General features: G+C 39.7%; 46 protein-coding genes (2 of these 46 only partly in view). 8 read left to right on the top strand and 38 right to left on the bottom strand.

Annotation, left to right across the window (positions count from 1 at the left end; genetic code table 11):
• The 5 genes from KMW37_RS07735 to KMW37_RS07715 all read right to left on the bottom strand — a co-directional run.
• Positions 1-921, bottom strand: partial view of a TonB-dependent receptor gene (locus KMW37_RS07735; RefSeq protein ID WP_215224043.1) — the 5' portion only. Its footprint begins 2,559 nt before the window's first position; 921 of the gene's 3,480 nt are visible here — the first part of the coding sequence; the start codon lies at positions 919-921; the stop codon falls past the left edge of the window.
• Between the two features lie 198 nt (positions 922-1,119).
• Positions 1,120-2,325: a FecR family protein gene (locus KMW37_RS22590; RefSeq protein WP_215224042.1), complete on the bottom strand. Its 1,206-nt coding sequence runs from the start codon at positions 2,323-2,325 to the stop codon at positions 1,120-1,122.
• Between the two features lie 95 nt (positions 2,326-2,420).
• On the bottom strand, positions 2,421-2,963 hold the full coding sequence (locus KMW37_RS07725) for an RNA polymerase sigma-70 factor (protein ID WP_215224041.1): 543 nt from the start codon (positions 2,961-2,963) through the stop codon (positions 2,421-2,423).
• A 408-nt stretch (positions 2,964-3,371) separates the two neighbouring features.
• Positions 3,372-4,871, bottom strand: a complete 1,500-nt coding sequence (locus tag KMW37_RS07720) for a SusD/RagB family nutrient-binding outer membrane lipoprotein (RefSeq protein ID WP_215224040.1) — start codon at positions 4,869-4,871, stop codon at positions 3,372-3,374.
• Positions 4,872-4,901: 30 nt separating this feature from the next.
• Complete coding sequence (locus KMW37_RS07715) at positions 4,902-7,988, bottom strand: SusC/RagA family TonB-linked outer membrane protein (RefSeq protein ID WP_215224039.1); 3,087 nt, start codon at positions 7,986-7,988, stop codon at positions 4,902-4,904.
• 413 nt (positions 7,989-8,401) lie between these two features.
• Between KMW37_RS07715 and KMW37_RS07710 the strand changes: the two genes are divergently transcribed.
• The 4 genes from KMW37_RS07710 to KMW37_RS07695 all read left to right on the top strand — a co-directional run bounded on the left by KMW37_RS07710 (position 8,402) and on the right by KMW37_RS07695 (position 14,172).
• Positions 8,402-12,424, top strand: a complete 4,023-nt coding sequence (locus tag KMW37_RS07710; protein WP_215224038.1) for a hybrid sensor histidine kinase/response regulator transcription factor — start codon at positions 8,402-8,404, stop codon at positions 12,422-12,424.
• 73 nt (positions 12,425-12,497) lie between these two features.
• Positions 12,498-13,310 carry a LytR/AlgR family response regulator transcription factor gene (locus KMW37_RS07705; protein WP_215224037.1) on the top strand — a complete coding sequence of 271 codons (813 nt, stop codon included), beginning with the start codon at positions 12,498-12,500 and terminating at the stop codon, positions 13,308-13,310.
• A gap of 55 nt (positions 13,311-13,365) precedes the next feature.
• Positions 13,366-13,539, top strand: a complete 174-nt coding sequence (locus tag KMW37_RS07700) for a hypothetical protein (RefSeq protein ID WP_215224036.1) — start codon at positions 13,366-13,368, stop codon at positions 13,537-13,539.
• Positions 13,540-13,803: 264 nt separating this feature from the next.
• On the top strand, positions 13,804-14,172 hold the full coding sequence (locus tag KMW37_RS07695) for a GreA/GreB family elongation factor (RefSeq protein WP_215224035.1): 369 nt from the start codon (positions 13,804-13,806) through the stop codon (positions 14,170-14,172).
• 194 nt (positions 14,173-14,366) lie between these two features.
• On the opposite strand, the gene KMW37_RS07690 is transcribed toward KMW37_RS07695, so the two are convergent.
• The 3 genes from KMW37_RS07690 to KMW37_RS07680 all read right to left on the bottom strand — a co-directional run bounded on the left by KMW37_RS07690 (position 14,367) and on the right by KMW37_RS07680 (position 21,772).
• Complete coding sequence (locus tag KMW37_RS07690; protein ID WP_215224034.1) at positions 14,367-16,670, bottom strand: glycosyl hydrolase family 95 catalytic domain-containing protein; 2,304 nt, start codon at positions 16,668-16,670, stop codon at positions 14,367-14,369.
• A gap of 141 nt (positions 16,671-16,811) precedes the next feature.
• Positions 16,812-19,607: an NPCBM/NEW2 domain-containing protein gene (locus tag KMW37_RS07685; RefSeq protein WP_215224033.1), complete on the bottom strand. Its 2,796-nt coding sequence runs from the start codon at positions 19,605-19,607 to the stop codon at positions 16,812-16,814.
• 17 nt (positions 19,608-19,624) lie between these two features.
• Positions 19,625-21,772: a TIM-barrel domain-containing protein gene (locus KMW37_RS07680; protein WP_215224032.1), complete on the bottom strand. Its 2,148-nt coding sequence runs from the start codon at positions 21,770-21,772 to the stop codon at positions 19,625-19,627.
• Positions 21,773-22,374: 602 nt separating this feature from the next.
• Here KMW37_RS07680 and KMW37_RS07675 point away from each other — a divergent pair.
• Positions 22,375-22,755 (top strand): hypothetical protein, encoded by a 381-nt coding sequence (locus KMW37_RS07675; RefSeq protein ID WP_215224031.1) that lies wholly within the window; start codon positions 22,375-22,377, stop codon positions 22,753-22,755.
• A gap of 60 nt (positions 22,756-22,815) precedes the next feature.
• On the opposite strand, the gene KMW37_RS07670 is transcribed toward KMW37_RS07675, so the two are convergent.
• The 4 genes from KMW37_RS07670 to KMW37_RS07655 form a co-directional block, all read right to left on the bottom strand.
• Positions 22,816-23,250 carry a c-type cytochrome gene (locus tag KMW37_RS07670; RefSeq protein WP_215224030.1) on the bottom strand — a complete coding sequence of 145 codons (435 nt, stop codon included), beginning with the start codon at positions 23,248-23,250 and terminating at the stop codon, positions 22,816-22,818.
• 151 nt (positions 23,251-23,401) lie between these two features.
• On the bottom strand, positions 23,402-24,106 hold the full coding sequence (locus KMW37_RS07665) for a DUF434 domain-containing protein (RefSeq protein WP_215224029.1): 705 nt from the start codon (positions 24,104-24,106) through the stop codon (positions 23,402-23,404).
• 73 nt (positions 24,107-24,179) lie between these two features.
• Positions 24,180-25,043, bottom strand: coding sequence for a PAS domain-containing protein (locus KMW37_RS07660; protein ID WP_215224028.1), 864 nt, complete (start codon positions 25,041-25,043; stop codon positions 24,180-24,182).
• Between the two features lie 312 nt (positions 25,044-25,355).
• Positions 25,356-26,249 carry an AraC family transcriptional regulator gene (locus KMW37_RS07655; protein WP_215224027.1) on the bottom strand — a complete coding sequence of 298 codons (894 nt, stop codon included), beginning with the start codon at positions 26,247-26,249 and terminating at the stop codon, positions 25,356-25,358.
• Positions 26,250-26,352: 103 nt separating this feature from the next.
• On the opposite strand from KMW37_RS07655, the gene KMW37_RS07650 reads away from it, so the two are divergent.
• Positions 26,353-27,210 carry a phytanoyl-CoA dioxygenase family protein gene (locus tag KMW37_RS07650; RefSeq protein WP_215224026.1) on the top strand — a complete coding sequence of 286 codons (858 nt, stop codon included), beginning with the start codon at positions 26,353-26,355 and terminating at the stop codon, positions 27,208-27,210.
• A gap of 509 nt (positions 27,211-27,719) precedes the next feature.
• On the opposite strand, the gene KMW37_RS07645 is transcribed toward KMW37_RS07650, so the two are convergent.
• A complete protein-coding gene (locus KMW37_RS07645) occupies positions 27,720-28,205 on the bottom strand; it encodes a hypothetical protein (RefSeq protein WP_215224025.1) in 486 nt (161 codons plus the stop codon).
• 487 nt (positions 28,206-28,692) lie between these two features.
• Between KMW37_RS07645 and KMW37_RS22520 the strand changes: the two genes are divergently transcribed.
• Complete coding sequence (locus tag KMW37_RS22520) at positions 28,693-28,818, top strand: hypothetical protein (RefSeq protein WP_262898195.1); 126 nt, start codon at positions 28,693-28,695, stop codon at positions 28,816-28,818.
• Positions 28,819-29,064: 246 nt separating this feature from the next.
• On the opposite strand, the gene KMW37_RS07640 is transcribed toward KMW37_RS22520, so the two are convergent.
• A complete protein-coding gene (locus KMW37_RS07640) occupies positions 29,065-29,952 on the bottom strand; it encodes an SDR family oxidoreductase (RefSeq protein ID WP_215224024.1) in 888 nt (295 codons plus the stop codon).
• Between the two features lie 131 nt (positions 29,953-30,083).
• Here KMW37_RS07640 and KMW37_RS07635 point away from each other — a divergent pair, with 131 nt between their 5' ends.
• On the top strand, positions 30,084-30,452 hold the full coding sequence (locus tag KMW37_RS07635; protein WP_215224023.1) for a winged helix-turn-helix transcriptional regulator: 369 nt from the start codon (positions 30,084-30,086) through the stop codon (positions 30,450-30,452).
• Positions 30,453-30,702: 250 nt separating this feature from the next.
• Here the strand turns inward: KMW37_RS07635 and KMW37_RS07630 are convergent, their stop codons facing one another.
• The 24 genes from KMW37_RS07630 to KMW37_RS07515 form a co-directional block, all read right to left on the bottom strand.
• Positions 30,703-31,128 carry a hypothetical protein gene (locus tag KMW37_RS07630; protein ID WP_215224022.1) on the bottom strand — a complete coding sequence of 142 codons (426 nt, stop codon included), beginning with the start codon at positions 31,126-31,128 and terminating at the stop codon, positions 30,703-30,705.
• A gap of 53 nt (positions 31,129-31,181) precedes the next feature.
• Positions 31,182-31,835 carry a hypothetical protein gene (locus KMW37_RS07625; protein ID WP_215224021.1) on the bottom strand — a complete coding sequence of 218 codons (654 nt, stop codon included), beginning with the start codon at positions 31,833-31,835 and terminating at the stop codon, positions 31,182-31,184.
• Positions 31,836-31,921: 86 nt separating this feature from the next.
• Entirely contained in the window at positions 31,922-32,572 is a 651-nt protein-coding gene (locus KMW37_RS07620) for a hypothetical protein (protein WP_215224020.1), read from the bottom strand.
• Positions 32,573-32,756: 184 nt separating this feature from the next.
• Positions 32,757-33,839 carry an SMEK domain-containing protein gene (locus KMW37_RS07615; RefSeq protein ID WP_215224019.1) on the bottom strand — a complete coding sequence of 361 codons (1,083 nt, stop codon included), beginning with the start codon at positions 33,837-33,839 and terminating at the stop codon, positions 32,757-32,759.
• 497 nt (positions 33,840-34,336) lie between these two features.
• A complete protein-coding gene (locus KMW37_RS07610; RefSeq protein ID WP_215224018.1) occupies positions 34,337-35,692 on the bottom strand; it encodes a hypothetical protein in 1,356 nt (451 codons plus the stop codon).
• A complete protein-coding gene (locus KMW37_RS07605) occupies positions 35,689-36,744 on the bottom strand; it encodes a c-type cytochrome (protein ID WP_215224017.1) in 1,056 nt (351 codons plus the stop codon). The genes KMW37_RS07610 and KMW37_RS07605 overlap by 4 nt, the downstream gene beginning before the upstream one ends.
• A gap of 270 nt (positions 36,745-37,014) precedes the next feature.
• A complete protein-coding gene (locus KMW37_RS07600; protein ID WP_215224016.1) occupies positions 37,015-37,236 on the bottom strand; it encodes a hypothetical protein in 222 nt (73 codons plus the stop codon).
• A 96-nt stretch (positions 37,237-37,332) separates the two neighbouring features.
• A complete protein-coding gene (locus tag KMW37_RS07595) occupies positions 37,333-39,177 on the bottom strand; it encodes a right-handed parallel beta-helix repeat-containing protein (RefSeq protein ID WP_215224015.1) in 1,845 nt (614 codons plus the stop codon).
• A gap of 220 nt (positions 39,178-39,397) precedes the next feature.
• A complete protein-coding gene (locus tag KMW37_RS07590; protein WP_215224014.1) occupies positions 39,398-40,438 on the bottom strand; it encodes an SMP-30/gluconolactonase/LRE family protein in 1,041 nt (346 codons plus the stop codon).
• A gap of 1 nt (position 40,439) precedes the next feature.
• A complete protein-coding gene (locus KMW37_RS07585) occupies positions 40,440-41,762 on the bottom strand; it encodes a GntP family permease (protein ID WP_215224013.1) in 1,323 nt (440 codons plus the stop codon).
• A 422-nt stretch (positions 41,763-42,184) separates the two neighbouring features.
• On the bottom strand, positions 42,185-43,342 hold the full coding sequence (gene dgoD, locus KMW37_RS07580; protein WP_246581390.1) for a galactonate dehydratase: 1,158 nt from the start codon (positions 43,340-43,342) through the stop codon (positions 42,185-42,187).
• Positions 43,329-43,973, bottom strand: a complete 645-nt coding sequence (locus KMW37_RS07575) for a bifunctional 4-hydroxy-2-oxoglutarate aldolase/2-dehydro-3-deoxy-phosphogluconate aldolase (protein ID WP_215224012.1) — start codon at positions 43,971-43,973, stop codon at positions 43,329-43,331. Before KMW37_RS07575 ends, dgoD begins: the two co-directional genes overlap by 14 nt.
• Before the next feature lie 12 nt (positions 43,974-43,985).
• On the bottom strand, positions 43,986-44,732 hold the full coding sequence (locus tag KMW37_RS07570) for a FadR/GntR family transcriptional regulator (RefSeq protein WP_215224011.1): 747 nt from the start codon (positions 44,730-44,732) through the stop codon (positions 43,986-43,988).
• A gap of 237 nt (positions 44,733-44,969) precedes the next feature.
• Positions 44,970-45,767 carry a YoaK family protein gene (locus tag KMW37_RS07565; RefSeq protein WP_215224010.1) on the bottom strand — a complete coding sequence of 266 codons (798 nt, stop codon included), beginning with the start codon at positions 45,765-45,767 and terminating at the stop codon, positions 44,970-44,972.
• Positions 45,768-45,769: 2 nt separating this feature from the next.
• Positions 45,770-46,246 carry a hypothetical protein gene (locus tag KMW37_RS07560; RefSeq protein WP_215224009.1) on the bottom strand — a complete coding sequence of 159 codons (477 nt, stop codon included), beginning with the start codon at positions 46,244-46,246 and terminating at the stop codon, positions 45,770-45,772.
• Between the two features lie 11 nt (positions 46,247-46,257).
• A complete protein-coding gene (locus KMW37_RS07555; protein ID WP_215224008.1) occupies positions 46,258-46,764 on the bottom strand; it encodes a hypothetical protein in 507 nt (168 codons plus the stop codon).
• A gap of 88 nt (positions 46,765-46,852) precedes the next feature.
• Entirely contained in the window at positions 46,853-48,235 is a 1,383-nt protein-coding gene (locus KMW37_RS07550) for a sensor histidine kinase (protein ID WP_215224007.1), read from the bottom strand.
• Positions 48,232-48,930, bottom strand: coding sequence for a response regulator transcription factor (locus KMW37_RS07545; protein ID WP_215224006.1), 699 nt, complete (start codon positions 48,928-48,930; stop codon positions 48,232-48,234). Before KMW37_RS07545 ends, KMW37_RS07550 begins: the two co-directional genes overlap by 4 nt.
• A 463-nt stretch (positions 48,931-49,393) precedes the next feature.
• Complete coding sequence (locus tag KMW37_RS07540) at positions 49,394-51,031, bottom strand: arylsulfatase (RefSeq protein WP_215224005.1); 1,638 nt, start codon at positions 51,029-51,031, stop codon at positions 49,394-49,396.
• A gap of 135 nt (positions 51,032-51,166) precedes the next feature.
• Positions 51,167-52,687: a sulfatase gene (locus KMW37_RS07535; protein ID WP_246581389.1), complete on the bottom strand. Its 1,521-nt coding sequence runs from the start codon at positions 52,685-52,687 to the stop codon at positions 51,167-51,169.
• 28 nt (positions 52,688-52,715) lie between these two features.
• Positions 52,716-53,855 (bottom strand): family 43 glycosylhydrolase, encoded by a 1,140-nt coding sequence (locus KMW37_RS07530; RefSeq protein WP_215224004.1) that lies wholly within the window; start codon positions 53,853-53,855, stop codon positions 52,716-52,718.
• Complete coding sequence (locus KMW37_RS07525) at positions 53,845-55,275, bottom strand: sulfatase family protein (protein ID WP_215224003.1); 1,431 nt, start codon at positions 55,273-55,275, stop codon at positions 53,845-53,847. Before KMW37_RS07525 ends, KMW37_RS07530 begins: the two co-directional genes overlap by 11 nt.
• Positions 55,276-55,569: 294 nt before the next feature.
• Positions 55,570-57,024 carry a RagB/SusD family nutrient uptake outer membrane protein gene (locus tag KMW37_RS07520; RefSeq protein ID WP_215224002.1) on the bottom strand — a complete coding sequence of 485 codons (1,455 nt, stop codon included), beginning with the start codon at positions 57,022-57,024 and terminating at the stop codon, positions 55,570-55,572.
• 256 nt (positions 57,025-57,280) lie between these two features.
• Positions 57,281-57,671 carry the 3' portion of a RagB/SusD family nutrient uptake outer membrane protein gene (locus KMW37_RS07515; RefSeq protein ID WP_215224001.1) on the bottom strand. It continues 1,067 nt past the right edge of the window, so the window shows 391 of its 1,458 coding nt (coding positions 1,068-1,458); the start codon falls outside the window, past its right edge — the gene reads right to left on this strand; it ends in the stop codon at positions 57,281-57,283.

The following is a 57,671-nucleotide window of genomic DNA, read 5'->3' as shown; positions in this document are numbered from 1 at the left end:
GTTAATATTAACCAATTCGCTTTCGGTTACAGGCACATTATCCACCAAAATCAATGGAGAGCCACCATTCAAAGAAGTAAAACCTCGGATATTAAAAGAAGGTCCGTCTCCTGCACGTCCACTACTACGCGTAATATTTAAGTTGGGAATTAAACCTTGAAGACCTTCACCAACATTTGGAATCTGCCTGTTTTCAATAGTCTCAGCCTCTACCATGTCCACTGCCCCACTTAAGTTTACTTTCTTCATGGTTCCATAGCCAACAACTACCACCTCATCTAGCTCAGCTGCATTTTGAATCAATTGAACATCAATTATTGATCTATCGCCTAGTTCCACTTCTTTGTTCAAGTAGCCGATATAACTAAAGATCAATACCTCTGAATTTTCTGGTACATCGATAGTATACTTTCCATCAAGATCAGTCACCGCCCCTACATGCGTTCCTTTCACCATTATGGTCACACCTGGCAATGGTAATCCATCATTGGCATCTGTTACAGTCCCCTTAATGGTCTTTTCCAACTTCTCATAACTCGTCACCACGGGACTGATGGTAGCTTTTTTGTCCTTGATCACTATGGTGTTTTCTTTGACCTCATAAGCCAAAGGTTGGCCATAAAAGCACTTTTCCAAGATTTCCGTGACAGTCGCATTTTCCAAATTTATGGTTACTGGTTTTGCCCGATCTATGACCTCGTTGGAATATAAAAAAAGAACACCCGTTTTATCTTTTATTTCTTTGATGACACTGATTAAAGTAGCATTCTTTTTATGAATACTTAGTCGTTGTGAATATACTCCAGCACTGACCTGCAAACAGACCAGCAACATCAAGAAAAAGGTGACGCCAAAATATTTGCGTCTATTTTTGGACACAGCATTCCTGTTACTGCTCCAAATGGATAGTAAAATTTTCATTCTCAATAATTTATTTTAGAATTTTTTAAAGACAGATTAATTGATATCGAAATCCATCTATAGATCTATATTATTTCGATTGATCCTGCAGTAGTGCAGTCCCAAATTGCATTCACTTGAGCATTATTTACTCAACTTTTTACATGGGGTATACTCTCATATTTGATTATTTAAATGATTTTACTTTTTTCAAAATGATCATTTTATCAATAAAGTACTTTCTGATTCGAAACTTATAGCTACCTCTTCGGTAGATTCCAATAGCTCTATGACACTATTGATTTCATTATCTTGGGAAATAATTCCTGAGAATTTTTTAGTGCGAATATCTGATCCATACTCCACCTTCACATCATACCATCTTGCAATCTTCCTCATGATGCTTTCCAAGGGTTCATCTTCAAAAACAAACATTCTGTTTTTCCACCCAACAGCTACTTCTATATTCGCCTTCTGCACCATAATAGGTGATTCTCCATTTTTAGATAAAGCCTGATTACCAGGAGATAAAATCACAGCTTGATCAAGATGTTTCACCTGCACTTTTCCCTCTACCAATGTGGTATTGACAGCCTTTTCATCGGGATAGGCCATAACATTAAAGTGTGTCCCCAATACCTTTATGATAATAGGGTCGTCCATTTGGTCTGATCGATAAGTATTGACTAGAAATGGCCTATTGGAATCCTTCTCCACCTCAAAATATGCTTCACCCCACAAATTCACCGATCGGTTCCTTTCATCAAATTGGTCTGGAAACTGCAGTTTAGACTGGGCATTCAGCCAGACCTTAGTGCCGTCTGGAAGTTCCACTTGATAGCGCCCCCCTATTGGCGTTTCCAATTCATTCATTCTATTCTCAATGGCCTGAACCTGGGACTTAGATTGAAGAATCAGGGTTTTATTATTTACAAAAACCGACAAAGCACCTTGATTTTTAACTTCTCCAGTACTTTTATCTCCCAATATTTTTTCCTCTCCATTACTTAACCTTAAAATGGCCTGGTCTTGTCCTGGGCTTATATTAAAAGCTATAGAATTCTTTGCCTCTTTGATCCCCTCTTCACTGTTTAAAAGGAAAATCGAAGTTATCAGGGCAAAACCAACCAAGATAGCTGCATACCTGTACCAAGTAGAAAAACTTACTGACTTGGAACTTCCTAATTTTGCCCTATCTAATTTATTCTGTAAACCCAACCAAGCAGTCGACTTATCGATTTGATTGAACTTTTCCAGATCTTCTTCAAGGCCAATTTTATCACTCAATTTATCCACCGCTTCCTTGAACTCAGGATCTGTATTATACCAATGATTAAATTGTACAGTCTCCTCCCAAGTCAATTCATCAAGCAGAGACTTTTTTGCTAGTTCGATTTTATTCCAATCTAATGGTTGATTGTTCACGCAATTCCGATTTTGTAGTAAGACAACTCACAATAAAAAAAGGGTGTCTCCACCCCTTTTTATTTTCAATATTTTATACCATTAACATCAATTAATCACATATTAATATTCACGTAATAATTAATTAACAAAACAAAAGCAACATCACTTAACCTTGGACGCAATATACTTAACGCTCTTTTTCGCTGTGATTTCACTGTGTTGACAGAAATAGACAAGGCTTCTGCTACTTCTGAATATTTCTTCCCCTTAATGAAAAGCTCAATGGCTACTTGTTTACACCCTGTTGGCAATTCTGCTATTGCTTCATTTATTTCTGCTACAAGCTCTGTATGAATCAATTGAGTGAGGGGGCTATCATTACTTTCCCCATGGGCATTATAAGATACCTGATGGTTCTCCACTACCTTTTTGTGCTTTATATAGTTCAGTGCACTGTTCTTTACAGTCTGAAAAAGGTAACTTTTTACAGTATCTAAATCGTTGGCATTTAATTCAGATTTTTTTATCCAATATTTTGAAAATGCTTCCTGAACAATATCTTCAGCATCAGCTTGGCTAGAAATGTATTTCATGGCAAAAAATACAAGTCTTGTATAATACTGGTCAAATATGTCTTTTAGAAGAAAGTCGTTCATAGCTTTGTCATGAAACCAAATGTAATTTTTTTCATTTACTTACTTTTCAAAAAAGTATCATTTTAATTATTATTTAATACAAAACTGAATTTTAGACTATTATCATGGATAATATTTATTCAAAAATTAACTTGAAACACATATTAACTCTAATAATAAGATAAACAATATAATAAATTATACAAACAAAACAATTTGTAAGTTTTTTAATTTCAAACAATAAAAAAAATAAAACCTAGCTAACTATGTTCACCCCCCTTAAATTTCATAAGCAATAATATCAGAAATACAAGTGGCAACTTTAATAATGAGATTCCAACGAGCCAATCTTTAGTTACACAATGAAAAAACCCATCCCTGCAAATGAATGCAAAGATGGGTTTCTCAAATCATAAAGGTCAAACTATCTTATTTATCCCACCAAACTCGGGTCATAAAGTTATCAGCCCCCTGTCTACTGACAGCTTCATTGACATTTTCAGTGTTGATACTGTATTCTTCACCCGAATAGGTCATTCTTCTTGGGATTTGTCCATTGGTTACATTACCAGGATAGTTTACTGGAGTAAGTTGAGGGTAACCTGTTCTTCTCCATTTGCTATAACCTTCCCAGTTAACCAAGAAAGTAGCTGCCCAATATTGCTCACCAATCATTTCCATACCTTTGGAGCTATCGAATGGATGCATTCCCAAATAGCTTTCCACTTCAGCATCGCTTGGTACTTCAACACCAAAGATATCCCACTGTTTCATGGAAGCTTTTACACCATTATTATAATGCATTGCTGCATCTCCGGTATGCCAACCTTTTAGGGCCGCTTCAGCCAATAGCAATTCTACTTCTGCATAAGTAAGGTGCAAGGAAGGAGAAGTGATTTGTCTTAGGTCAGGATTGACATTGGAGTAAGCTACTAAATCTCCCCCTCCTGGGTAATCCAAAATGGTAGTATTGTCATATCCATTTGGTAGCCCCATATGCTCTCCACCGTTTTCAACCCAGCTTATTATGTTCAGACGAGGATCATTATTATCCTGCATCCAGCCCACAAAAGTAGCTGACAGTCTGATTCTATCACGTGTATTAAACCCTGACCAGAATGGATTGTTACCTCCTTGATCACCATGTAGTATCCTTGCCAAATCATCATTACTGGTCATTACACCTCCCTGGATTGCTTTTTTTACCCAGTTTTCAGCTTCGGAAGGTGCCACTTTGGAGATTCTCATCCCTAGTCTCAACATCAACGAATAGGTAAACTTCTTCCATTGATCGATGTTTCCACCATACAATAAATCCTGATTTCCTGGTGTCGGCAAGTTGGCATCAAAAGACTTAGCCGCTTCATCCAGCTCTTTGAGCATATCCTTATAGATTAACTCTTGGGAATCATACTTTGGTAACCACGAATTATTGATATAACCCATTCCTGCTTCAAAATAAGGAACATCACCATAAATATCCGTAATTCGATGTGCTGACATCACCTTCCATATTCTTCCTATGGCATAATAATTAACCGCTTCAGGGTCCATTGATGTCCGATTAACATAATCAGCGATATCCCTGAATTCGTTATTATAAACTTCATCAAAAAAGGCCGATGCAAACAAAGGGTCATTCAAATATTTGTCTCCTGGAAGGAAAACTCCAGAAACAGGGCTTTCCAAATCTGCCATTTGTTGGATAGAAGCAAAACAATAACCCAAGGAGGTTCTGAAAATTTCATGGGCTCCACCTGTAAATGCCATTTGCATTTTTGTTAACTGAATTCCATAATCAAGATCACTTATCTCATTTGGATTAACATTCATTTCTTTAAGGTCTTCCACACAACTTGTAGAGACAAACAAAGCGAATGCTGGTGCTAGCAAAGCTTTCTTGGATATATTTAAGATATTAATTTTCATACTTTTGATCATTTTGGTTCTGGAGATGAATTAAAATTTAATGTTTAAGTTCACACCGTAGCTTCTGCTTTGAGGCAATTGGAAAAAGTCCATACCCTGAGCATTTCCTTCATTATAGGTAGATTCTGGATCGATATTTTCCACTTTTGAGTGGATTAACCATAGGTTTCTTCCCACCAAGGAAATTTTAGCCGCTCTTACCTTAAACTTGCTTAGAAAAGAAGTAGGAATAGCATAACCAAAAGTCACTTCACGTAATTTTACAAAGTCTGCATCATAGACAAACTGCTCTGCAATCTTGTTTCTGATTTCATTATAATAGGTAGACATTTCACTTCCAGGTACATCACCAATTCCATTTTCACGTCCTACTAAAGTGTTTTTGTGCATACCTCTCCTGTATAACCATGAGTTGGTTCCACTGAAGATCACAGCACCCATTTTATAGTCGATCAAGAATCCGAAATCAAAATTCTTATAAGTGAAATTATTGGAGAAACCTCCGGTGAACGGATGAACACCAGAACCAAATGGAACAATACCCGCTTCCTCATCTCTCATTGGCAAACCGGAAGCATTGTGCATGATATTTCCAGATGCATCACGTAGGTATTTGTATCCAGTCACCTGACCATAAGGCAATCCTTCAATATTATGTATATAGGCAGTTTGTGCCCTGTTTTGATCCAATTGCAAACGTTCTCCATCTACCTCTGGGTCAATCAAACTCACCACCTCACTTTTATTGTATCCCATATTAAGGGAAGTATTCCAGGTAAATGTGTTGGTGCTTATTGCGCTACCAGTAATCAACAATTCGAATCCCTTATTGCTTACTTCTCCAACGTTAACCTGTGCTGAAGAGTAACCTGAAGTTTTGGAAATGGTAGCTGGTAAGATATCTCCTTCAGTAGTTCTTTGATAAACCGTGAAATCAACTCCTATTTTGTTATTGGCAAACTGGGCATTAAATCCTGCCTCAAACTCTGTAGCCAATAGGGGTTCCAATTCAGCATTAGACACAAATCCTTGTGCAATACCTCCCTGAGGAATGCCATTGGTTGGAGTACCCAATGAGTAAGTTTGGTTCAAAACATAAGGAGAAGTATCTCCACCAACTTGTGCCCAAGCCACTCTCAACTTAAGGTAATCCATAAAGGAAGGCATTTCCATTAATTCTGAAAGCACTGCGCTGGTACTTATCGAAGGATAGAATACACTCCTTCCATTCAATGTACTAAACCAATCTTGTCTACCGGTAGCCGTCAAAAACAAAGCGGTTTTATAGGAGATTTCAGCTAAGCCATATACAGAATTTATGCCTTTTGAATAGAAGCTTGTTCCTCCCGATCTTCTGATAGTATTAGAGAAGTTATAGAAGAAAGGAATGGCGAAATCATTACCATTGGTACTATTACTATACCTTTCTTGTTTCATATTAGATGCACCCACTAGCACATTATATTCCAGGCCATTTGAAAAGCCCATTTTGGACCCCAACATTACATCACTGTTAATTTCCTTATGTTTCGTTTGAGATTCGCCTATAGAACCCAACGGTTGCTGTGCACTGCCATATGGTGTAATACCTTCATTACTTCTGTTCCACTGATCGATACCAGTTCTTGCTTTTACAAAAAGCCAATCTGTGAAATCGTAGTTTAATGAAAAACTACCCAATGTTCTTGTTCTCTCACTCAAATTACTTTTTTGGTAAGCACTAAAGTATGGGTTCTCAAAATAAACAGTCTGAGCCGGAAGAAACTCTTTGCCCGTAATTGGCTCAGCCCCCAACCTATCAGGATCACCTTTCATATCCAATACATTGATGGATGGTGCCAAGCTCCATACGGTATAGTTAACATTGTTGACCAAGTCACCTTGTGCCGGTGGATTCTTTACATTTTGGATGATATAGCTTCCACTTGCATTGAAGGTCAATTTCTCATTTACCTTACCCTGGGCGTTTATGGAGAAGTTATTCCTGTCCATTCCAGAATTAGGCACTATACTCTTATTGCTCAAATCTGAGGCAGAAAATCTAAAGCCCATTTTTTCTGTTCCACCGGAAAGAGCAATGGTATTGGTAAAGGTATGTCCTGTCTCATAGAATCGATCAAAGTTGTCACCGCTATAGGAATAAGGACGTTCTACACCATCGAATTGTATCACGGGACTTCCATCCAATTTAGCTCCCCAGGCAGTATCACCACCCGCAAGTGCTTCAGCTAAAGTTGTAGGTTTTTGGCCATTTAGCCCATGACCATATTCTCTTTGCGTATCCAATCTATTGATGGCTTTATCTACCACAAAATTGGAATTCACTTCCAGCTGAAGTCCTTGCTTGCTAGATCCAGATTTTGTGGTAATCAAAATAACACCATTAGAAGCCCTGGAACCATAAAGGGCAGCAGCTGTATTTCCTTTCAGAATGGTCATATTCTCAATATCATCTGGGTTGATATTACCGATACCATCACCTTGGTCTCTACCACCCCACATACCTGCAGAACCTAAGTTACTGTTATCAATAGGAATCCCATCAATAACGTACAATGGCTGATTGTTTTGGGTCAAAGAAGTATTACCCCTGATAATCACCCTTGAACTTCCGGCAGGCCCAGAGGCAACATTACTCACATTCACCCCGGCTACTTTACCAGCAAGGCCATTGGCCACGTTGGTTTCTCTCGCCTCGGTAAACCCCTTACCTTCAAGTTCACTTACTGAATAACCTAGTGCCTCTTTGTCCCTTTCAATACCCAAAGCGGTTACCACCACCTCTTTCAAGTCTTGCTCACTTTGTCCAAGGGTGATATTAATGATGCTACGGTTATTGACAGCAACTTCCTGGCTTTCGTAACCAATAAAACTAAATACCAAAACGCTGTTAGCAGCTGCAGAAATTTCATATTCACCGTCAATATTGGTGACAGTACCTTTTCCGCTGTCCTTGACTAGGATGTTTACACCGGGGAGGCTTTCCCCATCTGAGGAGCTTACCTTACCTTTTATGGCTGACTGAGCCAATAAGGCATGGCTACATAGGATTAAAACAATTACCCCCAAAAGCTTTTTGAAGGCGATTGGAAGACTCTTTAAGTTGAGTTGCTTCATAGTTATTGGGTTTTATAATTAATAATTATTTGAAGTGATTTTTGCTTATATATATATGCTGTAGTTACTTTATTGAAATCAATAAAATCACCACTGCGATGATGACGGCCACACAGAATATTTCTATCCAAAGCCACCGTAAATACTTCTTTCTTAGGTTATTTTTCATCGGGTAGTTTTAATAAAAATTAAATAGGATCATCCAATTTTAGCCGTTTAAGACCGATTTGAAGGGAAAAATCTGGTCAAATAAGAGACCTTTTGTTGCAGCAGGTCAAAAAGTGATTTTATTTTCCCATTGCGCATAATATTTAATGGGAAATCCCTATTTCAAATCAAAAAAATTTTACTTTTAAGCTTCATCCAAATTGATCAACACCTTGTATCACTATCACCCAAAATCACCAAGATACTTGACAAGCTATATTATAAGATGCCTCCTCTGTGCCATCCTTGCACTTAGCTCCTTACGCTTATTGGCACAATCAGCTATAGACCATATCACCACTGAGGATGGTCTTTTGAACAATTACGTCACCTGTATTTACCAAGACCAAGAAGGGTTCATTTGGATAGGCACAAAAGAAGGAGCAAGTAGGTTCAATGGATTGGACTTTATGCACTTTACCCATAATCCCAGCGATAGCCTGAGCCTTTCCAGCAGTATGGTACTGGATATAACCCAGGATAGAAAAGGTAATATTTGGATGGCTACCAATGAAGGCTTGAACCTCCTAAAAAGTGGATCAAATAAAATCCACCAGATCAAATTCGAAAGCACAAAGCCAAAGGGCAACCATATTTCGAAGCTATTTATTGATAGTTCCGACCAAATCTGGGTGGGAACAGGCAGTGGGGAACTATATAGGTACCAAGAGGGCAAATATGCTTTTGAGCATTTCCCCACAAGTGGGATGGCTGAAGTAAGGGATATTATTCAAACAGAAGATCAAAAGCTTTTGATTGGATATGGTGCTTGGGTGCTAAGGAATAAAAAAGGAGGAATGGCCATTTTTGACATGGTTTCAAAAACCTACCAAAGCCCTGAAAAAGAATTTATTCCCAATGATTTTTCGGTCACACAGCTTTTGAAAAGTGAAGACAAGATCATCATTTCCACTTATAATAAGGGGGGATATCTACTGAACCTTGGCAATGAGCAACTAGAAAAGATAAATACCCAAGCAGCCCATACTGACCTTATTTATCATATGGTCGAAAAAGCTGACGGCACCATTCTCTTGGGAACAGATGGGGACGGCATTTCAGAATTTGATATAAAGAAGGGTCAAATCCACTCCATAGCGGAAAACAAAGCCCTAAACAGCCAAGCCATCACTTATTTGCTGGAAGATAAGAACCAAATCATTTGGGTGGGGACTGTAAATGGCGGTTTGTCCAAAATTGACCCCCATAAAAGCAAAATAGACCATTGGGCCTTTACCAATGACCCTAACAGCGGGTTGAGTGGAAAATCTGTTTTAAGCTTATCCTACAGCAAAAACAGGGGGATATGGCTAGGACTGGACCATGGGGGCCTCAATTATTACCATCTAGGATCAAAGCAGTTCAAACATTTCCCTACAGCCTCTCCTACCAAGCAAAGCCCAGCCGATCATGTCATCAATGGACTCATGGAAGATAGCAAAGGGAACCTTTGGCTGGGCTATTACCTCAATGGACTGGGCAGGCTTAAGCAAGGAGAAAAAAACTTTGAGCATTATCTAAAGGATAACTGGATGTATGGGGCCACTTATGTAAAGGCCTTTTACGAAGAAGAGGATGGATCATTATGGTTTGGCACTAGAAACCAAGGACTCATTCAGGTGGATAAAAACTTCAATTTTTCCACCAATTACAAACATCATCCCAACAATGCACACTCTTTGCCCCATAATCACGTAACTACCATAATGGAAAAAGACCAAAACCATCTTTGGGTGGGTACATTTGATGGGCTCGGGCTTTTGGACAAAAGAAGTGGTAAATTTAAGAACTACCAAAACCAGCCAAATGACCCGAAAAGCCTAATGGGGACATTGGTATATTCCATATGCAAGGACAGTTTGGGGAATCTATGGGTGGCCACAGACAAATCCTTAAATTACCTTGATGTAAAAACGGAAAAATTCACTTCCTATAATGTATCCCACGGGCTTCCTAGCAATACCATTAAGGGAATCATACTTGATGATCATCAAGAGCTCTGGGTATCCACCAACAGGGGTATTTCCCATTTCGAACCCAAAACCAATTCCTTTATCAATTATGGTTACCAAGATGGTATACAAGGAATAGAGTTTAACGAAAATGCTGTTCTTAAAGACCCTTCAGGGAAATTATACTTCGGTAGTGTCAATGGAGTTACATCCTTCCATCCAGACAATATCAAGCGGAACAAAATCCCCCCAAGGGTTTACCTTTCCCAACTGTATATAGCCAATTCCCCTATCAATATGGGAGATGAAACGGGCATACTTGATTCAGCATTTTCCCAGACCCATCACATCACCCTTAATTATGACCAAGCTGATTTCACAATAGAATTTATCGCCCTGAACTTTACTTCACCTGAAAAAAATCAGTATGCCTATATGCTGGAAGGATTTGACAAAACCTGGAATAATATAGGTAATGAACGAAAAGCCATATATACAAATATTGACCCAGGTGATTATACCTTTCTGGTTAAAGCTGCCAATAATGATGGAGTTTGGAATGAAACCGCAAAGACCCTTTCTATCACCATATTGCCACCTTGGTGGAAAACATGGTGGGCCTATACCCTATATTTATTGTTGATATTGGGAGCAATCTATGGAATCAGTCGTGCTTCATTACATCGGATGCGATTATTGAATGCCTTAAAAATGGAAATACTGGAAAAGCAACAGCAAAAAGCGCTATCCAAGCTAAAAATCAGCTTTTTCACCAATATTTCACATGAATTCAAAACTCCTTTAACTTTAATCTCGGGACCTGCCCAGTCATTGGGCATGCTTAACAACCTTCCTTCAGAGGGGAAGTACTACACAAAGCTGATCCAATCCAATGCCAAAAGACTTCAGGTACTGGTCAATCAACTCATGGACTTTAGAAAGGCAGAAGAAGGCGAAGTTACCCTAAATAAAAAACAAACTGAGCTTGTTGGTTTTTTGGATGCCTGTTTGGACAACTTTTGCTTTCTGGCAGATCAGCAAGAGGTGAATGTGAGCAAAGATTATGAAATAGACTGCCTGTTTATTGATGTTGACCAAAACAAGCTGGACATTATCCTCTATAATATTCTTTCCAACGCCTTTAAATTCACACCTAAAGGAGGTAAGGTCATTTTAGGTTTCAAAGTGCTAAAAGAAGAAGTGAAAATCTTTGTGAAGGATACTGGTATTGGGATTCCTCCAGAAGACCTTGAAAACATATTCGAACCTTTCTACCAAAGCACCCATGATTTGCCAGGAACAGGCTTGGGTTTGCCACTGTCCAAATCCTATATGCAATTACATGATGGACGTATCGAAGTGGATAGCACACTCCATGTGGGTAGTGACTTTTCATTGTTTTTCCCCTATCGTCCAAGTTTCGAAAAAAATAGCATTGACGCAAAATCTAAACTAATCGATAGGAAGGTTCAAGGCCAAAACGAACCCAAAAACCTTATGGATTTGGGCAAAGTAGCTGAAAAAGTACTGATCATAGAAGATGATCCCCAAATGCAGTCCTTTATATTGTCATGCTTTACACCATGGTACCAGACCAAAGTGGCTAGCGATGGAGAAGTGGGAAAGAATATCGCTGAAGAATGGCAACCAGACCTCATAATAAGTGATGTGATGATGCCCAAAATGGATGGTATCTCTATGGTCAAACTCCTAAAAGACAATTTCATGACCTCCCACATCCCGGTAATTTTACTTACTGCAAAAGCCGATGAAGAGGATGTACAGAAAGGATTACTTTCGGGAGCCGATGACTATATCCCCAAGCCATTTAATCCTAGCATTTTGGTCACGAAAGTGAAAAGCCTCATCTCTATTAGAAAAAATTTACAGGGGATTTATGGCAAATCATCATCTATTGAGCCTGAAAAACTGGGACTTAAAGAAGTGGACAAAGAGTTTATCAATAAAATTAACCTAGCCCTTTCTGAAAACCATAAAGATCCTGAGTTTGACATCAACCAACTGGCAGAAACGATGGGACTTAGCCGAAGTCAGCTTTTTAGAAAAATAAAGGGGATTACCGGTGAAACGCCCCATTCCTATCTACAGTCTTACCGTCTTAACCTAGCAAAAGAACTGCTTCTAAATAGTGGCTTGAATATATCAGGAGTTGCCTATGAACTGGGATTCGGAACTGATAAAGGCTTTAGAACCGCCTTTAAAAAGCAATTTAATTGTACTCCTAGCGAATATCTCAACCGGTATTTTAAATCATAAATCAACTAGGTAAATTTCCAATAATCCTTTAAAATAGCGGAACTATCTTATATTTTTGGGCTTACAGTAAATTATGATAGATTTTAAAACAAGGTTCTTCCAAACTTTTCCAATTTTAGAAAAACCGTGGGAAAGATTGCTTTTAATAGGCTTCTGTGCCGTCTTCTCAATTTTGTTTATTAATATTTACACGCCCTTTAATATCAACCATTGGGCAAATGACAGTGGCCTGAATCAATTTTTTCGTTTGTCTGCCTTTGGCATTATTGGAGGTTTGTTCCTAGTCATTTCCCAGTTTATTCTCCGCCCGATCACCTTAAAGAACCAATGGACCCTTGGGATTTTTGGAATATGGTTTTTATTGGAAATCCTATTATTGAGCTTAGTGTTCTTTCTGATCTACGGAAACCATTATAATAGCATTGGAATAGAATACCTTCAAAGCATCAAATACACCTTTCTGGGACTATTGATCCCTTATTTATTGGCCATAGCTGTCATTTTGATCATAAAACAACAGCAAAAAATCCAAACAGTACAAGCTCCAAAAACTGAAATTATCCAGTTAAAGGATGAGTATGGACAAAACAAGTTATCCATAAAGCCACAATATATTCTATTTTTGGAATCAGCCGATAATTATGTAACCATCCATTATTTGGATAACAAAACCGTTAAAAAAGAAATGCTGAGAAACACCCTAAAATCCCTAGAAGAACAACTCAGCCCTTATGGCATCAAACGCTGCCATCGATCCTATCTGGTAAATATCCAACAGATAAAAATGGCCAAAAAAACCAGTGGAAAAAACTTGCTTTATCTGGAAGGAACAAGCTCCATTCTTCCCATTTCAAGAAAATACTTGCCTGAGTTTAAATCTTTTTAAACCGTAAATTAATTTTTACGTTAAACCCTTTAATTAATGGCAAACAAATTAAAGGGTGAAGGCATTGAACAAATATACTGAGGTAGAGATACACAAAGCTGAATTGCGGCCTTGTGCGTCTCCTGTATGTTTCTTGTCTGAGCCTGAAATTGATCCTCAATACCTTTTTGATATCGCTCCTGTTACTGATAACAACGAAAAGAAACAGGAAAGCAAAGCCAAGCGCTAATTCAGTATATATTTTTCCATCCATAATTTACCTACATCTTGAAACCCACAATCCATATAAAACCATATGAAGTGAGTTCCTGCAACACAGGAAAGGATGTTATTCTCCTATTTTCATGTAACAAGGCCTTTATCACTTTGCTCTCCACAAGCAGATAGTGGAGAGCTTCCCCTTTTAAATAAAAGGTTATACCTGATAGACCAGGTAACAGGCCATTATTCAATGTGCCCTTAAAACTTATGTTACATATTTAACTGCAAAAACATGAAACCTATCATAAAAAAATCTGATTATCAAACCATTAAAAACATTATCATTTCCGGAAACACCAACGGATTCCAAATAGACTTAAGGCAATTGCAAGAAGAGTTGGCCAATTGTAGAATTGTTGAGGATGATAAAATACCAAAAAATACAGTAAAAATAGGTTCGGAGATCGAAGTACAGGACCTGGACAATTCCCATATTATCAAGGCGAAAATTGTCCTTCCCCATCAATCCAATCTAAAAGAGGGAAAAATATCCCTTTTAGCCCCTTTGGCTGTTGCCTTGATTGGCTTTAAAAAAGGCAAGGAAGTTTCTTGGAAAATGCCCGCTGGAATTCGACGACTGAAGATTTTATCGGTTAAGTAAAACCTTCTTACTTTTAAAAAACAAAAGCGAGGCTGTCTCATTTGTCGTTTTTTTGTATCATTCTGATCCACCTCGGCGGACAGACTTAATGAAGAATCTCAAGCGACTTATTTTCAGTATTAAATAAATCTAGAGATTTCTCCTAAGGTACCAATGACAAGATTTAAGACAGCCTCGTTTTGTAAATAGTTCTATTACTTCCCTTCAAAAACTAAAGTGATTTCTTCTCCCTTTTTCATTTCTTGCTCATAAAATCCTCCATTGCTTATTTTTTCTCCATTGACCAAAGCATCTGATGATAATGGATTTAGTAATTTCAGTTTCCCTCCCGCCTGGGCCAAAATCTTGGCTGCATATTGGGTATCTCCTTGTTTTTCAGCACTGATCTTAAATGCTCCCTGAGCTAAAAATCCATCAAAGGAAGCTGTTTTCCAATCAGCCGGAATAGCCGGAAATAGGCGTATAAAACCTTCATGGCTTTGTAGAAGCATTTCCTGCAGTCCTGCAGCAAATGCAAAGTTCCCTTCCAAGGTAAATGGCCTATATTTGAATTTACTATGTCCATTGCCTGACTGATCTCCATTTACATGAAAACTATTCGGCAGACAAAAACTGGTCGCAAAGGTCCTGAGGGTTTCTGCGGCAGCTTCCCCATCCAACATTCTGGCCTGTAGGTTTCCTAACCAACTGAAAGAATAACCTACCCAATAATCGCTACCTTGGTCCTTAAGGTTCTGGACAGTATTGCTGATAATCTCTCTAGCCTCAGGCCCATCCGACCAGTTTACCGTACTCAAAGGATGGATAGAAAGTAAGTGGGAAAAATGCCTGTGAGATTCGTTATATTTTTCTCCTGGGGCTACCATCATTCCACTTTCTTCATCTACAGCCAACTCTGGCCATTCTGCCAATATTTTTTTCCATTTATCTGCTTCGGCTTCTTTGCCCAATTCCAAAGCCAATTCAGCTGCTTTTTCATAAACAAAACGAATAATGGCCAGATCAAAATTAGTGGTTTCTCCAAACCAAGCCTCCCTACTATTATTATGATATTCAGGAGAGGAACTTATGGGTAATTTCCTTTTACCTGAAGCATTTTCCACGGATACCTCATCCAAATAAATGGCCACTTCCTTAAACCATGGATAAGCGCGATCCTTCAGATAATCCTTGTCCATGCTATACTTATAATGCAAGTAAAAATGCTGTGCTAACCAGCCCGAAACCGTAGGACCAAAGGAATACTGAATCCAACCTCCCATAGGATCTCCTTCCAATGTACTCACTCCAGGCACATTAAGCCCATTCGTTCCGAAATAATCAGCCGTATACTGCTCGAAAGTATCCTTGTACCTCCACAACCAATTAGTAAATCCGATTTCCAAATCAAGATGGTTGCTGGTATAAGCAGGCCAATAACTTAGTTGAGTATTAAGATCATGATGATAATCTCCTTTCCAAGGTGGAAGCTTTCCATTATCGGCTGTCCATACCGCTTGAAGGGAAATAGGAGGTCCATCAGCCCTGGCTGCAGAACCAAATTTGTACTGCTCCAAATACCATTGCTTTTCCAGCACAGAATCAGGCAAGGAAATGGAAGACTTCGCCCAAAAGTTATCCCACCATTTTGCTTGTTCTTCCAATTGCTTGGCAAAAGCATTATCCCCAAATGCCAGTGGTGAATTTTCAGCACCTGTCTCTGGAGATATATTCCACACTCCACTCAACTTACCCCCACTGTTTCTCCATTTCACGATTACTTTATAGCTGAAATCTCCCCAGCCTGGCTGGTGATAAATCAAACTAGAGTCTGTTTTGACCACATTTCCTTTTTCATATCCCAGATTTCTTAAATCCTTTCCAGTTACAGGATCCCCCTTTCCAGAGGCTCCTTCCTTTACATATTCAGGAATCAGCAATTCTGGCTGAAAATCTGTGCCCACTCCTTCAAACTCGAAAAAACCTACATTTTTATCAGCCTGAACAAAGGTCTTTAGCTTGACTCCTGAAGCCCAAACTACCTCCGCCAAGGCATTGTCAAGGTAAACTTTGCTGCTTTGTACTTTGCCAAAAGGAGCACTTTCAAACTCCAATGCAGCTCCTGGAATTTTTGAGGGTGCCGGAGACTGGTTATAGGGCTTATCAAAAAGATCCTGAACCTTTTTATAATTGTCTTTTTCCCATTGCTCTTCTACCCATTTATAGCTCCATTCTTCTCCTCCTAGGTTTTCCATAGGCCGAAGATCCCAGAGATCCACATGGTCAAGAGATATCCTTAAGCGACCAGCTTTCTCCCAAACCAAGGCTCCGATTTTCCCATTTCCTATCGGTAAACCCTCATCCCATGTCTGGGGTAAATAGTCAAAGGCAAGCTGATAATCCACAGGCTTTATATGACTTTCAAATTGGCTTCCTGCATTATCCTGGCATGCATAACCGCCCAAGGCCAACAATGCTACGGCTGCTGTTTTAGTAAAGTTTTTACGGAAATCTTCCATAATTAAAGGTTTTAATCTCATTTATTCGGGAATAAAATTTTGTTGTTTAAAATATGTTCTTGTTTTTATTCAGTATGATGATTTGGCTTTCCAAGTCAAAGCCTATCCTTAAAATAGTGGCTTCGCTGTGATCTTATCGGATTATTCAACAACTAACCATGTATATGAATTAGCTGGAATGGACACTTCCACCTCTATGGAATAGTCTCTGGCCAAGGCGTATGACTTTGGCTTAGCCTCTTTTACCCTCACTTGGGCAGTTTCTGTCAATCCTGTATAGTAAAGCGGAAGTTTGATTTTTCGTAGGATATCCTCCTCTGTGGGATTGAAAAACATGGCCAATCCCTTTTCCTTTAAGTCTGGATTGGCATGCATAAATCCATCCCAATCCTTTCCTGAAGGACGACGCAAATGAATCATATCACTGTTAAGAATTTCACGATATTGTTTGTACCAACTGATCACTTCTCTCACCAAAGCCTTGGTTTCTGGTGCATCGTATAGGCGTGGGCCACGGTAACAGGCCTGAACCCCTGATCCATAGTTTTGCATCATATGGTTTTCGTAGGCCTTCAAATGGTCTTTTAGCGGTTCTAATGTGGCCGCCGCTCCCCCTCCATGATATTGGGTAAGGGGCACAAAAGTCCAGCACATACTAGGAATTCGATCCCAAAGCCCATCATATATATTTAATCTACCATGCATCAGGTGCCTTTCCCTAGGTAATGACCAGTTGACTTCCCTATAGCCAATCCCAGTTTTATTGGTACCTGAATTAACATAAAAATCAGGGACGTTCATATAAATACCTTCCGCCCGCATCCATTGATAAAGATCCTGGATCTGCGCATACTGTTTCCACTGGGAATCACCCAAGCCATTATGGTGGGCATGGCTGGTAGAAGCACAGACATTCCCCGGATAGGAACCATCATTTTCAAATACCTGCATCCCCGTTTCATCATAGAACTTTTTGATCTTTCTGAAGTAATCATAGCCCCATTCACTGCTCAAGCAAGGTGAGGAACCGAAAATCATTCCCCCTCGCTTACCTGTTTTTGGATTGATCACATCCACTTCCTCACTGATCCAACGGCTGGAAAGCAGGGAATAGCCACCCAATTCTATGCCCTTAGAGTTGGCATATTCCCTCAGTGACCTAAATTTCGCATAGTTTTCTGCTGATTCATCCTCCATATTCATTCCACTGCCAAAGCTTAGTATGATCATCTCATAGCCTACTTCGGCACATTGGTCTACAGCGGTTTTGACTACTTCCTGATCGGTAGAAGTCAAGTGAAGGAAAATTGGGTTTTCTGTAGTCCAAGGAGAAATCGTACGGTACATTTTCCTTTTAAATAGGCCTTGTCTTTCCTGCTCACGGGTATCCATTGGTGTTTCCCAAACCCTAAAAGTAGTCAGGGACTCTCCTACTGGAATTCCTGTATCTGGCCCTAATGGAGGTTTCACCTCCAAAAGACATGGAACACTCATTGGATAATTGGTCTGGGAAGTATATCTCGGGTCTTTTTCCCAATAGGTAGTATGATCAGAAGTCTTCTGTTGCATGGCTCCAAAAGCATAATCCGTTTCAATATGGATATTTGGTTTCACCCAGTGTTCTGGAATATCCACCAAGTTCTCCCCCTCGACCATGGCCAGCTGTTCCAATTTAAAGCTGTTTAACTGGACAATAAGATCTCCATTATTGATCACCTCTATCCACTTAGAAAGGGTTGGGATGCCATCATAAAGTGCATAATGCACTTTCACAAGCACATCGTCTTTGCTCAAGTTGAATACCAGTTCTTTGCCTGTCGGCATTTCCTTGTTCATGGCCCACCGTACCTGCTTCCATTCAATGCGGTCAGAAATTTCCTTCACCTCGAAATCCTGAATTTGGAAAGAATTACTGGTAGCATTAAGGTCATCCACCCATTTCATAAGGGTATAGCCATATTCCCTTTGATTGCTCAAACCACCAATCTCATAAGTCTTGCCATCTATGGTCAACACCCCCTCATTCGATACAGCCCTTAATAAGCTTTCACCGGTCATTTGATTGAAATAATCGATAGTCGCAAGGTTCGGGCTCAACTTGAATACCCTAGCTATCAAACCATTGCTCAGAACGATATTATCATCTTCATTTCGGTAAACTGCTGCATTGGCCTTGGAATTATCCACCAACCAGTCATATTCGGGTTGCGCCAATGGCATGCTAATCTCTGGAAGTGCTGTCAATTGCTTCATCAAATGATCTTTCACTTCATTTGACTGCTCCACTTTTTCTCCAGCAAAATCCCCGGGAGCTATAATCGGTGCAATTTCAAAGTATTCAATGGTGGGATTGATCCAAACAGCATGGTCACCACTTTCCCCGTCACCAGCGTTTTCCACAACCATTTCTAGAAGACCTCCCTTTACTTCCAAATCTATTTCCTTAGCAACATCCCCTTGCTTCATCACCCCACTATTATAGACTTCCTTACCATTGTGCAAAAGCTTAAAAACCACAGTTCCACGGCCTACCTGCCCATCTTCTCCCTCGACGCCTATAAATTGTTTTTTGGTCTCGGTAACATTATAAAAAATACGTTTTCCATCTGTCAACGGAATGGTTTTCACCGATTCAGCGCCATAATCAATATCCGAGTCATTTACCCCTACTTTGGCAAAAAAATGACTTCCATTATTCATCTTGACTTTTATAACCGAATGGGAATGCACTCCAATGCCCTTGGAAAATTTCTTTCCCCCAACAGACAGTTCTTCACCAGTGACTGATCTGTTTTTCACAGGAGCTGCATAAGTCTGTTGTCCTGAAGAAATCTCCAGCTCCTGTAATTCTGTTACAGTCTGTGCCTTGCTCACAAACACAGCCATAAGCAGAAAAACTGCCGACAATGATAATTTAAGATTCAACTTGTTTTTCATTTTGATAATACTGAAAATTATTTCGTCATGAACTTCCAACTCAAGTCCTGAGATGGGTTTCCTTTTTCTTTTATTGCTTTGCCCTTGCCATTACTCACCTCCAATTTCAATAGAGAATAATCTCCATTCTCATAATTAAAAGTGTTACCATCATCATTATACACCTGATAACTGCCATTCGCAGTACCATAAACCCTCAATTCCAAGGCTGTATCCTCTGTCCATTCCGCACCATGACGCACCTTGGCAATCATTGGAATAATCCCTCCATCTCTAACAAATAATGGAATTTGTTCTAGGCCAGGCTCTACGCTGATCACTTCACCTCCACCTACTAATTTACCCGTATAGAAATCATACCATTTTCCTTTTGGCAATACGACCTTCCTAGTCTCCTCACCGGCAAACATTGGTGCCACCAAAAGATTGTCCCCCATCATATATTGGTCCTTAACTTCCTTCTTCACTGCTTCAGCATAAGGATTTTTGGTTGCATCCAATTCCCCTTTGATTTCTTCTTCTTTGACCAAATAGCCGTCTACCAGCTCCATGGCCCTAAAAGGAGGTTTTCCTTCAAAATAATATTGTGCAAAAGAGGAATAGAGATAGGGAAGCAACTGCATACGCAGAAAGGCTACATCTTGACAGGCTTCATAAACATCCGGAAAAGACCAAGGTTTGGTGCCATCTGCCCAAGCGTTCAGCATGGCCAATGGAGAAAAACAAACCGATTGCATCCTGCGCACCCACTCTTCAGAAGAACCACTGGCCCTTACCTCTGGTGTCCACAACAGTCCTGAAAAACTGGAATTGATCAAGGCAGTGATAAAATCCTTATGGCTATAATAATCATTGTATAATACATATGGATAAGATACCGAACCAGCATTGGCCGCACGGATCAGCCCATATGTCCTTTCGTTTTTCTTCCTGTAGACTTCATCGGTCATGGTCATCATCTGGATACCATAGGTCTGTCGCATCTGCTCACCATCATATCCAGAAGGAAAAGTGGCAATATCAGGCCATAACCAGGTGTCATAGCCATCCACTTCATCAATTTTAAAACCACTTACACCCAAATCCAGCTGATGCGCTCTAATGTGCTTTTGAAAAACTGTTCTAGCTTGGGGAATGGTATAATCAGGGACAGTTCCTGTCCATACTGTATGGGAACCAGTAAATGCTTTCATCTCTTTATCCAAATTGGAATCGGGCCATAAATAGGGGTTGGCCCACAAGTTTACTTTGACTTGCTTATCAGCCATTGACTGGATAAATGATTTTGGATCTGGATAACGTCCCTCATCCCACTCAAAAGTACATGGATAGGATTTACTGTGCCAGCCGGGTTCCAGACCGATTACATCCAAAGGGAAGTTCATTTCCCTAAAACTATCTACCTCATTGCTCACATCTTCATCCGAATAGAGTGTGGGAGTTCTTTGCCAAAAGCCCAGCCCCCATTTAGGAGGGATAAATCCACCTCCACAATAAAGGTTAAACCGCTGAACAACCTCCATCATATCCTTGCCTGTAAATAAAATCATCTCCACTCCTTCTTCCGGAATGACAAATTCCAAATTATCCGAATAGGGATTGGCTGACCAGTTTTTGGCCGTATTCCTGTCTCTCGGTTCTGCTGGATCTTTGGCATCCTTGCTTACCCCAGTGCCCGCATATACATCTATATACCTTGCTGCATTGATCAAAACCCCATAGCCCTTATCGGAAACAAAAAAGGGAACAGGTGCATGCGTGCGACCATTGTCTCGGCCACCATAATGGTCCATATGCAAACGCATGATTCTGCCTCTTTGCCTAACGGTCTTGAAATTCAGGCCCAGTCCATACAATTGTTCCCCCTGTTCTAATGGAAACCGAACATAAGTACGGCCATTTTTGGTAAAAGAACTTATTGCAGAAAGTTCAATTGGAATAGGGGCATCCCCTAATTTATCTATTGCTTCTTCCTTAGGGCTTTTATTGGCAACATGTAGTAAATTAAATTCAGGTGGATTATTTACAATACTCTTCCATACGCCAGGCAAAGTTTGTTTCCATTGAGGAGAAGTTTTCAAGGTCTTATCTTCCTGAAAAGTTTTTCCCTCTACACAGGCCATCATAGCCAACAAACTAAAAACAAGGAGTTGCTTCAATTTCATAAATTGTTATTTAGGTAGTGGAATGCTTAAATAAACTGCCCCCTTAGTAGCAATGACAAAAACCATCAACTAATGAACAACAAATAATAATGGGTACTCAAAAGGAAAAATAACAAAATATAAATTAATTCCTTTCATTTACGGAATAAATTAAAACATCCTGAACGATTAACTTATTTTACAAGTCAATTATTTTCTTTTTCTTACCATATTTTTGCATTCGGAAAGCCTGTCATGATTTTCAAATAGGACATTAGGACTAAATCACAATCAACACTAGGGTACTCCCTAATAGCCTTGCTTAAAAAAACTTTAAGCAATGATAATTGAAAATAATAAAGTGTGTCAATTGATCTAATCTAAATCCCAAATCTTCTCTCAAATAACTTTGATCCCTTTATGGTTTTCAAACCCAAATCTTCTTTAATTAACACCATGTCATTTATCCCTAAATGGCCTATTTTCATCCCTAGGAGTATTTTTGTTTGCTTATCAAACTGGTTATTTATCCCTAAATAAGCTGTAAGCCCCCATAAATCCATACCATATTCTTAGGACGCTTACATTTGTTTCATCATGTTTAACCAAAAAATTATCATATTATGAAAAATCTAGTAGTATTATTTTTGAGCATCATTTCCCTGGCATTTACCCATTCAGAAGCAAAGGAACTTTTCCCTGTCTCAAAATACCTGGGAACCTGGACTTATGAATGTAATGAAGCCCCTTATCCTTATCATGAAGGTAGTCTTGTAATAACAGAAAAGGACAATAAAACCTCGGTCAAGGTAATTTTTGATGACGGAGATTCAGCTACAGGCAGAAATGTTGAAATCAAAGAAGGAAAGCTTTCTTTTGAAATCTGGGTGGAAGGCAATAGCGTAAAAACCGTATTAGAACAAAAAGGTACTAAATACATAGGCAAAGTCAATTCTCCAGAAGGACCAATGAACCTAAAGCTTGAAAAGAAAGCAACCAAATAAACCGTATGATAAGCTAAAAAAGCAGGAGAAGTGATAATCTCTTGCTTTTTCTTTCCCTTCTTACCTTTCCTCCAAGGACAGGATATAGGCAACCATAGCCTTGGCATCTTCCAATTCCAATTTAGGATGAGGGCTCATAATGGGATGCCCCCAGGTCCCGCTACCGCCCGAAATCACCTTTCTACCTAAAAGATTTAAATAAACCTGATTATTGGGATACCTCTTGGCTATATCAAAAAATGCAGGACCTTTACCAGCACTTTCCTCTCTGTGACATTCATAGCAATCTGCGTAAGATATCAATACTTTCCCCCTTTGTACCAAAACTGAATCAATAGGATCATCCTCACCTGGCACCACGTAAAACTCCTTTTGTTTCAACTCCTTAGTTTGCGAAGCACTTTCCTCTTTCTTATCGGATTGGCATGAAAACAGTATATTAGCCAAGCAAAAGCAAACAGCCAGAATAATTCTTAAAAAGGTAATCGAAGGCATAATTGGTTGGTACCATAAGTTTTCATAAAAATATCAATTAGAGGATAAAAAAAACAATAATACTCAATTATTGGTAGAGATCCTGCCTCGCGTCAGGATGACAGAATAAAGTATTCTTCATAAATCCTGTCAAATTATACACTACGCCCCCTCAAACTGCTATGATATTGGGGTGGTTGATATGGTTATCGATCAAATAGGCACCCAGATTAAACCATTTTCCTACATGGTCCAATATCCCCCCATCTGAAGTAATAACGATTTTACTGCTTGTTACCAAGACCTTATCTGGATTCATCACCAGTTCTGCTTCCCAATTAAACCCATTATTATCGCTTATCTCGAGGAGCTTAGTTTTAATTCTACCGCTGTTTGAAACAGGTCTATCGAAATACCATTTTACTGGTCCCACTTCCAACTCTTTTAAAGCATTTCCTACCAAGATGATTGCACTTTCGGTTTTGAGCACCCGCCTATATGAGCCATGTACGCTTGAAATATCCCTAAAAAGGCCATCTCTCCCCTTAAAAACATAAGCACCGGACAGTATACTTTCTAGTAGGATCAATAGGTTAAACCCATCGATCTCCACTTCTTCATGCTTTACACTTCCAACATTACAACTGGACCGCGTTCTAAGAGCAACTTGTTCATCACTGCAGCTCATTCTGTAAATAGCTTTTCTTTGCCGCTTATTCAATTTATACCTATTGCCGACAATCTGCAAGGCGGATCTCTCAGCATAGCCCCGACTGAGAAAATAACATAGATCATTTACAGCCTCTTTGAATATGGGATGCCATTTATCAGCAAACCACTTATCATCACTAGATCTTTTCCCTCTATTTCTTAGCATTAAAAACCTGTTTTTTGTAACCCTCTCCTAATCATTCATCATACTGAAAACAATATGCTATTCCGCTTTTCCCCTATGACTTATTGGAAAAATCCCGAAAATGACGTTTTCCATTTAGTGCCTTTTCGTATTCGTTCTTGCTTAAAATATTTTCGTCCAAGATCATATTCACCTTACAGATGGCATCTAAAAAATCGTTGATGGCCTTGGGATCTTTACGAACAACCTCATTGATGTAATTATAGTCCACATTAATACAAATGGCACCAACTATCCCCATTTTATCTTTATAGATCGGAATGGTGGTGCACTTAAATCTGCGACTGCCAATATTAAGTTGGTAATTGAGTTTGTCCTGATTATTGGTATCTCGTCTTTTTAGGTCCATCACCAGATTTGTTGCTGGAGCTTCTACATTTCTTCCGGTAACATTGTTTTTTATACAGTACAAAGCCTTAGAGGGATTGCTGAGATTATGTAGTAATATCTCAATTCCACAATCGGGAAAACTTTCTCCAATCAATGTTACAATCCGCTTATAATTCTCTAGAAACTGTACAGATTCATCCATTACCTTATCCCCATTATACAATTTATAAAGTTGCTCATATTGATCCAGCAAATAGCCTTTTAAGAGCTGTCGGACATTGTTTTGCTCTCCAATCAACACTAATTGCTGTCCTGCATGGAAGTCTTTCTCCTTTAACAGACCTGACACAGCTTCTTTGAACAAAGCCAAATCAAACTGAAGCATTTTTTTATCGTCCAGAGAGAATGGATAAAACTTATACCTCTCTAGTGGCTGCCCCTTGCTTTTCTTCCGTTCTTGATAGCGCCCATATAAAAACCCTATGCCCACAAACACTGCCGAGGCAATCAGTCCGTAAATAATATTTAAAATCCCTTCAATCATGTTCAGCTTAATTGTGAAAAACATGCCATAAAATATTTGCTATTTCGCTGAAATGTCTAAAAAAATGGGCTTAGCACCAGACTTCCCTAGAACTTGAGGATTAATAAAAATAACTAATTCTAATAAGATTAGGAAAAATTAAATAATAAGCTCCGATGATTTCTTTGCACAGAAGACTCAGAGGATTTGGAGACAAGTTTTTCAGCTCAGTCTGAAGACTGGACAAAAACCGAAGATCATAGTCTTCGCTTTACTAAAGACTATGACCATTCATATTTAATAAAACTATTTTCCTCAGCGCTCTTCGTGTTCTCTGGGGTAAAGTATATAGTCTACCTATTCGGAAAATTCCCCCGCATCCAGTTTCCAGAATTGTTTCTGATAGTCCCTTGGTGGCATCTTTTTTATTTTCTTGAATTGCCTATTAAAATTCGAAAGATGGTTAAAACCGGATTCATAACAAATCTCAGAAATATTTAAATCCGCCTTCATCAATAGCTTACAGGCATGGCCAATGCGCACCTCATTCAGAAACTCTGAAAAGTTCTTATTGGTCTTCAACTTGAAATATTTGCAAAAATATTCTGGGCTCATATGGATCAGGGAGGACACCTCAGCCAAGGAAATTTTTTCCTTAAAATGCTGCATCACATAATTAAATACGATCTCCATCTTGTCCGAATCTTTTTGATGGTCCATTTCCGGTTTGTAATCTGGGGAACTTAAATACCTTGGATTGACAGCTGCTCCCATAGCTTCCAAAATCATCAGCAAAGCGGTTACCCTTGCCATGCCCTCCAATTCCACCAATTCCAAAATTCTCTTTTTAAGCATTTTTTGCTCCCCTCCAATAAAACGAATTCCCCTGCCTGCATGCTGTAACAAGCCTTGAATCTTTTCCATTTCAGGAATCCTTAGAAAAGTACCCCCTAAAAACTCCATTTTAAATTGAATGCAAATGGCCCTGGACCTCAGGTCAGGATCATTATTATAAAATTCAGGATCGCACTGCCAAAGGTGGGGAGTATTGGAACCTATAAGTACCAAATCATCCGGACCAAAGGGCTCGATGCAATCCCCTACATATTTGCTACCATAGCCTTCCAAAATCAATAAAATCTCCAATTCAGGATGAAAGTGCAAAGGTGCTGTGAAATAGGGCTTATTGACCTCCTTGACAAAAAAGGATTGATGGGCCAGGGTATTGATCTTTTCGAGCGAAATTTTCATAATATTAATATAGTGCCATTATTATGAATTTTCAGCGTAGTTATTACTAATTCACCGCTTTAATTTGTATTTATATTCTGATTTACGTTAAATATTAATATAAATGAAAAGAGTAGAAAATAAGAATTCCGGCAAGGAAAGAAGAAAAGGGGATCGTTATTTGATCACCGAAGAAGAAATCCAAAGTTATAAGGACCTTGGCTATTTGGTATTGAATGATGTTTTGACCGAGGAAGAATTGAGTTTTCTTGACCCTTGGTTTGACCATTTTATGAGCGGAAAGGAGCAAGAGCGCATGGGCAAGGATTTTTGCGATATGAGTCAGCCTTATGGCACTCCTATTGAAGATTTCCAGTTGGTCAATGCCATGCTTCCCAGCCAATATGCCCCAGAACTCAAGGACAATATATTCTTCAAAGTAGCCCAAAGTATTGCCGACCAACTTTACACAGAAGGCACCGCAAAAATGGATTATGAGCAGTTTTTGGGCAAAAAGCCCTCTAAAAGTAAGGCTGAATTTGCCATGCATCAGGATTTAGGTTATTGGCCAAAAACCAAAAATACTTGGACGGCCACTTTTTCTCTGGCCCTTACCGATTCGGAACTGGAAAACGGCTGCTTACAAGTGGTTCCTGGCACCAATAAGGAGCCAGAATTAAGAAAGCACAAGCCCATTAGTTTTGATGCCTCCAAGGAAAATGAATCTAGGGGCGATGCCCACACTCTGGTGATTGAAAGTAAGGCCACGGATGAAATTGTTTATCTACCGGTAAAACGCGGAAGCATTACCATCCATGACGAGCGAATTGTCCATGGCTCCGGTGGGAATTTGGCCAAAACTTGGAGAAAGACCTATGTGATGGCCTTTAGGGATGCCCAAACCATTGAGGAGGAAAGGGCCATGGGGTTCACCCACTCCCATAATGATAAATTGGATTGGAAAGATGTTATTGGGGAGTGATTTTGTCACTCCGAGCATCGCGAAAAGTCTCTTATGAAGCATTAAATAACCAACGAGGTTACTTAATACCAATGCCATTTCAGGTTTTACTATTAAAGCCAATGGTCTCATCATTGAAAAACCTTAAACGGAGTATTAACATAACAATAGCATTAAGTTACTGGAAGAGACCCTTCCTATCATCAGGATGACAGTGTCGCGTATTCTTTACCAAATCTTTTGATTGGAATAGTTTGTCACTCTTTAGCCTAACATTTAGACAACGTACACATCAGGATCGTTTAGTTGTAGGATAGCGTTCCGATGCTTCGAAAAGCTCAGCAACCGGAACGCTATCCTACCTAATTTTATACGCTGTGGTTAAATCTTATCTTAAGATTTCGTCTGATTTTTTAATGATTGACGGTCTTTAATAAAGCGCTAATATCATACAATTGAACGGAGTAGCTATTTAGGACATCTCTTAGAAAAAGAAGACCCTGAAAAAAATTCAGGGCCTCTACAAAAAATCATCTATTAATACTCATGCACTGATGTATAATAGACTCCCATTTTTTTATCAAGTCCATTTCACCAGTTAATTGTGATTTCTCCTCTCCGTTAAAAAACTCCAAACGACTTTTAGCATTATTTTTCAAGAGGAAGATTAGCTCCAATTTTTCAATTATACTTTCTTTCTTATCCTTAACAGTAATTAAGCGATTGACCGTATGTATGGTACAGTTTTCGACCATCTCTAATGCAATACTTTCTTCCTGAACCTTTTCATTGGTCTTCTTATAATAAAAGACATGGCTTTTATCTGCCGAAACTCCTATAGCAAATTCAAAACCAAAATCACTTATGTCCAGCTCATTATTAGCTATATCCGCAATAGCATTCAAGCCTCCCAAAAGTTCCTGTTCCTTCTTTTTTCTACTTCTTTGTAAAAGCACAAAAGGTATTATGCATAGGGCTAGTCCCACTAGCCCCATGACAGTTGATTCTATTTCCATTTAAATTGACTTTATAATTTGATAGTTGGACGGACAATAAATTGGTTCTTTTCAGTAAACCTTTAAACAGCAAAATATCAAGTAGTTTTGAGCCTGAAGATATCTCACAGCAAGCACAAAAGCTTAAGCAAAAGCATTACTATTGCCTATAGGCTATTTAAGTCCCTAGAGGATTTCCCAATAAATTATCCGGTATAAATTAATAGTCCGACGGTTCTTTGTCAGCTATTTATCAGAGGACATGATCATTACAAGCCTCTGAATCATCAACATGAAAAGACTAGAAGAAAAAATGAAATGGGTAAAGAAGTGTTATTTTTTTTTGCTCAATTAGAATTTTGAGCAATTTCCTTAACTGCCTGTGATAGTTACGCTCAAACTGGAAAGTATGGAAATTTGGAACAGTCCAAGAACCGTTTTCATTAGAAAGAGTCGAATCGTAGGGAGGAGGGACCTGGATACTGGATAAATATTTTACTGGGCCAGCATGATTAAAATTAAGCATCAAAACATCAATTTGGGAGCTGTTTTGGCTACTCAGCTGATGATGCTTAGGTTCCTGGTTTTGAAGGCAAGTGATCGCCGTCATAGCCATCATATAAATGGCCACTAAAGAAGCAACGGTGAATATATTTCTGATTGTTTTCAATCTTACCTTAAACATTAACCCACAAAACTATTTTTTTGCTTATTGAGTTTCAAGAAATTCATTTATTTACTTTAAACCATGCTTCTTTGTAAATGTAAGTAAACCCCATCTATAGGAGTAAACTCTTACTTATTAGAGTACAAATTGGAATAAAATTCAATAAAAAACGTAGGGGGATTTGTCGTCCCCCCATTAAATAAGTGATTACTGTTATTTATAAACTTGGGATAAAAACTCAACTATAGCAAGGGAACTTCTACCAAGCAGTTTTTCCAAATCTGAATCTGGGGCATCGAATACGCCTTCAGCAATCCCTAATCCAAAAATGGTCATCATACCGATATATTCTGCTGGAACTCCATTGGCTTCCATGTTCCTTTCAAATTCCTCCACCTCAGGTGACACATACGAAATGGTCTCTCCTAAGATTTCTGATAAGTATTTTGCCACTTGGGCAAAAGTAACTTTTTCAGTTCCATTTAATTCATAAATTTTATTTTCATGAGCAGCTGCATCGGCAAGGACATTTGCGCCTATTTCTGCTAATTCTGATCTTGGAACAAAAGCTGTTTTCCCTTCTCCTGTGGGCAAATAAACCATTTTGCTAGCAAGTAACTGTTCTTTTGCCCCTAAGAACATAGGGATAATTTCACTGTATAGATTGTGGCGTAAAAATGTGTATTTTAATCCTGTTTCCTTTATCCAGGCCTCTGTGTCCAAATGTATTTTCATGGCACCATACAAGGGTGCTTCAGTGGAAAGGTTGTTCAGACTTACACTGGTATATAAAATGTGTGCAATGCCAGCAGACTTAGCTGCCCCCACCACATTTTTGTGTTGAACGTCGCGCTTTGTCATATCACTTCCTGAAACAAAATACAGGATATCTATTCCCGCAAATGCTTCTGATAAAGCGGATGGATCATTATAATCAGCGACCCTTATATCAAAACCTTCCTCCTTGAACTTAAGGGCTTTTTCGGATTTCCCATCCCTTACTAAAACTGCGATTGATTGTTCTGGGGATTTATCCTTTAAATAATAGGCTACTGCTGACCCTAGTCCTCCGGTAGCTCCTGTAATTAATATCTTGCTCATTAGGTATTATATTTATATTAGATTACTTTTAGTAAGTTAAAGGTAAAAGGTAACTATATACTATTCAAGAACTTACCAGAAAGTAAAGCACTTACCTGAAAGTAACAATTACTGATTATCAATAAGTTATAATGAAAAATAATTTGAAAATTTATTCTGATGTAGACAATTGTCCAGTTCGTAACATATTAGACCGAATTGGAGATAAATGGTCAATGCTGGTGCTATTAGTTTTGGATGATTTTGATGTATTAAGATTTAATGAGATTCATAAAGTAATCGCGTCGATTTCCCAAAAAATGTTATCGACTACACTTAAGAACCTCGAAGCAGATGGATTAATTGAAAGGGAGATTTTTCCAGTTATTCCTCCTAAAGTGGAATACAGACTAACCGAAAGAGGTAAAAGTTTAATTCCTCATTTACATGGTCTGGCAACTTGGGCCAAAGATAATTTCACAGCAATTATACAGTCCCGTGAGCATTTTGGATCAAGGTAATTAGAGGAAGTATCTTAAAATTAGAATAGATGAGAATCTAGTGATCTAATTCTGGTGATTTAAGGTATAGGTTTGATTTCATTTTTCAGTTCTATTGGTTGATGTTAACGTTTTGTGTAAGGTGCTATAGCGAGGTTATGAGCTATAGACTATGTGAGCACCGTTTTTATTTTTCTTCAAACATTGTTGTCTCTTCAAATGATGGATACTTGAAAAATTCAGGATGCTTTATCTGTCGAATATTTTCTCCTTATTTCCACTGGTTCATAAAGGTAATCTGAATCTTGTCGTAAGAGTCCTTATTCTTGATTTCGTCCATTACAAGTTTGGCAATTTTTCGTCCCTCTGTTTTAAGTTCACGTTCATCATAAATATCAATTGTAGGACTGTTGTATATAACGAAATGAACCCAATAATCTTCATTGATTTGTTCCATCGTTTCATTGTCGTAGTTGTGGTATTTTCCAATGGAAAACCTGACTTCTTCCGCTTCGTAAAGCCCTTTTATCTTAAATTCCAATTCGTCCTTAGATGAGATAAACTCAGGTTCAATAACATATGAGTAGTCAGCTTCTGGCATATTGTCCAATTGCTTAAAAGCTTTATAATGTGGATTTCCACAGCTGACAAGGATTATCGTTACAAGTCCAAAAAGTAATCGTCTTATCTGTTTCACTTAGTTCATTTAATAGTGTACAACGTAGAGTATAAAATGCGTTTTAATACATTTTACACAGTATTACCGGCTTTATTTTCAATATTGATAGCTTGTCTAACCAAATATTCGCGTCCATCTTCTTTAGCCAATTTGATATACTTGGATGTTAATGGCGATCCAAATTCAAACAGTACAGTCAATGCCATCATTCTTTGATATTCACTCATTGGATCATTTTTATTCCACTCCCAGGCTTTTTCGCAATATTTCTCAGTTAAATTTGATTTTAATCGACCCAGTGTCTTAATAGCCATTCGCGAAACATATTCGATATCCTGTTTCAGGTACTTCTCAACTAATAGTTCTGTATCTGACTTGTTTTCAATCTTGTAGAGCTTTTCTACAATTTGCCATTTAGTATCAAGGCTATTAAAGCTCAAACCCGCTTTAGCTATGAATTCAAAAGTTTTTGGTCGTTCAGAAATAAGTTCGATTATTGAATTGGTCTCATTATCTCGTGCAATGATGTAGAGAACATTATTTATTTCTTCATCAGTCCAATTTGAGTAATGACTGTCATTTAAGAAATCTTCAAATTCAGTCCAGATAATTGGCCAGTCAGAATAATCACATTCCCATTCACCATCACGCTCGTCTTGAGGAATATCAGAATAAGTCTCTGCCCAATTTTTAAATTTTTCTATTTCGTCAAAAATCTTGGTCATTTTTTCAAATGCTACCTAACGCTACATAAACGACGGCCAGACCATATGGGAAGGCTGGGCGTTTTATGTAGTGTTATGTCTCGTATTTATTTAATTTCGAAATTCACTTGAAGTTTCTTTTTTAGTACAATTTGTCCCAATTCATTTATTAAGTGTCCTTGGTAATTTTCTTCTATAAATTTATCTCCTATTAGAAGTGCAAATCCCTCCTCATTTTGAAGGGCCTCTTCTTCATAAGTTTCGGTAGCTTCACTTAGTTCTTTGACTTCTTCATAGCTGAGTATTTTATTTATCTCTTTTCCATTTTCTGCAAGTTCTCTTATCGCAATTATTTTAGCATCTTCAATCATTTTATCAATTAGACTTGATTCGAGTTGATTGAAATTATTTACATGATATTCTTCAACTAAAATTAGAGCTTTGAGGTGGAGTTTTTCCTTTAATTCATTATACGGTTTTATTCCTTTAGCCTCTACATAGATAACATCAAGATATCGCCTCATTGATTTATCAATTGAATCATTTGGAGCCTCAATTATCTTTAAAAGTTCGATTTCCCCTAATATTTTAAGAACACTATCTTTTGAAACATATTCCTCTCCTCCCATCCATTTTTTAGCTAGGATGTTTGATGAGACACAATTTACTCTGAGACTGAACCTACTTGGAAAAATCAATATTTGGTCTTCTATCGTAACTGTATGTTTGTTTTGTCCATTCACCTCTGCTGATATCATTAAAATTAGATTGATTAATAATAAAACCGTTTTTAAACTGTTAAACATTGTTTTTTTTCTAAGATGTAACGTCCAGATATGGCATGTGCCTCTGAACTTTCAAATATCTACTAAAGTATCGGTTTTGTATTTCAGTTTCAAGTAACTAATTAATGGCATACGCTATATAGTTTGTTGGCGGTAGTTATTTTAATTCCTTCTTCATTTCTTTATCGAAGTAGTATGTCAGCTGCTTATGTTCAAAAGTGCCTGCTATTCCAGGTAGAATTTCTTCATAAGGCATTCCGTCTTTAGCGTATTCAACATAGAGAGCAGGTAAAGCATAATACTGGTCAGTATCCATGTCTAATTCAACAATGTATTCGTAGGGAATCCTTAAAAAGTCTTGATAAGAAACTACTTCGTAGTTAGAGCTAGTTCTTCTCGAATCCTTTCTCCAGTCTAGAATATCCCAATGTCCGTCTTTATCGAAAATGGCTTCACCTCCTCTTCCAATTAATTCTAAGCCATTGTCATAAAAGTCCCAAAACTCTCCTTTGAACCAGTTACTCATTTTTCCAGTAATTTCATGATCATCTGGAAAAGTATCATTCTCAACAGAACGTATAATAATGTTATGATACTTGAATCTTATGTATGGTTCATACATCGCTCTTTTCCAGTGCTGTCTATCTAGGTCTACGAGCAACTCCCTTTTCATTCTTTTTTTAAGAGCGAGATTTCTTTTTATCCTGTTTGCTTTAGTAGAAGCTGACCTAGGTTGAGGACTACTATTATGTTCAAGTAAGATTTTGTTGACTTTCTTGATTTTGGAGTTAGGAAGAAAACTTATAAAATGGAGTAAATCTCTGAAATCTAGAATATTCCGTTGTGGTTCAAATGAAAAACCAGTTGGTAAGTTTAGTTTTGGGTATTTCTTCTGTTTCTTGCCAAGGATTGGAAAGAAGAGTTCATCATATGAATTCTCAAGTTCATTTTCAAAGAAAGTATCCAGACTTTTTTGAATCTTCTGACTTGTTTTAGTAGATGTTATTTGATAAGAAATTCTATTTGTTTCATCTCCTAAATCTATCGCTGCTTGATTTTTGGATTTACTATTGATATTAATCAATTGATAGCTAAAAACCATGTTTAACAGTTCACATACCGTGTTTTCAGAAATGATGTTTGCATCATAGAAATTCAAGGAGTTTAAATTGGCAATTTTGACTTCCCAATTCGCAAATTCATTTGATATGCTTTTTAGATCTTGTTCTCTCTCATTCATACATCAAGTATTACCGCCAACGAGTGTATATACACATTGCGCATATATACACTATATCTTTATTATCTAAAAAAGCCTTTTAAAAACTATTTTAAGGCTAAAAATCCATTTACAAACACTTCATACTTATTGGTAAGCATTTACAAATTGATATATCCTTTAAAACTCAATATTCAAAAAAAATACCCTAGGGTTAGAATAGCCCCCAAAGTTTAGACACTACATGGAGGCAATTTTATGAGCAGAAAGATGAAATATTCAGTCTTTTCATTTCGACCATTGGAGAAATCTCTAAATTAACTTTATACTCAGAAAAAGAGATTCTTCCTATCGTCAGTATGACAAGGAAGCAGTTTAACCATAATAGCTATGCCTCCGAATTTAAATTAGTGGAAGAGATGCTTTCCCCTTGGTCAAGGGGAAAGGCTCTTGCGCCTGTCCGCCTAGGCGGATCAGCATGACAAAAAAAGCAGCTTAATTATTATTTTATCTATCCGCTAATTCCAGCGCCAATTGACGATAGCATTGAAATGGAGCATTTCTACCTTATTGAAAATCTGTCCATTGCTCAGGCCTTCACTGTCCATGGGCTCCTTGCTGATCAGCATCAGGTGTACATCCAGTCCCTTGATATTTTCAGGCTGGTACTTCATCCCCAAATTGATTTGCCTATAACTCGGCATATTGTACTTATTGGCCTGGGCATCACTGAGATCAGGCAGCCAGTGTAATCCGCCCCAGGTATAGAAACTCATAGGGATATTTTTCAGCCTATAAGCCACATGGGCCGTCAGGGCATCCAGCTGACTATTTCCTTCATTTCTTTCCCTTGGAATAAAGGTATACCAAGCATCCTTACCCCATTCCCTTGGACTTAGCCAGCGTCCCTTGCCATCCACATGGGTATAGTTCAAATGAAGGGTCCAGTTCCTCGGCTTCCAGAGCACCCTTGTAGAAATGGAATAATTCCTATCTTCAGGATTCTTATAGCGAAGCACAGTATCTGCATCCCCGCCTTCTCCTATGCCACTTTGATAGCCCATTTGCAGCCCATACATCCAGGAACTGTTTTCCAGTTTTCTCCTTTTCTCGATCTGCAGAATGGAAGTCGTGAAAAGATTCGCTGCCATGGTATTGGAATAATGCAGCTGCCATCCTTCCCGCCAGTTGCGGTCAATCTCCACTATCCCTGACCAAGGGCTATGGGTATTGCCGGCATATTCGGAAGGGATGCCCAGCTCAGATCTACCTACTGGAAAAAGCCCTATGGTTTCCCCGGGATTCAGCCAGTCTTTACTACCTCTTATGCTGAACCTATTGATGGCCCAAATGGAAAATTTCCAGCGTTCATCCGGACGGAACCATGTATGCAAACCTTCCATGAAGGTTGGTGACAATCTTCCATCCTGGGCATTGATCCAGTCCTGGTCAATCCCCATCCGACCGATATTGAAGCCAAACTTTGCCCCTTCATAGCCTAGATATAGGGTCTCCAAAGTACCAAAGAACCTGTCACTTGGATTTTGCAGATCAAACAATCCTGGCTCGTAGCGGCTAGGTCTTCCTGATATCGGATCAGGAGTCCAAAATTCAGAACTGAACACATTGCCAAATAGGCGATAGCCCAGACCAAAATGCCAATTTTTGCGGTAGCTGAGCTTGGCCCCCAGGTTCAGGCTCATTCCCAAGGCGTAATCCGAGCGAAAATCAAATCCTGGATAGGCGGTATTCATCCAAAAGGAGCGATAATGGACATCTGGAGAAATCTCCCAGTCCTTTTCCTCCTGCACCTGTGCCACTGCGCATAGGGATATGCTCCAAAGCATTATGATCAATACGTACTTTCTACTCATGGCGCAATGGATTTTTTGGCAATTTGAATAGGTTTAAATGGCCCGAACTTATGTTGTTCCTCCGAAAAGTCATCTTCATAAGGCCCAAAAGGGTGGTCCACCGGTTTCTTTGAAATATCCGGCCAATCTCCCGAAAGGTCCTTTTCTGGCCTTTCCATACTGTTCACATAGGCAGCCACATCCCAGGCCTCTTCATCACTCAGCATGGGATTTTCAACGCTCGCCCCCAAAGGCATATTGACTTTGACATAACCTGCAAAGCGCGAAAGCCTGTAAAGCCCTGCCCCATTATTATAACTGTTTTCTCCCCAAAGTGGCGGATAAATATATTCGCTACCCGATGGGTTTAACATCCCCTGACCATCGGCCTGATGGCAAGCTTGGCAATTATTGTCATATACTGCCTTGCCCTTGATAGGGTCTGCCGCCCTGTCCATATAAGCCAGGGAATAAATTCCCGATCCCTCGGCCTTTTCACCTTTGGGCACATCCTTACCCAACCATTTCATATAAGCAACCATGGCCTTTAACTCCTTCGAATCTTTTGGCAATGCCTGCCCATCCAAGCTGCGTTCAAAGCAATCATTGATGCGGCCTGCTATATCGGTGGATTTTCCCGAGCGCGCACGCACCTTGGGATAGCTACTTCCCACAGCGCCATAGTTATTTCCCAAAGGTACAGTTCCTGCCTGCAAGTGGCAATTTTGACAGTTCAGTCCATTGGAAATGGCCATTACTTTTCCCTTTGGACCGAGGTATTCAGCAGTATGAACTATCAGCTCTTTACCATATTTGATATCCTCTGCATTTGCCTCTTCCTCCACTGTTTTCCAGTCAGGTGCCTGCCACATTCCAATAGCATCTGCCAATGGTTCTATCTTTGCTGTATTTACCTCTTCTTGGACCATTATCTGGGCTTCTTCCCTGAAAATCCGGGGCAATTCCACCCCCTGTCCAGAAAGAAACAGGATAAAGGTCACCGTGAGCACAAAGCCCAACAATACCCCTACAAGCCCTAGCAATGCTGAGGACCATAGTATAATTTTTTTCATCAGATTGAATTTTTCCGTTATAGTAATTCTCAAAAATCTTCAATTTTATTACCAAAGGATGTGACAAGAATCACTTAAGGAGCATGGAGAAGAGGCTTTATAAAGGGTTTAACCAGGATTATTCATTGGGTGTCCTGACCACTGTCGGGAAGAGCTGAAACTGCAATAAAATCAGGATTTTTGGAGATTGAGGCATAGCATCGCTATGGTGAGATCGAAAACAGAGCAAAGCGACTGATTAAAAAGTAGTTTCTGATCGTAATAGATAGGCTAATGCATATTTCTGGAAAAAGCTCCTTTTACTTGGTTAACGATTACATATTTTGAGAACCACCATTTATGATCCATGGCATTAGCCACAGGCAGAATCGACCTCAACCACTTCTGGCTGCTAATGCTAAGAATTTTTACACCTCTGTACCCTGGGCGGCACAGGCTTGCCCAGGGCTCTCTACATTTCTCCCCTTGGGGAGAATGCTCTTTAAAAATCATCTTGATTTGAATATTTTTAATGCGTCAGGCCTTATGATAAGCTTACTTGAAAACAATCGGGAATATTTCATCTTACTTTGAGACAAACTCAAAATATCATTCTTCTCCTTTAACCTTCAATACCAATCCTTGACCTTTTCCGGTTTTAACAGCTTTTTTCTCCATATCTTCTAACTCCACTTTCCTTTCACCAGCATAGGCTGTAAAATCATTCCCATCGATTTCTACGTGCTTACAATGATCTAGGGAAATCATAGGACGGTCAGTCTGTGGGAAAAAGTCCCTCTTCCCCATTCTTATGGTATTGCCCTTGAAAACCAAACCATCTGTGCTCACTCCCTGCAAAAGGGCATCATTGATCAATACAAATTCATTATCAAGAATATTGATATTGCTGTGTACATATTTTCCCTTTTGAAATTCCAAGACCTCAGGTTTGATGGCAATGGGATAGGAATCAGGAAAGGAATTATAGCCACATTCAATGAATTGGTTATTACGGATGGTCACATCTTTTACTGGTCCTGATTCATACCAGAAATTACAGTCATTGGCAATTAATATGGCATGCATTCCTGTTCTGTAAAACACATTGTTTTCTACCAAAATCTTCCTTCTGCTGGTCAGCAAAAGCCCTCTGGTATTGGTATGTTCAAATCGGTTGTTTCGAATATGCACCGATGGAGTTTTGCTAATATTCTCCACGCAATGCTTCTCCCCCAATGCAGCTGGAACAGCTCTATCCAGACTCAATTCCAATTCCCTAGGATTGATTTTTTTCACCTCCCTGACCTTGGCATAATCATAAACCTCCAAATTATCATTATTGACAAAGCCAATGGAATCCCCCGCCTCAAAAGCTATCAGGTTCCAGGTTTGGTGGTGCATAAATCTCACCTTGATCTTATCTTTCCCATGATCCACTACCCTCAAATGCGTGCCGTGGATATTCACAGGGTCATCATGGGAACCTGAGAAAATAGAGTTCTCGATCTTTACCTCACCATAACAGCCAGAAAAATGAAGGAAATCTGCAAATCCGGCAATTACCCTTCTGCTAGATTCCCTAGGCTGAGCATGAATGCCATTGACATGGATATTTTTGGAAAACTGGCTGAGCATCCCCAGGCCATGCAAATAATGAAGGCCAATATTCTCAAAACTTAAATTCTCAGAAAAATTATTCAATACCCCAACACAGTCCCTATAAGTATCCCTAAAACTCAGAATATCCCCTTTGTTCAATTGTGCATTCTTAAAATCAAAACCCTTGAACATGATCCTGTTTTCGCCCAAATCAAAAGCTTGGCTCTTCTCCATAAACTTGGACTTTTCATAGTACATGGTCTCTGTTTCGGGATCAAAGCGGATGACATGCAGGTGTCCAGCTTTCCAGCCTTCTCCATACCATTCCACCTGCCCCTCATTCACGCGGTATTTGCTATCCTTATGTACCTTTACAATGGCAAAATCATCGCCCACAGTTTCAATTTGAACCTCTGACATGCTTGGCCTTTCATAATCAAAATTCAAGTCCTTGATCTTAATATTTTTACTATGATCCAAGGCCAGGTGAACCATTTTTCCATGACTGACAATAAGGGCTCCATTCCCCTCGAAGCTCAGGTTCTGCATATTCTCCACCAAAATACCAACAGTCTTTACCTTACTCAAAGTATCATCTTCTGTTGCATTGGAAACATAATATTCCTTTCTCTCCGCTCCTTCCGGCCACAAATCAATACGGCCTGAAGGAAACTTAATAATGGCACTATCATACCGAGCAGCATCTTTCAATGCGGCCTGAATACCCTTAACGGCATTTTTATAGGAATTAGCTTCAACACCATAGTCCTTAAGATCGATAATTGTTTGTGCTTGAAGAAAATTGAAAGGTCCAGAAAGGATCAACAGCAATAGGAAAGCCCTTAAAAATGGCATAGGTTAATCTGTTTGGTTATTGGTTTTTGATAAATACTGGCGAATCTGCAAAATTAGAGATTATTAAAAAAGCTTTTATGCTGACTTTGTTTAATTAGGCCCTATCAAAACAACCTATAAACCCCAATCATAAAATAAAGATCGGAATATTTTCATACTGGATTCAAGGAGACATTGCTTGCTCTATTACCTACTGATCTGGAATAAATACGGACAAGCCTCACTTTAGGCTTACTTTTAAGATATCATGATGGGCGGTGAGATAAAGGTACTTTTCATCTGCGGTAAATGTACAGTTCGAAGTAAGTTGCCCTGTATGTATCCTGGCCAGGGCTTTCCCTTCCGGACTAAAGATCCATAAACCTCCCGGGCCAGTAGCAAAAAGATAGCCTTGGCTGTGATCCTCCATCCCATCTGGCAGGCCATTGGCTCCACCGGGCGCTATCAAATCAGTGACATCATAAAACACCTGCTTATTGCTCAATTCTCCTGGTCCTGCCAAATCATACTGATACCATACTGCATGCTTTTCATCCGAAACAGCCACATAGAGTTTATCTTCCTTTGGAGACAGCGCTATGCCATTGGGCCTGGAAAGGCTGTCTAAAAGCAGCAGTTCACCGCTATTCAATAAGCAGTAAACACCCTGAAAATCCAGTTCCTTGCCTATAAATTCAGGTGGCAAACCATAAGGCGGATCAGTAAAATACAAATTCCCTTCTTGGTCAAATACCCCATCATTGGGAGAGTTGAAGCGCTTACCATTATACCTGTCCACTAAAGTTTCAAAATCTGGTTTTGGCGCATTCAGCCCTGCCTTCATCCTAGCTATTCTCCTATCCCCATGTTGCATCAGGACCAAATCCCCTTTTTGGTCAAATAATAAACCATTGGAGCCAGGCTCATTACTATAGTTTCCTTCTCCAGTATAACCTGAAGGTTGCAAATAAGTGCTGGTATCGCCTGCTGCGTCAAGCTTATAGATTTTGTTTTTGGGAATATCAGAGAATAGCAAATATTGTCCTTCCTCCACCCAAAGCGGGCCCTCGGTCCAGGTAAAACCTGTCGCCAAAAGGCTTATTTCAGCATCTGGAGAAATGATTTCCAAAGCCTCGTCATCCAAGATTTCTACAGAATAGGGATTGGATCCCTCCTCTTCAGAGCCCATATCCAAAGCCTTTTCTTTTCTGGATTCATTGGACTTTCCACAAGCTGATATTAGCAAAATACAAGCGATAAATAGAATAGGATTTACTTTCATTTTAGGCAAATATTTGAGTGATGATAACAATCAAAAACATGGCTGTAACGCCAAATATAAAGGTCCCAGCAGTCTGTACCTGGTAACCTTGTTTTACGTTCATTCCAGTAAGTTGGGTGAGCACCCAAAAGAAACTGTCATTCACATGAGAAGCCACAGAAGAACCTGCACCAATGGCCAATACTGTCATGGTCTGCATAAAGGGATTATCCAGGCCCAATGCGGGCATTAAGGGAGCACAAATGGAGGCAGTGGTCACCAAGGCAACCGTCGAAGATCCCTGGGTGGTTTTTAGGCTGGCAGCCAAAAGAAAAGGCAAAAACAGCCCCCATTTCATTCCATCAAAACTGCCTGTGATCACTTCCGCAATACCTGAGTTTTGGAGCATTTTCCCAAATATCCCACCAGCTCCTGTGATCAGTATTATAGGGGCAGCCACTCTCAGAGATTCCCCTATCCAACCCTTGGAAGAAAACACCCTTTCATCCAACTTTTTAGGCAAGGTCAAAGCCAATAATACCCCTACAAATAAGGCGATTACCGGGGTACCCAAAAAGGTCAAAATATTTACCCAGAGGGATGGCCCTGCATTTATACTGGGGTATTCCAGTACCGATTTAATCAAAATCAATATCAGGGGAATCAGTACTGCCAAGATGGATTTCCAAAGCTTTGGTTCTTCACCGGTCTCCACCACAATATCCACTTCCACAGGCAAATTGATTTTAGAAGCCACCCTAGTTGCATACCAATAGCAGGTAAAAAGAGACAAGCCACTTACCAAAATCCCCCAGCTGATCACATCGCCCAGATTAGCCCCCAAAATCCCTGCAGCGGCAATTGGCCCGGGAGTGGGCGGAACCATCACATGCGAAGCGGTCAAGCCCATGGCCAGGGCAGCAGTGGTTCCGGCAAATGACACCCCAGCCTTGGAGGAAAGCATCTTGTTCAAGGGGTTCATCATCATCAAGGCACTATCTGCAAACACCGGTATGGAAAGAAAATACCCGGTCAACATCATGGCCAAATGGATGGACTTTTTTCCTATTATTTGAAGAATTCGGTTGGCAATGGCCAAGGCCCCTCCTGATTTCTCCAATATGGTTCCAATGGTCACCCCAAACAGAATAATCAGGCCAATCTTTCCAAGGATATTGCCAAAGCCATTATTGATGGCATCAAGTATCTGTTCAGCACTCATTCCTGAGATAAACCCATAGCTCAGGGCAGTGATGAGTAGCATAAAAAAAGGATGTACTTTAAACTTGACTATGCCCAACACCAGAATGGTCAGGGAAATAATCAAAGCGATCAAATAGGTCATGGGTTTTAAAGGTTATGGGTTATTATGTTATTTATCAATGATTTGGGCTTTAGACGTGAAACCAAGGATTATCCCCACTTTCAACTTCATACTCCCACCTCGGACTTCTGAATTCAAACTTCTACCAGCTATAATTTTTTACTAATTCATTTTATCCGACCTGCATATTCGAAAGACAGAAGCAGTAAAAAACAACCTGAATTTTCTTGGCTCACTTCCATTTTTGAGCCAGAGGCTCAGACTTAGCAAGTACCAAGTCAGAGACTTGGAACTTGCTTTGAGATCAGAGATTATCCCCACTTCCCACTTCGTTTCTTAAACTTTGCACTTCCAACTATCTTTATTCTTTACTCTTTTTTCTTAAGTCTATTACCTAATGTCTCACGTCTTGGTACCTGATACTTGCTACTTAATACTCCAATTTACCATTCGGCAAAATTCCCATCCTTATTTCTCCAAATGGGATTTGCCCAATCATGGCCAATTTTCTGACCTTCCAAGAGCTTCTCTTCATTCATTTCTACTCCCAATCCCGGTTTATCAAAAAGCTTGACATATCCATCTTCAAGTTCGAATGCCTCTGGATTCAGCACATAATCCAATAGGTCAAAACCTTTATTATAGTGTATTCCCAAACTGCTTTCCTGGATAATGGCATTGGCGGAAACAAAATCTACATGCAAGGCTGAGGCAAGTGATATAGGCCCCAATGGACAATGGGGAGCCAAAGTGATATCATAGGCTTCTGCCATGGCTGCTATCCTTCTGACTTCGGAAATTCCACCTGCATGACTTAAGTCTGGCTGGATAATGTCCACTACTCCCTCATGCAATAATTCCTTAAAATCCCATCTTGAGAACATCCTTTCCCCAGTGGCAATGGGAATGGAGGTATAGCCATAGATATGTTTTAAGGCTTCATTATTTTCTGACAATACTGGTTCCTCGATAAAGAGCGGTTCATATTCGGCCAGTTCATCTATCAGCCTTTTAACCATGGGCTTATGTACCCTACCATGAAAATCCAAGCCTACGTCCAGGTCATAGCCAAAAGTCTCTCTGAGCAATTTGATATTGTCCACCACATTTTTCACATCCTTCATGGAAGCTACCCAGTCCATTTCCCCAGTGGCATTCATTTTCACCGCCTTATAGCCGGCATCTACCTTTTCCTGGGCCTGCTCCAATACCACCTCTGGATGGTCTCCGCCTATCCAGCAGTACATTTTCATTTTTTTGCGGACTGCCCCTCCCAAAAGCTCAAAGACTGGCACATTAAGGTATTTTCCTTTGATATCCCATAAGGCCTGATCAATCCCTGAAATAGCACTCATTAAAATTGGGCCACCCCTGTAAAAACCTCCTCGGTACAATACTTGCCAGATATCCTCTATTTCATTGGCATTTCTGCCAATCAGGTACTGTTCCATTTCCCGCACACAAGCCTCTACTGTCGCCGCCTTCCCCTCGATTACCGGCTCACCCCATCCTACTATTCCCGACTTGGTGGTGATTTTTATAAAGAGCCACCGTGGTGGGACTTTGAATAATTCTATACGTTCAATCTTAAGATCTTCCATGATAAGTGTTTAATTTTTCCACAAAAGCCCTGGCCATGCTTTCAATATTGCCTTTGCTCAATTCTTCTTTTTTGATAGCTGTCAAAACACTGCCCAATCCTAGTCCCAAAGCCCCCGCATCCAGCCATTCGCACATATTATACAAATCAATCCCCCCAACAGCAAAGAACTTTGCCTCATCAAATGGGCCTCTAATGGCCTTCAAATAGCTGGAACCAAAATTTGAGGCAGGGAATAATTTGACTATATCCGCTCCTAAATCCACTGCATCGCCAATTTCTGTTGGAGTCAAAGCGCCCATTATAATTGGGATATGGTTGTCATGGGCGATATTAACCAATTCCGCTTGGGTATTGGGAGACACTAAAAACTGTGCTCCAGCTTTTATGGCCTTTTCGGCAATGGACGCATTGGTAACTGTACCTGCTCCAATGAGCACATCGGGATATTGCTTTCTATTTTCTTTGATCAGCAAATCAAAACCCGGTGTATTTGAAGTGATTTCCAGCACCCTTATTCCGCCTGCAACGAGTCCTTCAACGATTGTTGGGACATCCTTTTGGGCTTTTGTACGCACTATGGCTATTAGCTTTTCCTTTAGGATAATATCTCTTATTGCTTCTCTACTCATATTATTTGAATGCTAATCCTTGCTGGCTTTAGGGTTTTCGATCAAAGACTTTTGGTAGTTCTTCCAGGTATCTTTTAAATGCTTTCTCATGGCCATTTCTGCGGCATCTGGATCTTGTACAGTTATGGCCTTCAAAATATTGCCATGGTGTTGGAGCATATTGGTTTTCTCTGCTTCCAAATCCCCATCAGCTGGCTTGGCAAAGACATTGACTTTGAACTTGGGCATCAAGCTAAAAACAGGGCTCAGCAGTAATTCAAGCACATTATTACCAGTGATGGTCAATAGGATTCTGTGAAATTCATTGTCCAATTCCGCCTCCTTTTTCTTCTGCCCCAAAGGACATCGCTGCATTGCCAGCATATTTTTCTCCAATAATTGGATATGCTTATCATTTCGCTTTTCCGCAGCTTCCCTAACTATTTGAGGTTCCAATAACTGCCTGGTTTCAATGGTCTGCAAAATCAGGTCTGTATCTGAGGAAAGTTCAAAAAACATGTTCAAAATTTCCGAGGCATTCTGCACACTTACCTCTGTCACAAATGCCCCACTGCCCTTTTTCACCTCTATTATTCCCCGCGCACTCAGTATTTTGATGGCCTCCCTTATGGCTGTACGGCTGACATTAAATATTTCGCACAGGGCATTTTCCGTTGGTATTTGCTGACCGGGCAAATACTTCCCTTCTCGAATGGAACGAGTAATCTCATCGACAATTTGCTGGCTCAGGGATGGCTTCTTCCCTATCTGCTGAAACATATGGCTTTACAATTTTTCATAAGATATAAATTTGTCATACATCATACAAATTAAGTGATAAAAACAATGATCTAGCCCTTCTCCAGTCGACATGAATAAGATCTTTTATAGATTGACAAAAAGGCCCAGTCGCCAAAACAGAAAGACCTTAGCAGGCTTTTAAATCTTTGCAAAAAAGAAAGGAGACAAAATATTGCCTCCTTCATAGCCACAAACTTATTTTACACTATTATATAATTAAGCTTTTTGCAAATCCCTGTGCTTATTCAATCGTCTTTTGTTCTTTCCATAATAATGGATTCTCAAAAAGGGTTGACGGGCACTGACATACATGGACACCCTCAACCTGTAAACGTCATAAACGAGTACAATAATTAGAAAAAGGCATACAATATAAAACACATTATAGGCAATATTCAAGTAGATCAAACCTGCAGAAATACCGCCCAAAAGATAAGATGACATAATAGCCAATTGTACTTTTGCCTTACCCCTCAACTCCTTATTTTCTCTATATTCCTTTTTGGTAAACATGGAAAACAAAATACCCAAATCAGTAGTCAGCCCAGTCAAATGGGTAGTTTTCACGGCTGAATTAGATATGCTAGCGGTAAGTCCATTCTGAATCCCCATGGCAAAAAGCATAAGTCCCACCAAAATTTCTGTCTCCACCAGGCTTTCCTTATAGTAAAACTGTATATAACTCCCCACTATCAGCAAACAGATAATTTCCAATATGATAGGAGCAGCATGTGCCAGATAGGTATGGGTTTTATTGAAGTTTATTATGAGCAGGTTCGCTGTAAACCCACCAAAAAAGAACAATAAAATCCAAGATGCTACCACCCCTGCCTGGTACCAATTTCCCTTTGCTATCTCCTCCGCTAATACCGCATAATGTCCTGTAACATTGGAGGTAAAAGCAAAAAAGATGATCACTGAGATGACATTAACCATCCCTGCAGAAAAGGCTGTCAATGCTCCCAATTTGACGTTATCAGCCAAAGTTCGACTATTACTAAATTTTCTCAGCATGACTATTGATTCATTATTTTCTTGAAAGTCATCTTTACAATTCCCCTGGCTTGCAGGTCCGTATTGAAATGAATTTCCATGGTATCCACTGTTAATTTTTGGATTTGATAGTGCTCGATACTATCAGCATGACCAAATAATTTAAGCACATGCCCCCTCCCTTTCAACCTCCAAAAAAGAGAAGAATGCTTCCCGTTCTCGCCTTCAAGACTGATTTTTCCGTCTGGATAAAATTTCCATGTTTCAGCCTCATGAAAGGCCAGCTCCCTGCTTATTTCCTTTTTAAGCTGATCTGTAATGCTTTTTGAAATGCCCCAGAATTCCTGATCACCTGTCTCATCGAGTTTTTCAAATTCCCAAGAAACTTCCTTCCACTCACCCAATAATTTATTATCAGGGCTTATATCATTAGCCATCAAACTAATGACCCCACTTGTCAGCAATACTATAATCCCAAGATAAACAAGGCTCACTCTCATAGTAGCTAAGTTTATATTGATGATAATTGGTTAAAGAAAATCCCGGAAAGCTCATCCCGTTCCTGTTTGAAATTCTCCCCTAAGCTCATCCACTTTACCTTAATCAAATTGGTGCTGGACTTATTGATAAAGGGCATCAAGTCAAAACTTCTTTTATGCCTTGGTGAAAAATGATAATCTGTCAAAGCGTAAATTTCATCAACCTGATTGGCCTCAAGGTAATTTTCGAAAGCTCTTCTATTATAACCTGAAAAAATATCTACAGTTAGTTCTATTAAATTCGAATCGTATTTGCTGATAAGCATCTGGCAACTTGCACGGAATTCATCCGTCTCCAACTCTTCCAATAATTTCTTCTTGGAAAACAACAACAAATCCGTCATAGAATCAGGTAATTCTAAGCCATGGACCAAAAGAATTCTAAGTTCGCAGTCACTATTAACACTGAGGGCTGATTTCACAACATTCAGCGACTTTACATAAAAGTCAGTAGGAATAAGTATCGTTTTCTTCTTCATCTTATCATTTTCATTGGATCAAGGGTAAATTTACCCCCTAACCATTAGAATCATCTAAGGATGAGATTAAGATAAGATTAGAATTTACTTATTTATGCTTCCCGTCAAAAACAGACAGGCTGATCTGCACTGTTGTTCCTTTATTGGCAGCTGAGGACACCGATAAATCCCCCTTATGAATCTTAACAATATTTCTGGCCAAGGGCAATCCAATACCATAGCCTTCATAATTCTTGGTATTAGAAGCTCGGAAATAGGGATCATAAATAAACTTCAGTTCTTCCTCTGGAATGCCAATCCCATCATCCTTGACAATTAAAATGATCTCCTTATCAGCAACTCCCAAGGCAACCTGAACAGGTTTTCCATCAGAGTATTTACAGCCATTGAGGATAATATTGGATATGGCCAAATGTAAGAGGGCCTCGTTGGCATTAATTTTCAGTAGTTCGGGATTTTCAGGCAATAAGCTGAAATCCAAACATATTTTACTTCCTGGATTGATTTTTTCACAGGTATCAATAACATCTAGAATCAACTGATCTATCCTAAGTTTTTTAAACTTCTGCACTTTTCCATCAAAGCCAGTCTGAGCCAGTAGCAATAGTGCTTTGGTTTTTTTGTTCAGTTTTTCAGCTTCCTCCAATATCGTCTGTAAAGAATTGATATATTCTTCAGGTTTTCGAATTTTGCTTAAAGTCACATCTGCTTCTCCTATAATGGAAGTCAGTGGGGTGTTGAGCTCATGGGAAGCATTACTGATAAAGTTCTTTTGTGTTTCAAAGGAAGTTTCCAAGCGGTTGAGCATATCATTAAAGGTTTGTGTCAACTTACTTACCGTATCATCATTCTCCTTAGGTGCCGCTAAGCGGAGATGAAGATTATCGGAACTGATCTCCTTAACTTTATCTATAATATCATTGATAGGCTTGATGATTCTCCTGGAAAACATAATGGAAACAACCAAAATAATAATCAGGGCAATCACCAGGGAGGTGAACAATAAGTTCCTCAAATAAAGAACATGATGGGTAATAAAGTAGTTTTCTGCGGAAACAATCACTAGGTAATCCTCATTGGAAGTAGAGGTATAAACTGTTCCATAATAATAAGTCCTTTGATCATTATAATTGGCCTTACCTTCTGTCAGGACCTCATCCAAAAAACTTACTTTATATTTAGAAAGATCACTATTTAATGGAAGTTCTTTCTTTCCCTCAAGCGGATAAATCCTAATCTCTTCATCTTGGAGTTTTTCCAGGTATTCTTGTCTGAGCTCCTTAATGATATTGACATCACTTTCACTCTCTAACTGTGACTTGGCGGTGGTAATTGCTCTAATCTCCAAACGCTTATAAAAATCAGTAAAAGCATAGTTGGATATGGAATAATAGATAAAACCACTAAAAAGTAAAGTATAACTTACAAAGATGACAATAAGGATATATATGATCTTATTCTGTACTTTCATTCGCCTTCTTTTAACACATAGCCCATTCCGATTACCGTTTGAATCAAACGACTTCCCCCGTATTTCTCCATTTTTTTCCTCAGATAATTCACGTATACATCGACTACATTTGTTCCCATATCAAAACCAATTCCCCACACTTCTTCCAATATATCCATTCTTGAAAGTACCCTGCGTTGATTTTTGACCAGCATCAAAAGCAATCTATATTCTGTGGATGTCAAAGAAATTTCCATTCCATCCCTTAAGACCGTCTTGGATTCATCGTCAATCTCTAAGTCTGCAAATCGGTAAGTATATTCACCCTCTTCTTCTTCAGGAGCATTTTTAAATCTGGATCTACGTAACAAGGTCCTTACCCTGGCCTGAAGTTCCATAAACTTGAAAGGTTTGGCCAAATAATCATCTGCACCAGAATCCAGGCCTAGCACCACATTTTCGGTACTCCCCAAGGCTGTCAAAAAAAGAATCGGGGTATCCAACACCTTCGTTCTAATCTCCTTACACAATTCAAGGCCATTGATGGAAGGTAACATGATATCCAAAATAATAAGATCGAAATTACCGTTCATAGCCAGATCCCTACCGACTTTTCCGTCCATTGCTAAGGTCACCTCATAACCAGACTCGGAAAGTCCCTTGTTTATAAAAGCACTTACATGGCTATCATCCTCAACTAATAATATTTTCTTCAAAGCAAGTTTATGTTAGGGTCTCTACCTTTTAATCCTAAATTATTAAATTTTGCCAAAACCATTTTCACCAGTTTAGTAAGGTTAGTCTCCCTTCCCCATCCAAAGCATCAAACCTCTCTCCTCCATAAATTGCTGAAAAGATATTGAAACAAATTCCCCAATTATTAATAGAGGGCAATAATACTTTAGGTTATTAAATAGAATTAGACGATAAAGGTTTCTCAATAGTTATCTTTTTATTGAAATCTCTTTCTCCAAAGGCCATGTAAGTATGGGTGATTGTTCAATCCTCATTAAAAAAATTGACTGACATCGTGTCGAGAGCTGTGCCCGTCATTAATTGTCACGCAGTACAACTGCCGGGACAGCGTGTGGGATTTAATCATGGCATGACTTTGAGTCATGCCATGATTTTTCAAGTCTTCATACTAACTACTTGAGACTTGATACTATTTTCTTGCTACTAATTTTTACTTTTCAATACTGCTTGTACCTTATCCCAAGGCTCCACCTGATGGTTATCTGCCCACTCATTCCACAAAGCATCCATTTCCGCTACCCTTTCTGGCATCTCAGACGCAAGGTCATGTAGCTCTGTCCGGTCCTTTTCCATATTGTAGAGCTCCCACTTTTGGGGACCTTTATTGCTCCATTTCATCACCAGCTTATATTTCCCGTCCCGAACAGCCTTATTGCCTTCATGTTCCCAAAACAATGGTTTTTGGCGGTTCATCTCTCCTCTTCCACTAATCAAAGGCAGCAGACTTTCCCCAGCGAGTTCTGGCAATGCCTTACCATTCTTCATCGAAGGATAATTGGCTCCGGTCAAATCCACTAAAGTGCTCATAATGTCCGGCAGGTAACCATATTGGTTCACCAAGTTACCTTTATGGTCCTCTTCCATCCCAGCTGGCCAATGGACAATCAAGGGAGAGGAAATTCCTCCCTCATGAATCCAATGTTTGTATTCCTTAAATGGGGTATTGGAGGCATTGGCCCATGATTGCCCATAAGTAAGGAAATAGCCTTCCTCGGTTTCCAGTTGCTCAGCAGGACCTCCACCCATAGGACCTCCTTCTGCACAGGCGCCATTGTCATCCAAAAAAAGAATCAGGGTATTGTCCAGTTCTCCCTTTGATTCCAGGTAATCCACCAGCTTACCAATATTCTGGTCCATTCGGTCCACTTGGGCAGCATAGATGGCCATTCTCAAGGCCATTTCTTCTTTTTTCCCTTCACTTAAGTCCTCCCAATCCTTGGAATCCTGAGGAGACAAAGGCCATTCCTCTTGGATCAAACCCAGTGTTTTCATTTTGGCATATCGCTCCGACCTCAGGGCTCCCCATCCGTTTTTATACCGGTTCCGGTATTTGTCTATATCTTCCTCTGGAGCCTGAATGGGCCAATGGGGTGAATTGTAGGCCAAATACAGAAAAAATGGGGCTTCCCCATCCCCTTCGGTAGCATCAATAAATTGGATAGCTTGATCAGTAAATGCATCCGTGGTGTAATAGTCTGGATCATTAATCGAAATCGTATCGTTTTGGGATGTAATTCCGCGGGGATATTCTGGTTTAAAATAATTGGCCGCACCTGCTAGGATCCCATAATATTGATCAAATCCCCTTTGCAATGGCCACATACTTTCCTCACTCATCCCCAAATGCCACTTCCCTGTCATCAAGGTCCTATAACCTGATGATTTAAGCAGTTCAGCCAAGGTTATGGTATTTTGACTTAAAAAGCCCCTGTAGCCTGGCATATCATAATCATGGTGGTCATTAAGGGGTGGATTTGTCATATGGCCAATGCCTGTTTGATGCGGATGCAGTCCGGTCATCAGGGAAGCTCGGGTCGGACAACACCTGGCGGTATTATAAAACTGGGTAAACCTAAGACCGTTCTTGGCTAGTTTATCTAGGTTGGGCGTTTGGATCTCTCCGCCATAACAACCCAAATCCGAATAACCCATATCATCCGACATGATCAGGACGATATTGGGCTTTTTCTCTTGAATAGTTTCTTCAGTTTTACTAGCTCCACAACTAAAGTTGAGTACCGTCAGGGCAATGAGCCAATAACTAATCCTGTTTTTTTTCATTGATCGTTTTTATCGGTTATTTGAAAAGTTTTAGCCTAGTATTACTCCCACTAATCTCACGGATTTACATGGATGGAATTTCAAGAAATCTAACAGCTGCACTTTTCCCTATTATTTTTGGGGAGAATTGATTGTTTAAGGTAGTCCAATCGCTTTCGGATATTTATCGAGTTTGGCCTCCAATTCTTTGACAATGTTCGGTTCATCTGTGGCGATATTCTTGGTTTCCTTGGGATCATCTTGATAATCGTACAATTCATATTCTACCGCTTTATTTTTGTCCTTCATATGGGTCCATCGCACCATTCGATAACGATCGGTCCGGATAGCTTCTCCCAAATACCCTCCTCGATTAAACGCGTGATAGGCGTGGTCTTTGATGATTTTCCCTCCATTTTTTAAGGTGGGCATCAAATTGATTCCATCTATAGGCTGTGGCACATCTGGTCTATCCAAGCCTGCTAGTCCTGCCAAAGTTGGAAAGATATCCACTGTCTCAGCAAACTGCTTGGTACTGCTTTTTGCGGAAGTGACTCCTGGGGCCCTGAAGATGATCGGAATTCTATTGGCCTGTTCGTAATTGGTATGTTTTGTCCAGATGCCATGGTCTCCTAAATGCCAACCATGGTCACCCCAAAGCACTACAATCGTATTTTCATCGAGTCCCAGTCTTTCCAATTCTTTGAGCACCTTGCCTACCTGGGCATCCATATAGCTCAGGCTGGCATAATAACCATGAACCAATTTGCGCTGCAGATCCTTTTCAAACAATTCCTGCTGAGTGGGAATAGGAAAAAACTGGTTGATTTCACCTCCGTGTTTCATGGCAAAGCCAGGTGCATTTTCAGGACTTTTTTGATAATCCGCGAGAGGAAGGGTTTCAGGTTCATATAGATCCCAATATTTTTTTGGCACACTAAAAGGAAGATGTGGACGGGCAAAGCCTACTGCCATAAAGAAAGGTTCGTCGTCATGGCTTTTGTGGTAACGCAAACGGTCTATGGCATGACGTGCCACCCGACCATCTGCATAAGCCTCATCGGTAACATCAGGACTTTCCCAAGCTGCTCCCCTTGGCAGCTCATGATTTGGGGGAGTGTCTTTGATATACATCGGAGTATTTTCGAAATATGCCTCTTCCCTTGTCAACTGGCCTTGGGTACTTTCTGGATCCACATATTCGATCACTTTCTCCTTCCAATGGGGAATACTCCAAGAAACTTCATCATTGGTATTGCCATGACCTATGTGGAAGACCTTTCCCATGGATTCCGCCGTATACCCAGCTGATCTGAAATACTGGGGCATGGTCACTGCATCAGGAATTACATCCCTAAATTCCTTTCCGAAATTATAAAGTCCTGTGCTGGTAGATCTAGAACCCAAAATCAAATTGTATCGGGAAGACACACAAACCGCCTGATTGCAATAAGCTTGATCAAAACGCATTCCGCTATTCGCCAATTCATCGATATTGGGACTGATGGCGTGTTGATCACCATAAACCCCCAAATTGGGCTTCAGGTCATCGACCAGGATTAAAAGGATATTCGGTTTTTCTTGTTGGGCATGTAATGGACTAATGGCAAAAGACATTAAAGCCAGCAGCATCCCACAAGCTAAAAAAGTAAAACTCTGGTTTTTAGTAGTTTTCATTCTAATTGCTCTGTATTGGTTTTATAAATTATTTCTTATCAAAAGACTGTGCTTCATCAGGTCCAGGAATAGCATAATTTGGATCAATAGCACGGATATAAATCTCGCCATTATTCAGAACTTTCACCTCCAAGGGTACAATGGTCGTTCCCTGTTCATTGATAGTTTGGGCAGTTTCTCCCAAATCATGTTGCTGAATTCCTTCAAGGTCTACTGGTGGGACATTTCCATTATAAAAAGCCGTGCACCACCATCTCCCTTCTTTGTCCTGAAAAGGGGTGCCATGGCCCAAGAACCTGCCTACAAATTTCCTTGGCCCATAGGGTCCAGTAATATTGTCAGAAGTACAATAATAAAGGTTATAGGAGCCTTTCCGCATCTTGTCGGTGGACCAAGCCGTGCCAAAATGCACATATTTGTCTCCTATTTTTCTTAAGGTAGCACCTTCATGTCCAATCACTCTGTTGGCTGGATCAATGCGCTTAGGCTCGGCAGCCAATCCTTTAAAGCCAGGTTTAATAGGTGCAATAAATGTATTTCCCCAGAGCAAATACCAAGTACCATCATCATCTCTGAACAAACTCGGATCATGTTTATTCCGCATATCATCTCCCATAGGAAAAGTAAAAGGTCCGGACATGTGATTCCCTTCTGAAATGGCCAAGTTGGCCCCACCTTGAACTGGATCAGGAGAGGTGTGTACATAGATCCACTGCCCATTGACATGATATACTTCTGGAGCCCATAACCTCCAGTCGCTGGCAGGCTTTTCATTCAATTTATCCGGCATTTTTGTCGCCCAATACCCTTCGGCCAAATCGAATGGTTCTCCAAGGTATTCCCATTCAAAAAGGTCCTTGCTTCTCCAAACCCTGACCTTATGTCCCACAATGCTCGGGCTTCCAAAAAGTTCCCTATTTTGGGCATCCAACCCCGTATTATAGGGTTCTGTAGTTTCTCTAGGATCATTCGGTAAAGGAGTAGTTCCGGTCAAATAATAGTAACCATCTTTATCCAACAGAATATAAGGATCTCGGATCCATCCGTCTTTAAGGTAGATCGCTTGGTCATGTGATTCAAAGGCAGCCTTTTTATCTTGCTGTCCAAAAACAGGAACAGTCATCAAACAGCTTACCAAGGCCACAAGTATATTTTTCTTATTGATCATTTTTTCTTTTTTCAATCGTGTTGGCATTAGGTTTAGGCCCATTGGCTGGGTAAGGTTTATGATAGACTTTTTGCTGGTCCCCTTGCTCCTCCATCCATCTTTTCAATTGGCTTTCCATCTTACCAATTAAAGCTTGGTACTTGGCGTCATCAGCAAGATTGTACTGTTCATTGGGGTCATTGGCCAGATCATAAAACTCCATTTCTGGGCGGACAAAATACTTTTGAACAATAGCCGTTGCCAGTGGATTGTGAACAGCCTCTTCATCCCAGCTGTCCCAATAGGCTCCTGCCCCATCTTTCCTCAAAATATCGGAATGATTCGTATGAAGGGCATTCGGAACCAGGTTAATGATCAACTTATAGCTTTCATCCCGAATGCTTCTAATGGGATAGACATTGAAGTTGCCATCTCCGCTATGCGTGGTATAAATTAAATTTCTGAATTGGTCCGTTTTTCCTTTGAGTACATCCGTAAATGGTTTTCCATCCAAGTCAGCTGGAATCTTTGATCCAGAAATATCCAGCATGGTCGGCAAAATATCCACCCAGCTGACCATGGCTGCTGTCTTACTTCCAGGCTCAATTACTCCTGGCCATTTTACGATCAAAGGCGTCCGGATCCCTGCATCATAAAGATTCCACTTTGCAAAAGGCCACTGAGCACCATGATCACTGGTAAAAAGGGTGAGGATATTCTCCCCCATCATTTTACCCAAGTATTCCAAAACCTGCCCCATTTCACTGTCCATTCCGCTCACATCGGTATAATATCTCGCCCGATGTTCCCGAGTAGTTTTGGTGTCAATAAAATAGGGAGGCAAATCCACCTCTTCAGGGGCATAATCCATTTCTTCCGTCCACCAAACATGTGGCCGCCTATCTCCAACAAAAATGCAAACCGGCCCCTCCACTTTAGTAGAATCAAAGTATTGGCTGATATTCTGGTAAAGATTGACTTGCTGATCATGGTGAAAGTCAAAACCACATTTCTTATTTCCCCCATAGTGGGCCACCTTCCCAAAGGCATACACAGAATAACCGTTTTCTTTCAGGTTTTGTATCAGGTATGGAATCCCTTTTGTCGGAAAAGAATGATTGGTTTCTGCACCATTTCTGGCAGGCATCAAGCCTGTGAGCAAGGCTGCTCGACTTGGAGCACAGGATGGAGAAGCTACAAAGGCATTACTAAAGGTCATTCCTTCCTCACTCAGCTTTTCCAAAGTAGGTGTTTTGACCACTTCTGCTCCATAGACTGACACATCAAGATAGCCCAGGTCATCGGACAAGTACACTATCATATTGGGTTTTTCTTGAGCCTTAAGCTCAAAAGTCAAAGCTGTTCCGATAAAAAATAGAATCACTGCTAATAAATTGACTTTTAAAAAGCCTTGACTGCTGTGGTTGTGTTTTATGGTCATCTAGGGTTAATATTTTAATAATTTCTGGCAGGTGGCCAACCAAAAATCAACGGTTCTCTATATTTTCAAAGTTCTGAAATCAGGGACTTAAACAATCTTAATTTATATTCAAATTTTGCAACATTTTCGTCAATTGCCTTCAGAATACCCACTAAAACTCTATTGAGTAAGCTCAAACCCATGGTGCCGGTAAATACTGACACCATGGATTCAAAGCCTACTTACTTAGATTGAAACATCTTAATACCAATATCATGATACCAACATTAAGATATTGGCACTTTGTTTTCCTTTTTAATAGCCATCATTTTGGACCAGAAGTGGGTTGGCATCCAAGGCTGCTTGAGGAATTGGAAAAAGTATATGAGTAGGTTTGGCATTGGTGATACCACGATCGACCGCAGAGGAAACAAATGTCCCTATCCTTATCTGATCTTCCCTTCTTTTTCCTTCTGTATAAAACTCCCATGCCCGCTCATTGAGCAGGTGCTCCCTAAGCTGTTCAGTGGAAGTGAAATCACTCAATTGCAATGGATCTAAATCAGCACGGTCCCTGACCATATTGATAAGGTCAATAGAGGTTTGGTTAGGGCCATTGAGCTCATTAAGGGCCTCAGCCCTGCTCAGCAAAATATCCGAATAACGGACTGCAGGTACATCATTGCCGTGCTCATTGCCTAAACCATTGGGATCAGGCCAGTACTTGAAAGACCGGGTATTATTATTGTCCAATAAGGAAACCGTGTTGCCTTGTCCATTGACATAACTGTCAATGATCAGGTCCATTCTTTTATCACCTTCCTCAAATGAATTATAGAAGCTATCGTACAAGCGGTACTGTGCAGCCCAATTCCTCCAAGAGTTAATAAAGGTCAAGCCCGTTTTTGGATCATTTGCAAACCCACCTGGAAATGCACCATTGATATAGTTATTGCCTGGACCATTGGGGATTTGTGGGTAGGAAAGTATATATTCCTGATTTTGCTCATTTTCCACTCTGAAAAGCATCGCATAATCTGAATACAAACTGTATTCTCCCATATTTATTACATCCTCGGCCATATCAGCGGCATTTTGCCATTGTTTGGTATTAAGGTAGAATTTGGTCAAAAGCGCTCTGGCTCCGCCATTGGTCACTCTACCATAAGCTTGCTCTTCACCCGGAGCGGGCAAATCCGGAATTACTGCCAGTAATTCAGATTCGATAAATTGACGAATCTCCTCCTCAGAAGGTCTTGGAAGATATATTTCATCCTCAGAACTTTGCCTAATGGGTACTGGGCCAAACCAAGAATGCAAATAGTAATAGCTCAAAGCCCTAATAAACCTGGCTTCTGCAGCATAGGTACGCTTTAAATCATCACCAATTTCTGCTACCTCAACATTTTCGAGGACAACATTGGCATTTCGGATAGCCCGGTAAGGCTTCAGCCACATATCACCGTACATCCAACCTACAGAAGCATCCCAGGTAAAATTAATCATTAGGACTGCAGTTCGGTTTTCACCGCCTCCCGTTTCCCATTCGATGTCCGTGCACCACTCTTCTATATTACGCACACTATGATGCGAATACCCATTGAGGTATCCTTCTGCATAGGCGGCATCCAAAGTAGACTTAATCCCTTCCTGGGTCGTCAGGAAGTTTTCTGGAGCCATTTGAGAAAATAGTTCTTCGTCCAAGATATCCGAACAACTGCACAATATCCCCAAGCTCAGTGCGAAGAGTTTATATTTTAATATTTTCATAGTTTATCTTCTTTATTTATTGTTTTGCCTTTGTGCCATTGATTCATTTTTGGTTCTTTAAATAAATTATTTGCTCCTTTGAACATTGAAATGAGTCCCCCCATTTAAAAGCCATAATTAACTGGCTCAATATTCTGCAAAAACTATTTCTCCAAATAAGCAATCAGACAAGTTCCAATATTCACTTTGTGAGTATATAAGATTTACTCCACCTTTTTCCCTGATCAATGACCAAATCCTAAAGACATTCAATTTTTCAATAACCTTCATTTTGAACTAAATTTGGGTTAGAATCCATTGCTGCCTGGGGAATCGGGAATAACACATGTGTGTTCTTTGCAACTGTAACACCTCTATCATTGGCATCTTTGATGAGCATCCCCATTCGCTTCAGGTCCTCCCTTCTCTTTCTCTCAGAATAAAACTCCCAGGCACGCTCATCCAAAATATGAAGCCTTAAACTTTCCTTTGTAGAAAAACCTGACAACTCCAATTCATTGAGTCCAGCTCTCTTTCTTATTTGATTTAAAAGATCTATGGACTCTTGATTGGGGCCATTCAGTTCATTTAATGCCTCTGATTTGGCAAGAAGAATATCTGCAAACCTAATCTCAGGAATATCATTTCCATGGGAATTGCCCAGACCA

This window comes from Echinicola shivajiensis, from assembly GCF_018642165.1.
Classification (GTDB): domain Bacteria; phylum Bacteroidota; class Bacteroidia; order Cytophagales; family Cyclobacteriaceae; genus Echinicola; species Echinicola shivajiensis.
Note: the sequence above shows the minus strand (reverse complement) of the source record. Positions and strands in the feature narration are given on the sequence as shown.

Coding starts and splice junctions, on each gene's coding strand:
- KMW37_RS07725 (WP_215224041.1), bottom strand. CDS start 2,963: ATGAACGACTTTCTTCTAAAAGACATATTTGACCAGTATTATACAAGA.
- dgoD (WP_246581390.1), bottom strand. CDS start 43,342: ATGGAAGATCTTAAGATTGAACGTATAGAATTATTCAAAGTCCCACCA.
- KMW37_RS07550 (WP_215224007.1), bottom strand. CDS start 48,235: ATGAAAGTACAGAATAAGATCATATATATCCTTATTGTCATCTTTGTA.
- KMW37_RS07560 (WP_215224009.1), bottom strand. CDS start 46,246: ATGAGAGTGAGCCTTGTTTATCTTGGGATTATAGTATTGCTGACAAGT.
- KMW37_RS07595 (WP_215224015.1), bottom strand. CDS start 39,177: ATGCCATTTTTAAGGGCTTTCCTATTGCTGTTGATCCTTTCTGGACCT.
- KMW37_RS07660 (WP_215224028.1), bottom strand. CDS start 25,043: ATGTTTTTCACAATTAAGCTGAACATGATTGAAGGGATTTTAAATATT.
- KMW37_RS07610 (WP_215224018.1), bottom strand. CDS start 35,692: ATGAGTAGAAAGTACGTATTGATCATAATGCTTTGGAGCATATCCCTA.
- KMW37_RS07715 (WP_215224039.1), bottom strand. CDS start 7,988: ATGAAGCAACTCAACTTAAAGAGTCTTCCAATCGCCTTCAAAAAGCTT.
- KMW37_RS07690 (WP_215224034.1), bottom strand. CDS start 16,670: ATGGAAGATTTCCGTAAAAACTTTACTAAAACAGCAGCCGTAGCATTG.
- KMW37_RS07685 (WP_215224033.1), bottom strand. CDS start 19,607: ATGAAAAACAAGTTGAATCTTAAATTATCATTGTCGGCAGTTTTTCTG.
- KMW37_RS07695 (WP_215224035.1), top strand. CDS start 13,804: ATGAAACCTATCATAAAAAAATCTGATTATCAAACCATTAAAAACATT.
- KMW37_RS07535 (WP_246581389.1), bottom strand. CDS start 52,687: ATGAAAACTACTAAAAACCAGAGTTTTACTTTTTTAGCTTGTGGGATG.
- KMW37_RS07720 (WP_215224040.1), bottom strand. CDS start 4,871: ATGAAAATTAATATCTTAAATATATCCAAGAAAGCTTTGCTAGCACCA.
- KMW37_RS07600 (WP_215224016.1), bottom strand. CDS start 37,236: ATGATTTTTAAAGAGCATTCTCCCCAAGGGGAGAAATGTAGAGAGCCC.
- KMW37_RS07670 (WP_215224030.1), bottom strand. CDS start 23,250: ATGCCTTCGATTACCTTTTTAAGAATTATTCTGGCTGTTTGCTTTTGC.
- KMW37_RS07605 (WP_215224017.1), bottom strand. CDS start 36,744: ATGAAAAAAATTATACTATGGTCCTCAGCATTGCTAGGGCTTGTAGGG.
- KMW37_RS07620 (WP_215224020.1), bottom strand. CDS start 32,572: ATGATATCAGCAGAGGTGAATGGACAAAACAAACATACAGTTACGATA.
- KMW37_RS07635 (WP_215224023.1), top strand. CDS start 30,084: ATGAAAAATAATTTGAAAATTTATTCTGATGTAGACAATTGTCCAGTT.
- KMW37_RS07615 (WP_215224019.1), bottom strand. CDS start 33,839: ATGAATGAGAGAGAACAAGATCTAAAAAGCATATCAAATGAATTTGCG.
- KMW37_RS07530 (WP_215224004.1), bottom strand. CDS start 53,855: ATGATCAATAAGAAAAATATACTTGTGGCCTTGGTAAGCTGTTTGATG.
- KMW37_RS07705 (WP_215224037.1), top strand. CDS start 12,498: ATGATAGATTTTAAAACAAGGTTCTTCCAAACTTTTCCAATTTTAGAA.
- KMW37_RS07590 (WP_215224014.1), bottom strand. CDS start 40,438: ATGAAAGTAAATCCTATTCTATTTATCGCTTGTATTTTGCTAATATCA.
- KMW37_RS07655 (WP_215224027.1), bottom strand. CDS start 26,249: ATGAAAATTTCGCTCGAAAAGATCAATACCCTGGCCCATCAATCCTTT.
- KMW37_RS07575 (WP_215224012.1), bottom strand. CDS start 43,973: ATGAGTAGAGAAGCAATAAGAGATATTATCCTAAAGGAAAAGCTAATA.
- KMW37_RS07645 (WP_215224025.1), bottom strand. CDS start 28,205: ATGGAAATAGAATCAACTGTCATGGGGCTAGTGGGACTAGCCCTATGC.
- KMW37_RS07640 (WP_215224024.1), bottom strand. CDS start 29,952: ATGAGCAAGATATTAATTACAGGAGCTACCGGAGGACTAGGGTCAGCA.
- KMW37_RS07680 (WP_215224032.1), bottom strand. CDS start 21,772: ATGAAATTGAAGCAACTCCTTGTTTTTAGTTTGTTGGCTATGATGGCC.
- KMW37_RS07665 (WP_215224029.1), bottom strand. CDS start 24,106: ATGCTAAGAAATAGAGGGAAAAGATCTAGTGATGATAAGTGGTTTGCT.
- KMW37_RS07585 (WP_215224013.1), bottom strand. CDS start 41,762: ATGACCTATTTGATCGCTTTGATTATTTCCCTGACCATTCTGGTGTTG.
- KMW37_RS07565 (WP_215224010.1), bottom strand. CDS start 45,767: ATGCTGAGAAAATTTAGTAATAGTCGAACTTTGGCTGATAACGTCAAA.
- KMW37_RS07525 (WP_215224003.1), bottom strand. CDS start 55,275: ATGACCATAAAACACAACCACAGCAGTCAAGGCTTTTTAAAAGTCAAT.
- KMW37_RS07650 (WP_215224026.1), top strand. CDS start 26,353: ATGAAAAGAGTAGAAAATAAGAATTCCGGCAAGGAAAGAAGAAAAGGG.
- KMW37_RS22520 (WP_262898195.1), top strand. CDS start 28,693: ATGATTAAAATTAAGCATCAAAACATCAATTTGGGAGCTGTTTTGGCT.
- KMW37_RS07555 (WP_215224008.1), bottom strand. CDS start 46,764: ATGAAGAAGAAAACGATACTTATTCCTACTGACTTTTATGTAAAGTCG.
- KMW37_RS07570 (WP_215224011.1), bottom strand. CDS start 44,732: ATGTTTCAGCAGATAGGGAAGAAGCCATCCCTGAGCCAGCAAATTGTC.
- KMW37_RS07625 (WP_215224021.1), bottom strand. CDS start 31,835: ATGACCAAGATTTTTGACGAAATAGAAAAATTTAAAAATTGGGCAGAG.
- KMW37_RS07675 (WP_215224031.1), top strand. CDS start 22,375: ATGAAAAATCTAGTAGTATTATTTTTGAGCATCATTTCCCTGGCATTT.
- KMW37_RS07520 (WP_215224002.1), bottom strand. CDS start 57,024: ATGAAAATATTAAAATATAAACTCTTCGCACTGAGCTTGGGGATATTG.
- KMW37_RS07540 (WP_215224005.1), bottom strand. CDS start 51,031: ATGAAAAAAAACAGGATTAGTTATTGGCTCATTGCCCTGACGGTACTC.